This window comes from Sulfolobus sp. E5-1-F (assembly GCF_009601705.1).
In the GTDB taxonomy this organism is placed as follows: Archaea; Thermoproteota; Thermoprotei_A; order Sulfolobales; family Sulfolobaceae; genus Saccharolobus.
Map to the genome: position 1 here is coordinate 2,312,860 of NZ_CP045687.1, position 57,671 is coordinate 2,370,530.

The 57,671-nt window shown below is 34.6% G+C and carries 50 protein-coding genes and 9 pseudogenes (2 of these 59 only partly in view); 36 read left to right on the forward strand and 23 right to left on the reverse strand.

The window, feature by feature from the left end; all coding sequences use genetic code 11:
* Positions 1-143 carry the 3' end of a carboxypeptidase M32 gene (locus GFS03_RS12180; protein WP_153424337.1) on the forward strand. 1,261 nt of this gene lie to the left of the window's left edge, so 143 of the gene's 1,404 nt are visible here — the last part of the coding sequence; its start codon lies beyond the left edge, outside the window; it ends in the stop codon at positions 141-143.
* Between the two features lie 97 nt (positions 144-240).
* Here the strand turns inward: GFS03_RS12180 and GFS03_RS12185 are convergent, their stop codons facing one another.
* Together GFS03_RS12185 and GFS03_RS12190 are read right to left on the reverse strand one after the other, a co-directional pair.
* Complete coding sequence (locus tag GFS03_RS12185; protein WP_153424596.1) at positions 241-798, reverse strand: hypothetical protein; 558 nt, start codon at positions 796-798, stop codon at positions 241-243.
* Between the two features lie 66 nt (positions 799-864).
* Entirely contained in the window at positions 865-1,656 is a 792-nt protein-coding gene (locus GFS03_RS12190) for a helix-turn-helix transcriptional regulator (protein WP_153424338.1), read from the reverse strand.
* Positions 1,657-2,038: 382 nt separating this feature from the next.
* Between GFS03_RS12190 and GFS03_RS12195 the strand changes: the two are divergent.
* From GFS03_RS12195 to GFS03_RS12205, 3 genes and pseudogenes are all read left to right on the forward strand, one after another.
* Positions 2,039-2,752: pseudogene (locus GFS03_RS12195) on the forward strand (hypothetical protein).
* A gap of 49 nt (positions 2,753-2,801) precedes the next feature.
* On the forward strand, positions 2,802-4,433 hold the full coding sequence (locus GFS03_RS12200; RefSeq protein WP_153424339.1) for a hypothetical protein: 1,632 nt from the start codon (positions 2,802-2,804) through the stop codon (positions 4,431-4,433).
* 311 nt (positions 4,434-4,744) lie between these two features.
* Positions 4,745-5,485 (forward strand): hypothetical protein, encoded by a 741-nt coding sequence (locus GFS03_RS12205; protein ID WP_153424340.1) that lies wholly within the window; start codon positions 4,745-4,747, stop codon positions 5,483-5,485.
* Here GFS03_RS12205 and GFS03_RS12210 read toward each other — a convergent pair.
* On the reverse strand, positions 5,482-6,144 hold the full coding sequence (locus GFS03_RS12210; protein ID WP_153424341.1) for a helix-turn-helix domain-containing protein: 663 nt from the start codon (positions 6,142-6,144) through the stop codon (positions 5,482-5,484). The two genes, GFS03_RS12205 and GFS03_RS12210, sit on opposite strands and share 4 nt — an antisense overlap.
* 50 nt (positions 6,145-6,194) lie before the next feature.
* Entirely contained in the window at positions 6,195-7,886 is a 1,692-nt protein-coding gene (locus GFS03_RS12215) for a hypothetical protein (protein WP_153424342.1), read from the reverse strand.
* Positions 7,887-8,493: 607 nt separating this feature from the next.
* On the opposite strand from GFS03_RS12215, the gene GFS03_RS12220 reads away from it, so the two are divergent.
* Both GFS03_RS12220 and GFS03_RS12225 read left to right on the forward strand, forming a co-directional pair.
* Positions 8,494-9,207, forward strand: coding sequence for an ATP-binding cassette domain-containing protein (locus GFS03_RS12220; protein WP_153424343.1), 714 nt, complete (start codon positions 8,494-8,496; stop codon positions 9,205-9,207).
* Positions 9,173-10,177, forward strand: coding sequence for a hypothetical protein (locus GFS03_RS12225; protein ID WP_153424344.1), 1,005 nt, complete (start codon positions 9,173-9,175; stop codon positions 10,175-10,177). The genes GFS03_RS12220 and GFS03_RS12225 overlap by 35 nt, the downstream gene beginning before the upstream one ends.
* Here the strand turns inward: GFS03_RS12225 and GFS03_RS12230 are convergent.
* The 6 genes and pseudogenes from GFS03_RS12230 to GFS03_RS12255 form a co-directional block, all read right to left on the reverse strand.
* Positions 10,174-10,710 (reverse strand): TQO small subunit DoxD, encoded by a 537-nt coding sequence (locus GFS03_RS12230; RefSeq protein ID WP_153424345.1) that lies wholly within the window; start codon positions 10,708-10,710, stop codon positions 10,174-10,176. The genes GFS03_RS12225 and GFS03_RS12230 overlap by 4 nt on opposite strands.
* On the reverse strand, positions 10,695-11,606 hold the full coding sequence (locus GFS03_RS12235; protein WP_153424346.1) for a hypothetical protein: 912 nt from the start codon (positions 11,604-11,606) through the stop codon (positions 10,695-10,697). Before GFS03_RS12235 ends, GFS03_RS12230 begins: the two co-directional genes overlap by 16 nt.
* A gap of 10 nt (positions 11,607-11,616) precedes the next feature.
* A complete protein-coding gene (locus GFS03_RS12240; RefSeq protein ID WP_153424347.1) occupies positions 11,617-12,834 on the reverse strand; it encodes a YncE family protein in 1,218 nt (405 codons plus the stop codon).
* A gap of 80 nt (positions 12,835-12,914) precedes the next feature.
* Positions 12,915-13,250, reverse strand: a complete 336-nt coding sequence (locus tag GFS03_RS12245) for a DsrE family protein (protein ID WP_153424348.1) — start codon at positions 13,248-13,250, stop codon at positions 12,915-12,917.
* Positions 13,243-13,605, reverse strand: coding sequence for a hypothetical protein (locus tag GFS03_RS12250; RefSeq protein ID WP_153424349.1), 363 nt, complete (start codon positions 13,603-13,605; stop codon positions 13,243-13,245). The genes GFS03_RS12245 and GFS03_RS12250 overlap by 8 nt, the downstream gene beginning before the upstream one ends.
* Before the next feature lie 44 nt (positions 13,606-13,649).
* Positions 13,650-14,622 (reverse strand): annotated as a pseudogene (locus GFS03_RS12255) (sulfurtransferase TusA family protein).
* 299 nt (positions 14,623-14,921) lie between these two features.
* Here GFS03_RS12255 and GFS03_RS12260 point away from each other — a divergent pair.
* The 7 genes and pseudogenes from GFS03_RS12260 (at position 14,922) to GFS03_RS12290 (ending at position 18,943) form a co-directional block, all read left to right on the forward strand.
* The gene (locus GFS03_RS12260) at positions 14,922-15,170 is read left to right on the forward strand and encodes a sulfurtransferase TusA family protein (RefSeq protein ID WP_153424350.1); all 249 of its coding nucleotides are present in this window, start codon (positions 14,922-14,924) and stop codon (positions 15,168-15,170) included.
* Between the two features lie 3 nt (positions 15,171-15,173).
* On the forward strand, positions 15,174-16,403 hold the full coding sequence (locus tag GFS03_RS12265; protein ID WP_153424351.1) for a YeeE/YedE family protein: 1,230 nt from the start codon (positions 15,174-15,176) through the stop codon (positions 16,401-16,403).
* Positions 16,403-16,680, forward strand: a pseudogene (locus GFS03_RS12270) (hypothetical protein). Before GFS03_RS12265 ends, GFS03_RS12270 begins: the two are co-directional and overlap by 1 nt.
* A complete protein-coding gene (locus tag GFS03_RS12275) occupies positions 16,677-17,039 on the forward strand; it encodes a DsrE family protein (protein ID WP_153424352.1) in 363 nt (120 codons plus the stop codon). Before GFS03_RS12270 ends, GFS03_RS12275 begins: the two are co-directional and overlap by 4 nt.
* Before the next feature lie 34 nt (positions 17,040-17,073).
* Positions 17,074-17,949, forward strand: a complete 876-nt coding sequence (locus GFS03_RS12280; RefSeq protein ID WP_153424353.1) for an ABC transporter ATP-binding protein — start codon at positions 17,074-17,076, stop codon at positions 17,947-17,949.
* Entirely contained in the window at positions 17,940-18,557 is a 618-nt protein-coding gene (locus tag GFS03_RS12285; RefSeq protein WP_153424354.1) for a hypothetical protein, read from the forward strand. The genes GFS03_RS12280 and GFS03_RS12285 overlap by 10 nt, the downstream gene beginning before the upstream one ends.
* On the forward strand, positions 18,554-18,943 hold the full coding sequence (locus GFS03_RS12290; RefSeq protein WP_153424355.1) for a hypothetical protein: 390 nt from the start codon (positions 18,554-18,556) through the stop codon (positions 18,941-18,943). Before GFS03_RS12285 ends, GFS03_RS12290 begins: the two co-directional genes overlap by 4 nt.
* On the opposite strand, the gene GFS03_RS12295 is transcribed toward GFS03_RS12290, so the two are convergent.
* Positions 18,940-19,602: a helix-turn-helix domain-containing protein gene (locus GFS03_RS12295; protein WP_153424356.1), complete on the reverse strand. Its 663-nt coding sequence runs from the start codon at positions 19,600-19,602 to the stop codon at positions 18,940-18,942. The two genes, GFS03_RS12290 and GFS03_RS12295, sit on opposite strands and share 4 nt — an antisense overlap.
* A gap of 716 nt (positions 19,603-20,318) precedes the next feature.
* Here GFS03_RS12295 and GFS03_RS13685 point away from each other — a divergent pair.
* Complete coding sequence (locus GFS03_RS13685) at positions 20,319-20,453, forward strand: hypothetical protein (RefSeq protein ID WP_255424862.1); 135 nt, start codon at positions 20,319-20,321, stop codon at positions 20,451-20,453.
* Between the two features lie 107 nt (positions 20,454-20,560).
* Positions 20,561-21,061: a DUF4143 domain-containing protein gene (locus GFS03_RS12300; protein WP_153424357.1), complete on the forward strand. Its 501-nt coding sequence runs from the start codon at positions 20,561-20,563 to the stop codon at positions 21,059-21,061.
* 199 nt (positions 21,062-21,260) lie between these two features.
* On the opposite strand, the gene GFS03_RS12305 is transcribed toward GFS03_RS12300, so the two are convergent.
* The gene (locus tag GFS03_RS12305; protein WP_153424358.1) at positions 21,261-22,040 is read right to left on the reverse strand and encodes a DMT family transporter; all 780 of its coding nucleotides are present in this window, start codon (positions 22,038-22,040) and stop codon (positions 21,261-21,263) included.
* Positions 22,041-22,360: 320 nt separating this feature from the next.
* Between GFS03_RS12305 and GFS03_RS12310 the strand changes: the two genes are divergently transcribed.
* The 4 genes from GFS03_RS12310 to GFS03_RS12325 all read left to right on the forward strand — a co-directional run bounded on the left by GFS03_RS12310 (position 22,361) and on the right by GFS03_RS12325 (position 25,979).
* Positions 22,361-23,362, forward strand: coding sequence for an ATP-binding cassette domain-containing protein (locus tag GFS03_RS12310; RefSeq protein ID WP_153424359.1), 1,002 nt, complete (start codon positions 22,361-22,363; stop codon positions 23,360-23,362).
* 2 nt (positions 23,363-23,364) lie between these two features.
* The gene (locus tag GFS03_RS12315; protein ID WP_202980436.1) at positions 23,365-24,126 is read left to right on the forward strand and encodes an ABC transporter permease; all 762 of its coding nucleotides are present in this window, start codon (positions 23,365-23,367) and stop codon (positions 24,124-24,126) included.
* A gap of 147 nt (positions 24,127-24,273) precedes the next feature.
* Positions 24,274-25,035, forward strand: coding sequence for a ZIP family metal transporter (locus GFS03_RS12320; RefSeq protein ID WP_153424360.1), 762 nt, complete (start codon positions 24,274-24,276; stop codon positions 25,033-25,035).
* Between the two features lie 35 nt (positions 25,036-25,070).
* Complete coding sequence (locus GFS03_RS12325; protein ID WP_153424361.1) at positions 25,071-25,979, forward strand: dihydrodipicolinate synthase family protein; 909 nt, start codon at positions 25,071-25,073, stop codon at positions 25,977-25,979.
* Here GFS03_RS12325 and GFS03_RS12330 read toward each other — a convergent pair.
* The 6 genes from GFS03_RS12330 to GFS03_RS12355 all read right to left on the reverse strand — a co-directional run bounded on the left by GFS03_RS12330 (position 25,953) and on the right by GFS03_RS12355 (position 33,203).
* Positions 25,953-26,684: a cyclase family protein gene (locus GFS03_RS12330; protein WP_153424362.1), complete on the reverse strand. Its 732-nt coding sequence runs from the start codon at positions 26,682-26,684 to the stop codon at positions 25,953-25,955. The genes GFS03_RS12325 and GFS03_RS12330 overlap by 27 nt on opposite strands.
* Before the next feature lie 117 nt (positions 26,685-26,801).
* Positions 26,802-27,917, reverse strand: a complete 1,116-nt coding sequence (gene glcV, locus GFS03_RS12335) for a glucose ABC transporter ATP-binding protein GlcV (RefSeq protein WP_153424363.1) — start codon at positions 27,915-27,917, stop codon at positions 26,802-26,804.
* Positions 27,918-27,919: 2 nt separating this feature from the next.
* Positions 27,920-28,807 carry a glucose ABC transporter permease GlcU gene (gene glcU, locus GFS03_RS12340; RefSeq protein WP_153424364.1) on the reverse strand — a complete coding sequence of 296 codons (888 nt, stop codon included), beginning with the start codon at positions 28,805-28,807 and terminating at the stop codon, positions 27,920-27,922.
* A 6-nt stretch (positions 28,808-28,813) separates the two neighbouring features.
* Positions 28,814-29,671: a glucose ABC transporter permease GlcT gene (gene glcT / locus GFS03_RS12345; protein WP_153424365.1), complete on the reverse strand. Its 858-nt coding sequence runs from the start codon at positions 29,669-29,671 to the stop codon at positions 28,814-28,816.
* 3 nt (positions 29,672-29,674) lie between these two features.
* Positions 29,675-31,564 carry a glucose ABC transporter substrate-binding protein GlcS gene (gene glcS / locus GFS03_RS12350; protein WP_153424366.1) on the reverse strand — a complete coding sequence of 630 codons (1,890 nt, stop codon included), beginning with the start codon at positions 31,562-31,564 and terminating at the stop codon, positions 29,675-29,677.
* A gap of 109 nt (positions 31,565-31,673) precedes the next feature.
* On the reverse strand, positions 31,674-33,203 hold the full coding sequence (locus tag GFS03_RS12355) for an AMP-binding protein (RefSeq protein ID WP_153424367.1): 1,530 nt from the start codon (positions 33,201-33,203) through the stop codon (positions 31,674-31,676).
* Between the two features lie 147 nt (positions 33,204-33,350).
* Here GFS03_RS12355 and GFS03_RS12360 point away from each other — a divergent pair, with 147 nt between their 5' ends.
* The 4 genes and pseudogenes from GFS03_RS12360 to GFS03_RS12375 all read left to right on the forward strand — a co-directional run bounded on the left by GFS03_RS12360 (position 33,351) and on the right by GFS03_RS12375 (position 36,446).
* Entirely contained in the window at positions 33,351-33,494 is a 144-nt protein-coding gene (locus GFS03_RS12360) for a hypothetical protein (protein WP_153424368.1), read from the forward strand.
* Positions 33,473-34,714: a purine-cytosine permease family protein gene (locus GFS03_RS12365; protein ID WP_153424369.1), complete on the forward strand. Its 1,242-nt coding sequence runs from the start codon at positions 33,473-33,475 to the stop codon at positions 34,712-34,714. Before GFS03_RS12360 ends, GFS03_RS12365 begins: the two co-directional genes overlap by 22 nt.
* A gap of 12 nt (positions 34,715-34,726) precedes the next feature.
* Complete coding sequence (locus tag GFS03_RS12370) at positions 34,727-35,509, forward strand: BtpA/SgcQ family protein (RefSeq protein ID WP_153424370.1); 783 nt, start codon at positions 34,727-34,729, stop codon at positions 35,507-35,509.
* Positions 35,510-35,512: 3 nt separating this feature from the next.
* Positions 35,513-36,446: pseudogene (locus GFS03_RS12375) on the forward strand (nucleoside hydrolase).
* Between the two features lie 4 nt (positions 36,447-36,450).
* Here the strand turns inward: GFS03_RS12375 and GFS03_RS12380 are convergent.
* Positions 36,451-37,128 (reverse strand): helix-turn-helix domain-containing protein, encoded by a 678-nt coding sequence (locus GFS03_RS12380; protein WP_153424371.1) that lies wholly within the window; start codon positions 37,126-37,128, stop codon positions 36,451-36,453.
* Positions 37,129-38,566: 1,438 nt separating this feature from the next.
* Between GFS03_RS12380 and GFS03_RS12385 the strand changes: the two are divergent.
* The 9 genes and pseudogenes from GFS03_RS12385 to GFS03_RS12425 all read left to right on the forward strand — a co-directional run.
* Positions 38,567-39,185 (forward strand): annotated as a pseudogene (locus GFS03_RS12385) (IS6 family transposase); the annotation flags it as partial.
* 121 nt (positions 39,186-39,306) lie between these two features.
* Positions 39,307-41,676 (forward strand): ABC transporter substrate-binding protein, encoded by a 2,370-nt coding sequence (locus GFS03_RS12390; RefSeq protein WP_153424372.1) that lies wholly within the window; start codon positions 39,307-39,309, stop codon positions 41,674-41,676.
* An 86-nt stretch (positions 41,677-41,762) separates the two neighbouring features.
* Positions 41,763-42,791: an ABC transporter permease gene (locus tag GFS03_RS12395; RefSeq protein WP_153424373.1), complete on the forward strand. Its 1,029-nt coding sequence runs from the start codon at positions 41,763-41,765 to the stop codon at positions 42,789-42,791.
* Entirely contained in the window at positions 42,788-43,744 is a 957-nt protein-coding gene (locus tag GFS03_RS12400) for an ABC transporter permease (RefSeq protein WP_153424374.1), read from the forward strand. Before GFS03_RS12395 ends, GFS03_RS12400 begins: the two co-directional genes overlap by 4 nt.
* Positions 43,737-45,590 (forward strand): ABC transporter ATP-binding protein, encoded by a 1,854-nt coding sequence (locus GFS03_RS12405; protein ID WP_153424375.1) that lies wholly within the window; start codon positions 43,737-43,739, stop codon positions 45,588-45,590. The genes GFS03_RS12400 and GFS03_RS12405 overlap by 8 nt, the downstream gene beginning before the upstream one ends.
* A gap of 316 nt (positions 45,591-45,906) precedes the next feature.
* A pseudogene (locus GFS03_RS12410) lies at positions 45,907-46,823 on the forward strand (IS1/IS1595 family N-terminal zinc-binding domain-containing protein).
* 175 nt (positions 46,824-46,998) lie between these two features.
* Positions 46,999-48,087 carry a glycoside hydrolase family 88 protein gene (locus tag GFS03_RS12415; protein ID WP_153424376.1) on the forward strand — a complete coding sequence of 363 codons (1,089 nt, stop codon included), beginning with the start codon at positions 46,999-47,001 and terminating at the stop codon, positions 48,085-48,087.
* Positions 48,088-48,280: 193 nt separating this feature from the next.
* Positions 48,281-48,460, forward strand: a complete 180-nt coding sequence (locus tag GFS03_RS12420; protein WP_409349257.1) for a hypothetical protein — start codon at positions 48,281-48,283, stop codon at positions 48,458-48,460.
* Positions 48,461-48,584: 124 nt separating this feature from the next.
* Positions 48,585-49,379, forward strand: a pseudogene (locus tag GFS03_RS12425) (IS1/IS1595 family N-terminal zinc-binding domain-containing protein); the annotation flags it as partial.
* Between the two features lie 46 nt (positions 49,380-49,425).
* On the opposite strand, the pseudogene GFS03_RS13610 reads toward GFS03_RS12425, so the two are convergent.
* Together GFS03_RS13610 and GFS03_RS12430 are read right to left on the reverse strand one after the other, a co-directional pair.
* Positions 49,426-49,594, reverse strand: a pseudogene (locus GFS03_RS13610) (IS6 family transposase); the annotation flags it as partial.
* A 157-nt stretch (positions 49,595-49,751) separates the two neighbouring features.
* Positions 49,752-50,384, reverse strand: coding sequence for an SGNH/GDSL hydrolase family protein (locus GFS03_RS12430; protein WP_153424377.1), 633 nt, complete (start codon positions 50,382-50,384; stop codon positions 49,752-49,754).
* A gap of 238 nt (positions 50,385-50,622) precedes the next feature.
* Between GFS03_RS12430 and malA the strand changes: the two genes are divergently transcribed.
* The gene (gene malA, locus GFS03_RS12435) at positions 50,623-52,704 is read left to right on the forward strand and encodes an alpha-glucosidase MalA (protein ID WP_153424378.1); all 2,082 of its coding nucleotides are present in this window, start codon (positions 50,623-50,625) and stop codon (positions 52,702-52,704) included.
* Here the strand turns inward: malA and GFS03_RS12440 are convergent.
* Positions 52,696-53,394 carry a sugar phosphate isomerase/epimerase family protein gene (locus GFS03_RS12440; protein ID WP_153424379.1) on the reverse strand — a complete coding sequence of 233 codons (699 nt, stop codon included), beginning with the start codon at positions 53,392-53,394 and terminating at the stop codon, positions 52,696-52,698. The genes malA and GFS03_RS12440 overlap by 9 nt on opposite strands.
* A 181-nt stretch (positions 53,395-53,575) precedes the next feature.
* Positions 53,576-54,646 (reverse strand): Gfo/Idh/MocA family protein, encoded by a 1,071-nt coding sequence (locus GFS03_RS12445; protein WP_153424380.1) that lies wholly within the window; start codon positions 54,644-54,646, stop codon positions 53,576-53,578.
* A 362-nt stretch (positions 54,647-55,008) separates the two neighbouring features.
* On the opposite strand from GFS03_RS12445, the gene GFS03_RS12450 reads away from it, so the two are divergent.
* From GFS03_RS12450 to GFS03_RS13690, 3 genes and pseudogenes are all read left to right on the forward strand, one after another.
* The gene (locus tag GFS03_RS12450) at positions 55,009-56,037 is read left to right on the forward strand and encodes an ABC transporter permease (protein WP_153424381.1); all 1,029 of its coding nucleotides are present in this window, start codon (positions 55,009-55,011) and stop codon (positions 56,035-56,037) included.
* A gap of 1 nt (position 56,038) precedes the next feature.
* On the forward strand, positions 56,039-57,010 hold the full coding sequence (locus GFS03_RS12455) for an ABC transporter permease (RefSeq protein ID WP_153424382.1): 972 nt from the start codon (positions 56,039-56,041) through the stop codon (positions 57,008-57,010).
* Positions 57,007-57,671: pseudogene (locus GFS03_RS13690) on the forward strand (ABC transporter ATP-binding protein); it runs 333 nt beyond the window's last position. The gene GFS03_RS12455 and the pseudogene GFS03_RS13690 overlap by 4 nt, the downstream one beginning before the upstream one ends.

Here is a 57,671-nt window from a genome sequence, read left to right on the forward strand (position 1 = left end):
AGAAGATGAAGGAATGGCTAAGGGAGAAAATTCATAAATATGGAGCTATATATTCAGTAAAGGAGTTGCAAATGAGGTCATTTGGTGAGACGTATAACCCATCTAGACTATTAGATTATTTGAAAGAAAAATATAATGCATGATGTGAAATCTCTCCCTGAACGATGAAGAACTGGGTCCTTACTGAAAAAATCTTAACTTAGATATATTATTTTTTCCCATTTATGTTTAATTTGGTTTTTAGTCATCTTGCTCATTATCATCTTCATGATGATCCTTTCCATTATCTTCATGATTTTTCTTTCCATGTTCTGTAGCTTGTGTCTGTACTTCTTGTTGCTCTCCTCCATATTTTACTATTAAGAATGGAACATTACTAACTGACTTTGCCTCGGGGTTTTGTGATACTAGATAAGATATTTTAATGTTTACCGTATAAGTGCCCTTGTTGAGGTATAATGTGTAGTGATCTGTTCCGTGTAGAGATAATGTAAAGGTGTTATTGGCAATGCGAATTGTAACGTTAAATTGAGAGAACACGTCTTCTAGTATATCCTCTTTTAATTTTATGGTATAAGTGCCATTAGCGGAAACAGTAAGAGTAGCGTTTTCTGTCAATGTACCCTTTTGCCCAGCACTTAAATTTGCTAAATTGAAGGAGGCTAGAGTAGTTTGTATAGTTGGTGAGGTAACGTTATAGCTTATAGTTCCTAAACTTCCGCTTATTTCTTGTCCAATTACTACTCCACCTATTAATATTGTGCCTAATAATAGACCGAGCAAGAGTAGTTTGTTCACCATTTCACCTAACGTTATATCGTAAGTTCATCCTTTTAAGGAAAACGTGCCGAAACAATGAAACAGTTATTTTTTATCACTTTTTACGACATATCTAATCTTACCTTCCTCTCTTATCTCCTCTATATATCCTAGCTTAACTAACTTCTTAACTCTCCTATATGCGGTAGATTTAGGTAAACCGGTCTGTCTCACTATTTCAGCTAACGTATTGGTACCCATTTTTATCGCCTCTAACACGATAGTATCCCTTTCATCCAACACCTCTGGGACGAAATCTACACTTTCCTCTTCCTCCTTAATTTCTACGCTTTTTCTCCTTAACAGGAATAGAATTAGTGTTATCAAGGCTGCATCGCTACCTATCAAGCCCCCTATTATTATAGGAAGTTCTATTTCATTTTGGGTTGTAGATATATGGGAAGAAAAGGTATAGAGCAAAATCACGTTATTCGTGTTAATAAAAGTAATATTATAATTATTGCCTATAATATTAAAACTATAGGGTTGCGGAGAAATATAACTGATTGATGAGTTAAGAGGCAGATAAACATTGATTGTAGCATTATAGTGCTCATTAATTTGGATAACCCCCTTAGGTAATATGGCATTGTAGTAAATGAAGACAGTAGTATTAGTAGTAGTAGGAGTAAGATACAATATATTTCCAGACAAGTTGTATTTAGCTCCAATGACCTTAAGATTCGTTATATTATGCCCTATTAGGACAAATTGATTGACGTTTCCACTAAGTTCAGCCTCCACAGTACCGTTATAGTAGATGTTCAAGACTGAGGAGTGTGAAATGATTACTGGAACTGTTATCAATGGTAAGAGTAATAATAGCAAAATCTTCATCAAACTTAACTAAATATTAACAAGTTTATTAGCTTAGCGATTGCTATATATGGTGTTAATTTACTCCTTGTCGTTTAGAGTTTAAAGTCTTTACCTTATTTTTTACTCCGGAAGATATATTCCAAAAAATCTTTCCTCATGGTTCAATTCACATAAAGACCTTAAAGATTTTTAATATTAGTCCTCAGCCCTAGGGTTTCGCCAAAATCGTGGGCAAAACCCGTATGATCATGCCCTGCCTCATTAGCGGGTGACCTATATTTCATTCGATCTCTGTAATATAGTATTTTGCCTTTTATATTTATTTGATTAATTTTGTATGATACTTCATACAGCTAATATATCTCGTTTTGGTTACTTGATTTATTACACTTTGACGTAAATGCGTTACTCCAAATTACATGGTTTCACAGTTTCATGGAACCAAGGTTTATATGGAATGCTTAACTAATTATTAATCGTGGATAGACAAACACTCTTGGTAGGCTTAGTAATAGTTACGTTAATTGTAAATGTAATCTTAGGTATAGAACTTTATTATACACTACACAATAAGCCTATCCAGCCAGTAGGTGGGATTCCAATAAATGTTTCCACAGTTCAAATAATTTCTCAATCTAGCTCAACTGTAACTAACAAAACATCTGAGACTACGGGTTCAACTGCAACCTCTACTAACTCTGCATCTTCAACTATCACCAAACAACCTCAGACCTATTCATTTTCTTTTAAGGCTAAATTTGAGATACACGTTAAAGACCATGGAATATATGTGGTTGGTATCAAACCTAACACAACGTTTGCTCAACTGTATGTTATCCTCTATTTCGAAGATGGCCAAGTCGTTACGTTAAATCTTAACCAAACCTACGCAAATGTAACGATGAAGGAGGATGATGTGAAGATAACCGCTTACATTTATGGTAAGAGTTATGAGAATTTAACTCCACAACAAATACTTAATGATATAGGTCTTTATTTTAAATTTATAGCTAAATCAACAAATAATAGTAATAATGAAGGTTCAGACGAATTTATATTATTTTATGATAAAAGTTTTATTCAGAAATTTTTTAAGATTCAACTCGTTTCATGAAAGCGGAACAACATAACCCTTATAAAGGGGAAACTTCATACTACCTCACATGAAGTGGCTAATACTCCTACCTCTCCTCTTAACGGTTTTTGCAACTATTCCAATTTCAGCCAGTTCAAGTCCTACAATCCATGTATATTACCAAAGATATGATAGTGTGTATAGAGCTTCCAGTATTAATGGACCACTAAGTGCAAATACAGTAACTTATACCGTAACTTCAGCTATATATAATGCAACCTTAAGTGATAGTAAAGCGTTTAAAGTAACGTATAACAGAAGTGTCTACACTCTTTTATTTGCTCCCTCTCCAAAAGAATTTGAAGGTTATGTTAACATATCAGCTTATCCTAACAGCAATATCGTGATAAAAACTAACTTACCTAATTTAATAAGAATAATGATAAACAGTGTAAATGAGACTGAATTAATATGGGCTGGTTTTAATGCTACTGTTATTAACACTTACGCGTACATTAATGAAACAGGTAAAGTAATTCTTCAATTCGCAAACGGTTCCACAATAGCTAATGCAACGTTAACAATTAATAGCGAAAATAGTAGTATAAGTAATAAAATAAGTCTATACTTACTCCCTGTAACCTCTATAGAAGCTAAAGTATCAGACAGTGGAGAGCTAACTGCAACAGCACAGATACCGAGGAGATATTCTCCATTACTAGTTAGTATTAATTATAATGGGACAGAAAGTAACTCAACTATTAATGGATATAAGGTTACTACAGCGTATTTTAATGGTACACTAAACCCTGCCTTAGTTTGGAAAGGTGAAGGATTAGTCCCAGTAATGTCCGGTAAGGGAAACATACGCGCAGACTTTGAAACAATAGAATTTTATGGAGCAAATGGTACAATTCTAGGATATGTGCATATTTCGAGTATAATTGGAAATTCAGAGATGATGTTAGCCAAGGTGGGACTTAATTATAACATAGCATTTACTGAACTTAAGATAGTTACAGTTAGTGGAGTAAAACAAATACATGTGAACTTTATGGGTTACGTTTACATTAATGGAGTCCCAACAATAGTAGCAAGTAACGATGAAGGCAATATAACGTCAACTGCAGTGGTTAATATTTCTCATTTAGTCATAGTGCATGATCACAAAGGCGTACTAGTGGAAATAACGTTGAACTCTACATCAAAATTTATATTATTAACAGAAGATAATACTACCTATAACGTTACTGCAACACATCCACTAATGGTGAACATTACTAACATACACATAAATGGTAACGTTCATTTGGCACAAGTAGTTGTTGTCAATGTGACTTCACAATATATCTTTTTCAACATTACAACACTTAATAATGGTTCCATAATTGGAGTCTATAAAATTGAGAACGGTACATTAGTTAAATTAAACTCTTCCAATTACTTCATCGTAAATGGAAGACTGGAAATATTCGATGATCCGTCCTCAACATATTATATAGTTTACTCTGCACAGCCAAGTACTTCAACGTCCATAAGTACCTCTACTACTTTAACATCATCGAGTACTTTATCATCCTTATCTTCATCATCTCCTTCAGCCACATCTAATATAATAACTTCTTCATCACCAAATAATATGACATATACAATAATTGGAATAATTGCACTAATAATTGCAATAATAGTAATAGCCGTGGTGTTAATTAGAAGAAGATAATTTTAAAAAACTTTTTTCTTCTAATTTATCGAACGTGGGTTAGAATATTAAAGATTTGGAGAAATTTGATATTAGTATTACCTTTTAAGGCTAAAATAATTTTATTTAGAATTAAGAGATGAACAAATTATATCTCCCAGCAGGGAATTCGATTAAAGATATGTAATTCCAAAAATGCCCTCATAAAAGTGATATACGTTAGATGAAATAACTAAAAATAATAATAATTTATACCAGATTAATAAAATCGTTATCTCAACTTAGTATATCAGTAGAAAAATTTATATACTTTAGGGTCACCCTAATACTGTATGAGTAGGAAAGAACTCATAATCGCACTTTCAATATCTCTTGGGATTGCAATTGCCATACTTTCATTGCCCGATATATTAGAGCCTATAGCACGTAAAATATTATTAGTTTTAGGCATTTATTGGCCTTTAGCAATTTTCATAATAGGTGTAGTTCATGGACTAAAACCTGATGAACATACATGGCCAATTACCGTATCCTATGGAATAATGCAAAAGAATATTAAAGGTGCCATAATTTCTACAAGCGTTTTCGCAGGAGCATTAACACTCGTTTGGGCTAGTTTGAGCGCATTGACTGGACAACTCTTCACGTTCTTCCAAAATTACAACTTAGACCCAATAGTAGATGTTATAGTAGGATTGACGATGATAGGTGTTGCCTTAATTTTCATTATAAGAGGCAAGGATAAAGTTGTGGATAAAGATAGTAATCCAGATTACAAGTTAATCTGGGTTCACGGGATAGCTGCAGCTTTTGGAGGAGACTTCATAGTAGTACTACTATTAACTATCGCCCTTAGTGCACTTATTAGTGTCAATGCCACTTTCTTAATCGGACTATTGTTTGGGGCAGGTTCATGGATAGCTCAGTCGATGGTGGTGTTATTAATATACAAAGGTTTAGTAAAGGGAGTAAAAGGAAATTTCCAAATTTTAGCTAGGGCAGGAAGACTATCATTACTATTCTTAGGAATTTTCATGATAGGATTAGGTGTTTTAAGCTCTCTAGGAAGTTAAAAATCTCTTATACTTTTTTCGACTAACTTCGAAATGGCTTTTCTTAAAACTTGCATTATAGCTGGTTTAGAAACACCCAACTCATTTGCTAATTCCTCTAATCCTATTCTTTTAGGGGTTTCGAAGTATCCCTTATCAAGGGCTAACTTCAGAATTGATAATTCTCTAGGTGTCAGTTCTTCCTTAACTGAAAGGAAAGGATTTGATGATTCCTCAATAATTTTAAACTCGTAAGTTAGCTCTTTCACTTCTGGTATAATCTTGATGAAATTTTCAGAGTCAGCAATTATACTCCATCTTTCCATTCCTTCATATATAGTTTCAGACATGCTAAAAATTCTACAATCCCTTAACAACCTTTCAGCTATTCTGCCTCTAAGACTCTCTATTGACGCATATATTGCTCTGATACCAGATTTGTTTTTGTACTCGTTTACTATTCTAAAATCAATTGTAGTTGCATTTCTACCAAGCATTTTAATTATTTGCTTATATAATTCCTTATCCTTAGCGTAAATTACGCCCATAACGTTTTCAGTGAGTCCATCTAATGAAGGAATTCTCCTTATAACCTTTACATATAATTCCTCTTCGTTAAATTTCTCAGTATAACGGCTCCAATCATTGTGCGAGAGCATTATGGTGTAACTTTTTATCATTACAGAATATAGTTAGGTTTGAATTTAAAAGGATTAGATGTTGCATCTTCCTACGAAATTCTATCTTTTTCACGAATTATAACATATATTCCAATTGATACTAGTAATACGATAACGCACACGATAATATAATTTGTAAAGTTATTGCTATCGCGCTGAATGCTGAAATTTAATTCATGAAGTTTATCTCCCGGTGATAAGTAGAATTTGCCCTTATGGTATAACACTATAGTATTATTGTACACCCCTACAACGAAATATTCTCTAGGTATATAAATGGTTGAGTTTGGTAAGCCTACGACTAGTTCATACGTGCCATTATTATATCTTAAGATTATAGGAGAGCCTTGAATTAAAGGAAAATTCTGAGACAAGAATGAGGAATTATGGTAATATTGCACAGAGTTGTTCTCTACAACAAGCCCAGTTGAAATTATTGTATTCGGGGGAAGTCTATTTAAAAAGGTTTTGCCAATTTCATAGTATGATAAAGATGAATTATAAAAAGATATCAAGAGAATTGATTTGTTGTAGATATAAAAATTGGACATGTTATAAATATTTAGGCCGTAAGTAGTATTAAATAGAACTAAGTTTGTATCGAGATAGGATCTGGCTATCAAATAATAATCCGAAATATGAATCGTAAGTGATGGTACAGTAGCAATTGAAATACTGATTATATTGATAGTAGGCCCTATTTCTAGAATTGGATAAACAAACAGTAGGCCATTTAGTGGCCCAAAAAATACGGGGGGAAGTGAGGGTTCATATATTGCATAAGGCCTCTCTAGTTGTTTAGTGAAATTGTTTATCTCTAAGCTTTCTATATAACTTCCATTAATAGAGTAAACCGAGATGTTACTCTCGTTGTAGAATACTAGGAACTGCAAGCCATCTGGGTTAGAAGGAATACACTCACTCATATATCCCTTAAACTTAATTGCTGTAGAACTTACCGACCCTGTATTTAAATTCACAGTCTCAACTTCGTATCCTTCTATCGTGGAATTAGAATAAACGGGATTGACTATGTAAATCCAATTTTCATATGAAAAAATTGGTAATACTCCATTCAATGGAAAGAAAGGGTCACCTATAGTATTATTCTCAGTTGGTGTAAAATTCAATGGAAATCCAATAGCATCAGTTATGCTAATATTCTTTTCATAATTATTAATGAAATTAATGGCAAATATAGAAATGTTATAAATGGGGATATTTTCCTTAAAAAGTGAACTATTATTTAAATTAAAAACTATATAATTAATTAAAAGTGAATAATTAATGGCTACATTTCTGCTTATTACTCCCACTAGCTTCTTGCTAATAAGAACTAAATAACTTCCGGTTAGGAGTGGATATTGTACAGAATAGTTGTAATTTAGCTTTATGTGATTAATTGAAGCTAACGAGGAGTCTATAACATATACTGTTAAACTTCCTCGTTCTTGAATTCCAATTACTAGATATTTATCGTAGACGTATGCTTGAACGTTAGATGTATTGAGAGAAATTAGGGGTAGAGTTATTCTATTTCCATTAACCCCTTCTAGAGTTATATTTAGAAAATCACCTTCATAAGTTTGTATTGCTATTATTGGCTTTCCATCTAATACAACTAAACTCATGAATACGTTTTTCACACTGCCCGATGTGACTAATACGCCACTCAAAGATTCTGATAAAATTAGTGTTATTAATACTATAGTTAATATTCTTAGTGCTATCCTCACATTCACATTTAAACATTTTTTCTGTCATATTTATGTATGAAGTTTAGACTCGTGACATTTATTATTGTAGTATTTTGCGTGAATTTACCTCAAATCCCTTAAACATTAACATAGATTCTATTCAAAAAGATTTAAATTATTATAAAATGGTTCAAGCGTGTATAGTATAAATATACCTTAGAACTTTCATTGTAAAAAATTAAACGTTATATATTATACGTCATTTTCAAGAAGCTACTATTATTGATGTCTTTTATTACAATTGGTTAAGCAATTATTGAAATAAATAGAACTAACAAGCTGTAGTTAACGCTTTTATACGATGCGAAGTTTCTATTAATTTACTAAAACTTTTACATAGATTCTGCTATAAATATGAGCTTTTACTCCTAAGATACTCAGTACCGAAGTCACGGAAAAACCAATCCCTTTAGCGATATAAACCATATAGGTTTATTACTGAACTGCCCTAGTGACTATCTATGGAATATCATGGATTGTAGAAAAACGTATATAGAGCGTCCAAACCTAAATTGAGTGGTTGATAGATTGTAAAATTTAGTTACCGAATTACGAGAAAGTATATTAGGTTTTAAGAATACTAAACTTTGACGTGATAAGAGCAGTAAACGTAAGTAAAATTTTTCATGGAAGTTTCGTAGTAGTTGATGTTAATCTAGATATTTACGATAACGATAGAATAGGAATTATAGGCGTTCATAACTCGGGGAAGACTGTGTTACTTCAAATGTTAGCTGGGGATATGAAACCGACTAAAGGTAAAGTGTATTTAGAAGACAAGAGAAAGATTGCCTATATACCTCAAGTACCCAAATTTATACCAACTCTCAGTGTAAAAGATGTAATTGGTTATGTTAATAAGGAGTATCGGTATTTAGACCTTGTTGGCTTAGATGGGAGCAAAAAAGTTAAGAATTTATCCCTAGATGAGAAAAAGAGATTATCCTTAGCTCTTTCATTACCTTTTTCTCCTAACCATCTCATAGTTGATGACTTATCTCAAATTTCTTTTCTGACTAGAGATTTAATAAGGAGATTTAAAGGGTGTGTGGTAATTGCTCATCATAACCTTAAAGATATATGGGATCTAATAGATAGGGTTGTAATTCTGTCTAAAGGTAGGGTCGTTTTTGATGGTCCTAAGGATAAATTACTGTACAAGGTTATAAGATTTGAGAATAATGAGGTATGGGAAAGTAAAGACGATAATAGTATCGAGAGTGAATTGGATAAACGAGGAACTAAGTATGAGATTGTTGAAGTGACACCAGATGAGACTTTCTTACATTTTTACGCAGGAATTTAAAAGAACAACTGTGTTCATCTTCCTAGTTCTCATAGCCTTAGGCTTGTCACTAGTAATCGCACAAATTCTTTTCATGTCAATAAGTGTTATAGGAATTGTTGAGGGCTCCTCTCATGGGATAAAAGTATCGGGCTATGTATTCAACTTCCAAGGAAATGGTGTAAGTTCAGAAGTAAAGGTTTCATATTACGATTTCCAAGAAAGCGTTAGGACTAATAATGGATCGTTCTGCATATATCTGCCAGTTGCGTATATTCAGAATAGTACTAAGGTTGATGTGATAGTGAGCTCATTTCCAAAAGACTTAAATCTAACACTATCTATACCAAATTCTTCAACTACTTTCGTTTTTTCACGTCTCTTTTTAAAATATTATTCTAGCCAAAATCTTTCAATTATAAGCGTTAATGGTAAAACTTTTATCGCAGTAGATCCTAAACGAGAAAATTTAAACTATACAATTGTCGAGATTAATTCAGATAATGTCAATCTTCCTATGAACATCAATTTCACCTATAATAATTTTTCAAATACATTAAAGATACCACTTATTATTCTTTTATTGTTCATCTTTTCCTTTATTGATTTAATGAGCTACTATTTGTTATCATCTTTTCCTAGAGGCGAATTAAGGCAAATCATGAGGTTAGTAGGAATAAGCAAAGTATATGTCGGAAAGTTAATAGCTGAGATACCTTTGATAATTACGTTATCTAGTTTACCGTTTTATTTGTTTGAAGTCATTTTAATAGGTAATAACTTTGCCTTGATTTTACCTTATATAATAGCTTCAATCTCTTTCTCCTTAGGCGTTTATGGACTAGCACCATTCGGAAGCAAGAACATGATATATTATTCTGTAGTACTTGGATTTTATATTGTAAATTTAGTAATTTATGATAGATACTTATATTCTGTATTGGCATCTCTTCTACTACTAGTTGGATATCTAAAACTGACAAGATCCTAGACAACCATTAAATATACAATGACCGCAATGTATATCATAGTGCCCACTATTATCCATAGTACGTTGTTATTTATAGCGTTAAATTTTCGTGATATTAAGGAGTCTATTGAGAAATTACCAGAACCATAAGCTATTATGTACGCGTTTATTATCATCATTAGAAGATTTAACCCATATTCCTCAGCTCCAGTCCAGCTAGCTGATAAGAAGTAAATTAAGTTAGTGTAAAATGCTACTACACTACATAATCTACTCATTAATCCTATAAGAGTTAGAATCCCAAAGCAAATCTCTCCTATCATCACTAATGTTCCCACTAGAACTGGATGTGGCATTGCGACTATATATAGAAACTGTCTTATAATAGATCCTTGGGCTAAGTATTGTATCGTAAAACCTACATATTGTTCGGATGATGGATTCAGAAATCCTGGATTGAGAAGTTTCCCTATAATACCGGCGTAGAGCCATATGGAAGCCATTGATATTCTTAAAATTAATGTAAAATTATCGGAGATCATTGTTTTTGCCATAATAATCCCTCTCTTAATTTCTTGCCAACTTGCATGAGAGAGTATAATGATAAAGAGAGAATTGCTACTCCAGCAAATACGGGGGAGGATAGTATTATTAATTGGGAGATAGTAGAGAGTAGAGGCACTCCCATATAGAGTGTGTATTTCCACACTAGGTTTTTACTTATTAATGGGAACGAGGAAGATGCGAGATACAATAATGAATTTATTGCAGTAGGGGTTAAACAACAAATTCCAGCAATTGTTCCAATTGATGGGACTGAGGCCGTCAAGAATCCCCCTACCATGTTTGTCGTAGCTATCCTAAAAGTCCTTGGTACTTTCCATTTCATTAAATTGTATGACACGTACATTAGTGATATAGTATAGTAGCTTAGCATGAACGCAAATGATAATATTAACGTGTTTAATAAACCAAAGACGATCATTGGTATGTTAAGCACGAAAAAATTGAAGTACGTTTGAATTCCATATGCGTCGTATGTTATTATTGTTAATTTTATAAAATATGGGCTAATGTTGATGTTTGGGATCAATATAACTCCTCCAACTATTAAGAAAGATAAAGAATAGGCGATTGAATATAAAGTTAATATTTTTCTAAACGTTTTATCTCTGAGAAGACTCTTTATAATATTTAGTACATTGAAGTCCCCTTTCACTAATATGAATTTATTCTCCTTATATCTATAAAGGAAGTACCCAACTATACTAGAACAAGCGAGATATATAATAGTGAATATTAAAAAGGGAAATATGAACGTTTGTTGTCCAGTATCAGATAAGGGAGAATACCACAAACTAATTATCCTAACCCCGTTTATTAAAATTGGGAGAAATACAGTAAAATTAAAAAACAAAAAAGTATAGAAATATGGATGTATAACTTTCATCCTTATTCCCCTAACAATGAAGTCCACTAACTGGAGGCAGTAGGACGTTATCAACTAGGTAAGTAGCCATCTGATTTTGAACTGGAATTATAACTGCCGGAGCAGTAGACAAGGGTACATAACTACTCACCGTTAAACTACTTAAGGATATTAGAGCTATTATACCACCTGATTGTACATTACCGTGAATCACAACGTATGCATATTGTCCTCCTGGCATGAGTTCTATATCTGCTAAGCCCTTAACACTAAATGTGGGCAAGTCTATAGTTTTTACTATTTGAAAAGTCGATGTGGATATTACAAACACTTGATTTGCATTTGAAGGTGCCTCAAGATAGTACTCTCCATTTGGTGTGAATACACCCCTTTGAGGTATTGTACCATTTGGCATTTGTAAGATGCCTAACAATTTCAATGATGGTAGAGAGTAAAACCCAACTGAGTTATTTCCAACGTACTCTACCGCTACCATTGTCCCTTGAATGTTAGGGCTTACCATATAGGGTTGTGAGCCAGCAGCTGCTGGTAAAACCTTAATTACACTACCGTTTAAGGCTATAAGATCAACACTATTGTTAAATCTCATTGGAACTATTAAGTAGCTCCCATCTGGACTCCATCTAACGTCGCAAGGGTAATACGTTCTACCGTTAACTGAGGATACGAAATGCTGTTCCCATATTATGTTAAGCGATGAAACGTTGATTAGAGCTAAGATACCGCTTGGTCCATCTGCAACTGCAACCAATTGTTGATTTGGTGAGTACGCAACTCCTATAAACCCTATACTATTTCCAAAATTGAACTCCTTTACGATCTTTAAACTATTAGGATCGATTACGTAAACCGTGCCATTATTTACCGGTATGAAGAAGTATCGAGATTGTGCTGTATTTTCAAAAGGATATTCAACCCACCAATATACTTGTTGGGGTACGTTCGTAGAGATGTTAATGGAATGTATATATCCTTGGAAAGGTGTGGTGGATGATGGGTTTATTATTTCTGCAATTCCTTTCTGTGTGAATACTAGGAAGCTGTATTGAGGCAATGTGGTAGAAACTGAACTACTGGTAGTTTGGGTTGAACTGGGTATTGACGATGATGGAGATTGCTTTAACATAATGTATGCAGCACCTACTCCTATCAATATAATTACTATGAGTCCTACTATTAACCATAATTGATAACTGGACAACGCTTTGATTAACTGCTTTTTATTCACTCGATTTCCCCAAAATATTACGTATTTTTAGGTAATTATAAAAGTTGTGATATTATAAACCCTTATTAAAGTTCTTATAATTAAATTGTAATTATCATATCTACAATATCTAATATTTTTGCATAAAAGTCTGGAAAACAACCGATCTTTGCTTCCTCTATCAATTTATCAGCTAAATTTCTCATGTATACGCATTGATCACAAGCTTGCAAATATATGCCCTTTTCTCTACTAAGTTTACTTAATCTTTCGGCTAAAGGATTCTCTTTCATTAAAATATACACATTATCATGTATAAAGAACATTCCAATAACCTCTGCGTTGTGTCTGTTTTCCTCTAACTGTGGTATTATCATCTGCCCTAAAATGTAAGAACCCAAATTGGATTCGACTATGTAAGCAATTCTCTTAACCATTGTTGACACCATTTATAAATTTATCAACAACATCGTTCACTATTTGATTAATTGTAAATCCCTTAATTTTACTTAATTTTTCCATGAAGGTATGTCTATCTATTTTCCCATCATTTTCCATATATCCCTCACAGAGTGCTTCTAAGGTAATTATAAGTAGTGGACATTCAGAACTTTCATAATATATTTTTCCATCTTTAGCTCTATAAAGTGCGAACCATCTAGAATTATCTATCCTAAAATAGCCCAATTTTTCCGCATTTACCTTCTTCCTATAACTAAATAACCTTTTCATTAGAAAATCTGAAGCGTATCTCCTATTAATTATACAGCCACATTCATCCTTAAGCTCCATAATTGGCAATATGCACTTAGTCTAAATAAATTTTTTTAAAATAATTAATCTAACGATAAATACATAACGTTTGTTTCTCCAGACAACTTCTTTAAATATTCTAAGGCTTCATAATCTAATAAGGTTCCGTCTTCAGTGTCAATCCTAGCACATATTATTTTGTTATTCTTAACCAGTCCAGTAAATAGCCAACCTCTACCTAGAGGTGCAGAGGAGACTAGGCAAATGTCTTTTTCACAGTTGAATATATAATTCCTAAAATCATTAACTTTTTCAATTTTATGAAATTTCATAAAATATGTATATAGAAATGACATAAATTTCTTATCCCTAATTAGTTCTTTAATTCTAGTCTCATTAAATTCCTTTATAGCCTTAACGTATTCATCAGTGTTAATTATATTACTTAAAACTAAAATCCTAAAAGATACGTAGTCTTCGTATTTCAAGACTTCATATCTACAGTTGAATAACTTAATTATTTCCGGAATAGTATGAGCTACTGCGGCATGATTATCAGTCAAAACTTCTACTATTTCTCCTCTATTAGCCTTCATCAATTCTCTCTTTAACGTTATTTCCGGAACTGGGCATTCTTCCCCTCTAAGATCTACTACCTTATCTGGCTTAAGAGTAGAAATTCTAAAATTATTTTCAACTTTTTGTTTCCTTAACAAATACCTCGAATACCTTCTAAATTTTTCCTTATGGAGTTTGTTATGCTACTTAGGAGTTTTTCGAGAATTCCTCTGTAACTTATTTTAACATTTATTCTCTGTTCGCTCTCCTTATGGAATGTTATACTTATTATGAACCTTCCATTCTTTTCTATTATATCTAGACCATCTCTTTTCGGTTTGCAAATACATTGCACTTTTAGTCTGGAAATGTTAAGATAACAAATATAACCAAAATCTAGTTTTTTATATTTGATAGTTTATATAATTTATATGAGTTTTCTAAGTCTAATAACGGCTTGAAATCATCAGCGTAAATCAGTGTAGTTTCCTCTATCATTGTTTAAAATGATGTTAATTCTATTTAAAAACTTATCTTTAGTCATTTAATGAATAACTGAATTTAATCTTAAGAATAAAAAGTCCATTCTTAGCATTAAGCAATCATAAAAATGTGAAGTAAAAAATCTTTTGGATTAGCTAGCTTCGCTAGATAAGGTATTTTATAACTTTTATGCAAAAATATTAGATATTGTAGATATACGAATTACAATTTAATTATAAGAACTTTAATAAGGGTTTATAATATCACAACTTTTATAATTACCTAAAAATACGTAATATTTTGAGGGAGTCAAAGTGGAAGATCTTACTTTAAGACAGCCAGACGAGGTTCTTGATGTTAGAGGAGAGGAATGTCCTGTTCCAGAAATGAGCGCAAGCAAAAAATTGAAGAAAATGAAAGTTGGACAAATGCTAGAAGTATTAACAGATCACGAACCCGCAGTACATGTTACTTTACCTTCTTTATGCAAATCCTTAGGATACCCGTTTGTAGTGATAAAAGATAACGGACTTTATAGGGTGAGGATCCTAAAGGTGAAATAATCAATGCCAAGTATGGTACTACAGCCAGTACTTCAAGAAAGTTGGGCATTGATTTATGGATTGTTCGCTCTTTCTGGATTTATTTTAGGTTGGGCAGCCCAAAGAGGTAATTATTGTTTTGTAAACGCCATGACATCAATATTTACAGCTAAAAGCTATGAGAGATTTGGAGCTCTTCTAATACTATTCGGATTATCTGCTTTGGGATGTGGATTACTGGTTGCATTTGGTTTTATTCCCGCAGTTGACCAGTATTATTATAACTATTTTGCAGGATGGTACATTCTTGTTGGCTCTATAATATTTGGCTTTGGTGCAGCATTAGCAGGTGGTTGTAATTTATCTATGTTGTATAGGGCTGCTAGTGGCTATGTTCAAAATTGGGTGGAACTATTTGGAATGATGATAGGCACTTACGTATTTGCCATAGGTATATGGCCTTTTCAGCTGTACACGATGACAAATGGGATTTTATCGACTACGAATGGAGGGTACATTGAATACTTACCTTACTTGATATTTCACTCAATTTCAAATATGTCAGTCTATATAACTACGTTAGTACTTAGCCTACCACTAATATTTATTGGAATATACTTGCAACAGTATACCAAGAGAAAATGGGCAATCTCATCAAGTCTACGTGTTAATTTGCCTACAGCGAGAATGTATTATAATCAAAACTTAGGTGTGTCTGGAGAAGAAAAGGTATCGTTAACCAAGGAAATTAAAGATCTGATACTGTTAAGAAAACCATATGGAACTAATTTGACAACGATAATACTGGCATTAGATTTGATTTTAGTTTTCATAGTTGGTGCAGGATATACATTCAATTACTTAGTCATAACTTCATCTGACGGCGGTAGGTTCTTTGAGTACCTGTTAATGTTAGGAAATGTCAAGTTATTTCTGAATACGCCTTGGTTTAACGATTCACTATCAATCGTAGACCCGAGTACGCTAATGGTAATAATGTTGTGTATTGGAGCTTTCTCGGCATCATATTTAAGTGGCGACTTCAAAATACGAATACCTAGGAATAAGAGAAGATTACTGATAGGGTTTGGAGGAGGAATGTTAGTTGGTATAGGCGTTAGGATGGCTCTCGGATGCAATGTAGGATTGATGTGGACCAATTTCGCTCAATTAGGTTATGACGGTATCATATTCCTCTTTGGAATGTTGTTAGGAGTTTATTTAGCGGTTAAAGTCCAGGAGAGGTGGTTATGATGATTTCCTTGCCAATTATTAGGAGACTATTGTCACCCTTAATAGTAAGTTTATTTGCAATAGGTTGGTATGAATTCTCTGTACAATATATAGTTCCTAATAATAATGTAGCATTGGAAAACGGAGTATTTTCAGCTTATATATCTCCATCCCAATTGCAAGGATATATAGAGGCAACTAGATATATTTGTTACATAGTTGTTTATTTGGGACTCATATTCTTCTGGTATAATCTAGTTAAGACGGTTAGGGAATTAGAGGGGCGAATAAACAATGAGTGATTTATATGCAATAATGGTAATATCTGGAGAAGCCGAGAAACTCTATATGGCCTATATAACTGCAATAGGTTATGCTTCTTCTGGAAATAAAGTGTATATGTTCTTCACCATGGATGGATTAAGGGGAGTGACAAAGGAAATAGAGAAAATACAGCTACCTAACGTTAAGCCATTATCGTATTACTATGAAAATCTAATAGAATTAGGGGGAGATGACATAGAACTTGCAGCATGCGAATTCGGAATGAAAGTAAAAAATGTTGATCATGAAAGGCTATTGGATAAGGTTAAGGTAAGTGGTGTTTCGGAATTCGCATTAAAGAGCTCCGAGGCTAAAGCTACGTTAATCTTTTAAAAAGTTTTTTAGTATCAATATCGTATTTCGTAATATGAGCGTGATTGACGCAATCAATCTAACAAAGAGGTATGGCGATATTGAAGTACTTCATAGTCTTACATTCTCCATAGAGGATAGAAGCATAACCTTAGTAATGGGTCCTAATGGTGCTGGGAAGTCAACGCTACTAAAAATAATTGGCGGATTAATAAACAAGACCTCTGGCTATATAAGTGTTTTGGGAGAGGATCCTTGGAATAGCAATAAAATACCGAGAAAAGTCGGAATAATTTTGGATAGGCCTTTCTTGCCCCCATATTTGACCGTAATTGACATAATAAAGGAAGCCTCCAGCGAATTTAACTATCCTCTTAGCGACGCTAAAAGGTTATTAGAAGATTTCAATTTATTACATTTTGTAAAAAATAAAGTTAGAGAACTTTCAGCTGGTACTAAACAGAAATTACAAATAGTTTTTTCCTTAATGAAAAATCCAGAAATAATTATAGCAGATGAGCCTACAGCGAATTTGGACATAACATCACGATATGAGGTATATAACACTTTTGCAGTGTTGAGGGAGAAGATGGGTTTAACTGTACTCATCTCGTCACATATACCAGCTGAAATTTTAGCGTTTTCAACTCACGTCTTGGCAATAAACAATGGAATTATAAAGTTCTTCGGTAAAGTAGAAAAATTATTAAGAAACAATTTTCTAGAAGAGTTTTACATAGTGGTTGATAATATAGGTAAAGCTCTAGAGGCGTTAAAGGATAGGAAGATAGAAGTAATAGGTAATCAGCTAAGGATTTCAGGTAACTTAGCTGAAATTTCCAAAATCCTATCCAATGCAGGTGTGAGAATATTTTACGTGAGAAATTCTATAATAGATAAAAGCATCAAAGGGGAAACAGGATGGGAGTAGTCAATTTCCTAATCAAACATCGATATGGGGAATACGGATTACTCTCGTATATTGACTTAGAGGCAGCCTTGAGCGTTGGCGTAGTGGCCTCATTTAATTTCTTTCATCCACAAACTAGGAATGCAAATGTTGATCAACTCTTGTTTAACATAATTACGTCCACAATAGGTATAATATTATCAACACTAGTTATAAGGAATATAAGTCTAGGGATGGGTCAAGATCTTTATGACGGAACAATAATATCATTTCTACAAATGAGGGATAGGAGAACAATATTTCTTCTATCATATTTCATTGATGTTTTGCTAATAGGTGGACTATTTCTCTTGATTGCAGAATTAATATTTCTTCTATCATCATTTATCCCTCCTATGACATGGATAAGCGTTTTTGCATCCGAATATCTATTCCTCTGTAATACTTCCTATTTAATTACAATATTAACCAAAAGACCTTTCAGAAGCTTCTTCATAAGTATAAGCCTCATCTTCCTCGTTCTTGGAATAGAAATAACCGGTTATGCGTCTATATTTAATTACATTTTACCTCTAGATCTAGTTTTGGGTTACTTAGCATACTACGCTTTCATGAAGGTGCAAATATGATGAGAGTAGGCTTATATTTGATCTCTTTAGGTATTTTAATACTAGTACTAGGAGAGATAACGTTTCCTATAAACGCTACATTACACGTAAACAATAGCGGTATGTATATAATTCCTCAATGGTATGAGAAGGCAAAAGTAAGCGTGAGTAATGGAAGTTTTCTTATAGTGTTTCATAATTACACGTATATATTATTAGTTAAAGGGAATATCACTATTAAACCGGCCTCAATACTTTATGGAGTTGGCAATGCTAGTATTCTATTAGAAGGATACAAGATTTTTTATAATCAATCCTATATTGCAGTTGGGATCTTCCTCATAATATTAGGAGTTATTATAGAGGTCATTAGACTTATTAAAAGAAGAGTGGGTCAGCAATTTTAGCTTACATTATCTATATAGTTTCTAATTAATTTACCCATTGCTCTTCTTAAGGCTTGTAGTGTTGCTGCTTTACTTATTCCTAATTCTTCTGATAATTCTCTTAAATCTACTTTTTTAGGCCAATCAAAATACCCTAACCTATATGCCTTGTATATTATTTCAAATTCTTTACTAGTGAGCAAATTCCTCACGGATAGAATATTTTCATCTCTCTCAATAACCTTTAAACTATAAGTGTTTTCCTTCAGGCTAGGCAAGATAATTTCTTTGAATACTTTATCATCTATTACTAATGACCATCTTTCTAACCCGTTTGATATTTGTTCTAAAATGTAGTACGCACCCTTATTCATCAAGAGCTCGCTAATACCTCCCTTTAATTTAGCTGACAATAAAAATAAAGCCCTTAATTCGTTCTTAGTTCTAACAGTTTCAGTAATTTTTACTTTGATAATCCTATTGTTGGATTTAATTATATTAATTAGTTCATTTAGTACTATAGGGTCTCTGACGTAAGCTTCGGCTATTATATTTTCCTCCATCTTTTCAAGTGATGGCGTACGAGCTTTCATCACTACTCTCAACTCTTCTTGATCATACCTATCAGTTAGGAGAGTCCAATCGTCATGTGACAGGAGTACGCTATAACTTCTTATCATATTATACTTTTTTTAATCTGTAGTTAAATGTCTTTTTGTTTCAGTTTATTTCACAATTTCATTATTTATATATTTAAAAAGAAGATCTGAAGCAGGAAAGAGGTAAAAAGATAAGGAGTCAGCTCTTAATTCCAATTAACGTTCCTAGCTAAAATTGATAGCAATATCCCTATCCTTGGATAAATAACTTTGGCCTAAGATGTCAAAACCTTATAATGGAACTATAAATTTTTATTGCAACTGTTGAGAATAATGTGAAAGACAAGACGAATATATACTCTGGATTAGAGCACTTAAGCTAAAACTCATCTCCTCAACTAAAAATACTTCTAATGTAATAAATTTGTGATTTTCCCTTTTCATAAGCGTAACAAAATACTAGTATCAAGAATATTTAGCCAATAACATATCCTATCGCCAACAGGGAACCAACAATAATAATATCTAAAACTAATAATTAATTGTACGAGATTGAATTGAATAAAGCTAAATTATTATAAACAACTATAACCACGTATCGTGGTTTGCAATTACTATATGATGAAAACTGTTGGTTACTACAAAATAAGCTATAAGTTAAGTTTGTCATATGAGACAAAATCTAATAGGAAGAATTTGTCATATAAGACAAACTTAATTATCCATTTTCCAACTATACATTAATTTTAGGGGAAGAAGAACTCCTTGAAGTTATGACAGATTAGAATTACTGGTGAGTGAGGAGTAGTTCGCTGAATAATGATGGTGGATTTCTAGACATAGTTTTGCATGAAGATATAGCTGATGAATTAATTGTCTCATATTTCGATACGATCATATTAAAGGACATAATCGCTAGATATAAAAATTAGGGATGAGAGAAAGATAAGGATACTTGCAAAATATTATATTAGCTCTACTGGCAGTAGAATAACTTATAACAGTATTTCTAGAGTGTTAAAGATTCCTGTGAAAACAGTTGAGAGATATTCAGAGTAAATGGAAAAGGTTTATCTTGTTTTTCCTTAATAATTTCTCTTTTTCGGTCAAAGCGTTAGACGTTTCACCAAAGAAAGTTTACGTAACTGATAATGGCTTCACTAAGATATTTGGAAAGATAAGTCGTGGCATACTTTTAGAAACTTTAGTTGCACAATTCCTCTATAAGCTAGCGTTAAGAGAAAGATTTCAACTTTTTTATTGGCATGAAAATGAGGAAGTCGATTTCATACTTGTCAAAGATAATGTGGTTCAACCAATTCAAGTAGCTTATGAGATTAATAATGAAGAAACTCTAGAGAGGGAAATAAAGGGGATAAAGCTCTTCCTTAACAAGCTGAATTCAGACCAGTATAGGGATAAATTTATTATAGAAACACCGCAGATTATCGTTTATAGAGGAGAAGAGAAGAAAATAGAAAACATGAAGATTATTACAGCTAAAAAGTTCTTTCTAGAATCCCTGCATGAAACTAGGTAATATGCTGAAATCAACATTCTCAAATTAACCGTAACGGGTTTGGGCTTCATAGGATTTCATAATACTTGATATCAATTCTCAGCCCTTGGGCTTCACCGAAGTCCCGGAGCTCTGCCCCATTCATCCTTCTCTGCTCCATTAGCGGATTAACCTATATAGTCTACTGTTTGGGGTAGAAAGAAGTTAGATAGAACACATTTTATCGTCTGAATGCGAAATATATGGAAATCAAGGTTATTGTTCCTCCTACAATTTCTTGGATGTTTGGTATTTGGTGAAATATAGGTATTGCTAGTATTGTAGCTACAACTGGTTCGATCAACTCCGCAGAAGTTACTAAACTGATTGGTAACTTGTTTGCAGTATATATTACCGAACCATGGCCAATGAGAGTGGGAACTAACACTAAACCTAGCACAGCTAGTGTTGATATTAGGTTAATATCGCCTACACCGTAAAATGGAAGAACTGGGATCATGAAAATAGAGGATATTAGATAAATAATAGGTATGGTCGAAATGGGATCATAATCTAGTTTAGAAAGAAAATATGTGTAAATGGCAAATGAGATTGCTGATAGTATAGCAAGTACATTACCAACAATATATCCAAACGAAGTGTTAAAATTCATAACAAATATTCCTATGACTGCCATAATTATGAAAGGATCAATTTTTTTCTTGAATAACATTGCGAATATCGGACTAGTAGAGACTAAGATCGTCGAGGAGGCTATTGTAGTTAGGAATACGCTAGAAACGAAGAATACCATATGAAGAGAAAGAAACAGAGACGGTAAGATAAATCGTTTTAAGATTATTTTCCTTTCTCTCTTTACCGTAAAGGGAAGAAGGAGAATTCCCGCTAGTAAAAATCTTAGAAAAGTTATGAAGGGAGGAGTTATAGTACAAAATTTTACAAAGATCGCAGCGGTTCCAAAGGCTATACCTCCTAAAAATAAAATTATTTTATTCTTCACATTATGAAAAGTAATTAGTAGGATATTTAAGTATTAAGAGATTATGGATTTTTGGAATGTAGTGAACATTGTTGTGAAGAACCAATTGTTAAAGAAAATAAATGAAGGGTTTTTTGAAATTGGTTAAATTAAAGCGAACAGAGGTGAGTTCTTAAACGAAATAAATATACATAGTAAATCTCTAAGTAAACCCTTAATTAATTCTATCAAATGATTAATGATCGTAAATATTCTCAATAGGTTAACCTGCTCGTGCAAAGGCAGTTAATTCTCTTTAATCTTTCAGTTAACTTTAAAGTATATTTCGGTTACGATATCTTGTGTTTTTTAATAACTTTGCTGTTTACGTAAAAGATCTAGTTAAAACATATAACGGCAAAGTAAAGGCACTTAACGGAATTAACTTAGAAGTTGAGTGGGGCACTGCGTTCGCCCTTTTAGGTCCTAACGGCGCAGGAAAGACGACCTTAATCAGAATATTAACAACTCAAATACCACCGAGTGGAGGGTCAGCTTATGTGGGCGGTTATAATGTAACTGAGGATGCAAACGCGGTTAGAAAAATAATAGGGTATGTACCTCAAGAGATAAGTGTTTGGACTGATCTTACAGCATATGACAACTTGCTAATTTACAGTAAAATTTATGGTATACCCTCATCTGAAAGGAAAGAGAAGATAGAGTATATTCTAGATAGGTTAGGGCTATACGAGGTCAGAAACGATCTAGTAAAGACTTTTTCTGGAGGGATGATAAGAAGATTGGAAATAGCTTGTGCCCTTTTAACTATGCCTAAGATTTTGTTTTTAGATGAACCTACGATAGGATTAGATCCTGTCGCTAGGAAAACCGTATGGGAGGAATTGAGGAAGTTTAAGGAGGAACATGAGATGACTATATTTTTTACAACACATTACATGGACGAAGCTGATATATATTCGGATAAGATAGCGTTAATTGATAAGGGAAAGGTAGTAAAGATTGGGACTTCTGAAGAACTTAAGAGGAGTATAGGTAATGTCATTGTTTCCTTTGAAGTTGAGGATGCGAACTCAGAAGTTTTGAACAAAATAAAATATATATCAAACGTTGAGGATGTTATAGTTAAAAATAATCAAGTCACCGTTATCGTTAAGGATGTCGATACAGCTTTGCCAACTCTGATAGATTTCATTAGAAATAATGGTGTAAAGTATAAGAGGATAGAGATAAGAGAGATAACTCTGGATGACGTATTTATAAAGTATGTGGGAAGTAGTATAGATGTGAGAGGAAGAAGTAGCGAAGTGAGACAAGTGAGAAGCAGAATTAGGAGTGGTTAGAGTTGGTTAACGTAATAAGTTATATGGCTACAATGCTTGAGCTAGAATTAAGGAAATTAAAGAACGATAGAATGGAACTATACACTAGAGCAATACAACCAATGCTTTGGTTAGTACTTTATGGCACGGTGATAAGTAGAATTAGAGCAATACCAACTGGTGGAATACCCTATATTGATTACATAACACCCGCAATAATCATACAATCTTCAACCTTCATCTCAATATTTTACGGTTTAACCTTAGTTTGGGAAAGGGAATCCGGAATACTGAAGAAGCTAATAACTACTCCATTGCCTAGGTATTCCATAGTCATAGGCAGATCTTTTGCGTCTGGGATAAGAAGTCTATTCCAAATATTAATCATAACAATAATAGCGCTTCTTCTTGGTGTCAAATTCTATAACGTGTTTTACTTCATTACAGCCTCACTGATTATATTTTTCGTGTCTAGTGGCTTTGCTTCCCTATCAGTTGTAATAGCCTCTTTCATGAAAACCAGAGAAAGATTTATGGGAATAGGACAAGCAATTACTATGCCCCTATTCTTTGCTAGCAACGGGCTGTATCCCATAGAACTAATGCCGAGTATACTGAAATATATCGCTTCAGCTAATCCATTAACTTATATTATAGATATTTGTAGGAGGCTAATGATAACTGGTAACATGGATAGTGTAGTGGGAGATGTTTTAGCCATTTTAATATTTAATATAACAATGTACTTCTTAGCATCTATAAGGTTCAAGAAGATTATAGAGTAATTTTATCCAGTTAATCCATAATACTTCTGTAATTAAGATTTCTTTATGAGGAAAATATGGGGATTTAAAACTCTATTTAATCTATATAATTGATATGATAGATAAGCTTATAAGTTTCTTTATCCAATTACGACAGGGCGAAAAGAAATGAATTACTTCCCAATCCTTTTAGGTTTAATAGCTGGATGCACAGTAGCTATAGGTGCAATAATAATATCTAAAGGGAAATTCAGCAAAACAGCAATTGGATATCTAGGAGCATTTACTGGAGGAATACTCTCGTATTTAGCATTAGATACAGGCTCGGGAGCTGAAGAAATTGTTACCAATTTCTTATCGGCTAAAGACTACCTAGATTTCATCTTTGCCCTTATCTTAACTTCAATAGGACTAATAGGAACATGGTTGCTTTTAAGTCTTCTAGAAAAAAACCCAAGTGGTGAAGGATTACCACTAGTAGTTGCCAGTGGTTTAGGATTTCACAACATAGGCGAAGGCTTTGCCATAGCTGCTGCATTATTGTCAGGGTCAGTAGCTGCAGCCTGGGCTTTCACAATAGGCTTCGCTGTTCACAACGCAACTGAGGGATTTGCAATATCGTCACCAGCAGTAATGTCAAAAAAACAAATGGGACTAAAGGCTCTAATAACCCTATCCCTACTTGCTGGTTTACCCACTACCTTAGGGGCTTCAATATACTATCTTGGAATCTCAAACGGAATATTCTTAGCGTTTCTTAACGTAGTTGCCTCAGCTTCCCTAGTATTCGTTATGATTAGGATTAACATAAATGCAGCATCCCTACTTGGTGGATTTAAGGCTAGGTTCTGGACTTGGTTATTTATAGGAATAGCGACCACTTACGGACTCGAAGTATTGCTGGATATATTAGGAGGAGCTACTTTCTAATCAAAATATTAAAGCCGTGTAGCGTTTATTTATTTATGAGATTAGAAGGTGTAGTAGTCCCATTAATCACACCATTTTTAGAGGACTACTCAATAGATAAAGAAGGTCTTAAATGGCTAGTATCTTACTTAAGTGAAAATAGGGTTAATGGAATATTCGTAAATTCAAGTGTAGGTGAGTTCGCTAGCCTAACTTTAGATGAAATGAAACTCGTGGCAAAGATAGCATTAGATTCAAGAAAAAGTGACAATACTCTAATTTTCGCTGGAGCTTCAACGAACTTCACTGAGGAAACCATAAAATTGGCTAAGGATTTTAAGGATATCGGAATTGACGCGATAGTGGTAATGGCCCCGTATTTCTTTAAGGTAAGAGAAGAAGAGTTGTTGAACCACTTTTCCATGATAGCTGAGAAAGTGGATCTTCCTATTATTATATACAATATACCACTCTTCACCGGAATTGATATACCAATCTCAGTTTACAAGAAACTAGTATCTCAATACTCTAATATAATTGGAACTAAAGTAACCCTAGATAGCCTAATTTTCTTCAAGAAGTTGATAAGTGAAATAAGAGAAATTAGAAAGGACTTTTCAATTCTTACAGGGTTTGACGAGTACTTATTGCCACTTCTATACATGGGTGGGAATGGTGGAGTAATGGGACTAGCCAATGCCATTCCGAAACTCCATTTAAAAGTTTACGAAAGTTGGAAAAATGGTAATTACTCAGAGGCAAATAAATATTGGGTTGATGTGTTAAATATAACTAATATTTACGACTACTGCAACTCATATACTGCATCCATAAAATTACTACTTAAGGTATTGAATATGCCGATAAAGAACGTAGTAAGGCCACCTTTAACAATATGTGAAGAAGAGAGCAAAATACGGGAGAAGATAAAGGGTCTCTCATCTTTTTTCACAAATAGCGAATAACCTAGTTGGCCCTCCCTCAGCACCAACAATTTTTAAAGGCGCATAAAAGAACAGCGCTTCACCATTTCTACACTCTTCTAACACCTTTCTCATATTGTTGACACTTTCCAAAATTATTATACCATTACTAAGTAGTCTATGGTGCACATAAACCACTTCATCCCAGCTCGTTCTGGTAGGATACTCCTTACCAGCCCAACCTGCAATACTCATGCTTTCTATCCCCACAGCCCTTATCTTTTTACTCACTAAGTAATCAGCACCACTTGAATCGAGGTAAGGCCAATTATATAAGAAATCTTCCTTACCCCTCATTGCCGAGAAACCAGTATAGAGCATTACAACGTAATTCCCTTTTATCTTATCATCAAACTTCTTTAGATCATTACTAGTTATTGGTTCTCCCAACTTTTTATAGCTTAAATCTAGAACGTTACCATAGCCTATAAATTTCATTATGTTAAACTTCTCAACACTTTCTCCATTAGGTACGAAATGTAAAGGAAGGTCTATGTGCGTGCCAGAATGTAACCCCATATATACCGTTGAAAGTGTAACCTCACCATATTTATTACCTTTCCTAAAGTATTCATGTTTAAATGGAGGATCCCCAATATATGTTTGCATTCCATTGAACATGTCGTAAGTCATATCTATTAGTAATAACTCACTCCTTGACAATTGTTCGAATAACTCCTTAATCATATTTGGAAAATAAGCTATTACTATAATAACGTTTTCGCTAATCTGTTAACAAAAACTATAAGGGAACATAATTATTCAAATAGGGATGTTATCATGATAGACTAAAAAACGTTTTAGTTACTTTATGACTTGCGTCTTGGTGGTAAGTAGATTATTTCCATTCTGATCGAATATTTTTATTTTCCCTGATTTAATTAAGAGATGAGTTTCAATTCCAGTCTCTAATGGTTCTTCCGCGTCCACTATTATATCTATATTTTCGTCAGCTACTGGAGATACCACTATCTTAAATATACCCGCACCATAGCTGACTAGCTTCACTTTTACAATACCAGCATCTATGTATTTATCTAGTAAGGTGTCAGAAAGTGTTAAATCATCTGGTCTTATTCCTATAACTATATTGTTCATTCCTTTTAGGTCTATATTATTTAGAGGTATTTTTAGATTACCTATCATCGCGTTATTTTCAATCACCTTCGCCTGTAGCAAGTTTATTTCACCGGTTAGTCTAGCTATTAGATCCGTTGCTGGATATTCATATATTTCAGTTGGACTACCTATCTGAGCGAATTTTCCATGAACAATAACTCCAGCCTTATTCGCTATTGCAAATATGTCTGCTGGATCATGGGACACTATTAACGTAGTCAACTTTCTCTCTCTTTGTATCTTCCTTACTAAAGCTCTAGCGCTTTCCCTAATCTGTGTATCCAGATTGCTGAACGGTTCATCTAATAGAAGAACTTTAGGATCTTTTACTAAAGCCCTAGCTATTGCAGTTCTTTGCATTTGACCTCCAGAGAGCTCCTTAGGATATCTATTCAAAACACCAGATAAACCTAATTCTTCGGCAACTTCCTTAACTTTATTTTCTATCTTATCTTTAGGAACCTTAGACAGCTTTAAAGGAAAAGCTATATTATCGAAAACAGTCATGTTAGGGTACAGAGCCCAATTCTGAAAAACCATTGCGATACCTCTTTTCTCTGGACTTATGACAACTCTACGTGGTGACGATACCACATCATTGTCAAAATATATATAACCGCTGGTCGGTTCCTCTAACCCCGCTATTAACCTCAGAAACGTAGTCTTACCATGACCACTTGGTCCTAAAACACCAAAGGACATCCCTGAATCTATTTTTATTGATATATTATCCACTGCTTTTACTTCTGTTTTACCTTTTTTAAATATCTTTGATAAATTTTCCACTCTAATTGTGGTCATATTTACACCCCTTTAGCTCCGCCACCTAGTGCTGCTAGTCCACGTATAAAATATCTTCCAAGAAATATAAATATTATCAACGGTATTAAGGAAGAAATAACTCCAGCTGCAAAAGACCTATTGTAAATTAACGCATATGCCGCTGTATAGAATCTAGCAGCTACTGGTAACATTAACATGTTCGGCGTATTTGTAAGTATTAATGGTATGAAGAACTCATTCCAAATCTGCAGGAAAACGAATATTAAAGTCGATAAAAACCCAGGGAATATTAATGGAAAAACAACTCTCCACAAGATAGTCCAATCTCCAGCTCCATCCATCCTAGCAGATTCTATTAAGTACTTAGGAACTACTGGAATAAATATTGACATTAATAATGCGGAAGTTGGTACATAGAATATTAGCATAGCGAATATTAACCCTATATAAGTATTGTAGATATTTAATGAAGTTTCTAATTCAATTAATGGAAACGTAACTGTTTCTATAGGCAAGAATGTCGCTAAAGCTATTATGGAAAATAAGGTATTGCTTAATATTCCATGTTTCTCACTAAGTATGAAGAAGAAATAGGCAGTCATTGTCCCTATTACCACTGATAATAGTACCGATGGTACGACTACAAGTAAGTATCTCAACATTGTTGGTTCTAGTCCGGGAATAGTCGCATATCCAAACCATGCAAAGGCATAAGCGTCAAGAGATGGCTTAGAAGGAGGTAGGAGTATTGGAGTACTGGCTGCTTCTAAATTGGACTTTAAACCCCCTAAAATCATTGCATACAAGGGAACTAACCACATTATAACGAGTATTCCAGCTACTATTTCTAATAGCGCGTATTTAATCGAATTCGTTATATAGTTTCCCTTACTTATGGATCTTTCCATCTTATTTCACCTCCTAAACACCCATTTCTTTAATCCGAGTATTGCATAAGGAATAATTACTACGGCGGCAATTAATGCCACTAAGGAAGATAAAGCTGAGGATAGAGAGAAATACTCAGTACTGAACAAAATATAAATGTATTCTACGAGACTCATCATATTCGGGTTTGTGGGTCCTCCTATAGTAAACGGTACGGTAAATATTCTAAAGGAGAATAAAAATAGTAGAGCTGTAGATACTATAAGACCATTCATTGAGTTTGGCAATATAATCCTAAATAGTAAATAGAAGTTATTTGCACCATCTATTTTAGCAGCCTCAATAATAGATTTATCTACGCTCATAAACGAAGCAAGATAGAATAGAACTGCTAACCCCGTATACGCCCATGTTTCTATAATTATCATTCCTGCGTAAATAGTGGGTTGCGTAGTCAGCCAAATTATATTTGGAAAATGAAACACTCTTAAGATCAAGTTAATGCCTGTTTGTGGATTAAATAACCATTGCCAAGTGATCGCATAAGTAGAGGAAGGGACTGCTAAGGGATACAGAAATACAGATAGGTAAATTGCTCTTCTTGTATTACTCTTTATAAAATATAAAATTCCAGCTCCTAATATTCCTAATATATTCCCAATTGCAACAGCAGTTATAGTGTATACAATTGTGTGAGTAACGGCCAGATTAAAAAAGTATTCTGAAAATAAAGTTTGATAAGTACTTATCCCTGCAAAGGTAGGATGTAAATTAAATAACGACCAATTGAGAAGTGAGAAGTAAACATTGAGACCTAACAAATATATCAAAAAAGCGGCAAATATAAGACCAGGTATAGACATTAGGATTGCTCCCTTTCTCATAATTTATCCACCTAAGTATAAATCAGAATTCAAGATTAAAAATTTAGATAAAAAAACATTAGAAAAAAAGTTTATCTTATTTATAAAGGAATTTACGAAAGATTTATATCTAGTTTGATCTAGATATATCATCAATAGAACCAGCAATGGATAAGGTAGCAAATTTAGGCCGTTAGTGATGTAATAATTTACATTATTAACCTTGTTGATATCTTGCTGTTGTCCAAGTTTTTTCAAATATGGTAATAAGTAGTGAGGTGGTGTTAGCAAGAATGATGGAGTATAGCTTGAGTTAAATGTATAAGTACTTGGATTAACCCATGGTGGCAGATAGTCACCAAATGGATTTCCTCTTTGTCCCACAAAGCCAAAACCGTCTTTCGCAGCTATTTGCCATTCATGGAATGTCATATTTTCAGCCTTGAACAGTGCAGCATTAAAGGTGGGGATATATGATGAACCTTGCTCTTGCAAGTTCAATTCTTGTGCTATGAGGAAGTAGAACACATCATCAAATAACGTTCCATCGGCAAATGCCCATGTAAAGTTCTGAGGTGGGGTATGTAATAAGGCTTGATAATCGTACCACTGCATTGGAGTAGAATAGTAATCTGTTGAATTAGCCCATACTGACACACCCTTGTAATAAGTCCATATTTTCTGTCCTTCATACGAAGTCCAGAATTTTGCGAAGTTTATAGCAGCTTGTTCTTGTGGATTATTAACAGTAGGAATCGCAACTGAATCCATGTCTATGACGTAAATACCTTGTGTACCGGGGAATGGTATTGCCATTAATGTAACATTAGACCAATTTAGATAGGGCTGTACTGCAGGATAAGTTGTAGTATTGTACCATATGGCTGCGTATTCAGCTAGCCAGTTGCCACCAGCTTCGAATACAGCTTGCCCCTTTATCACTAATGCTAAAGCGGACCATATAGATTGGCTTTGCCAACTTGGAATCACAGAATTTTGACCTACAAATTGCAAGAATACACTATCAGTTTCATTAATAATCTTTTGGACTGTTACGTTATTTAAGTTAAGCACACCATACATTAGCTCATTTGATAATTTAGCAGCACCTGCAGCTCCATAATATTGAGCGGCTACAGAAAGGAATATTGCAAACCACAAATGTAGTTGTTCATATCCACCTTCAGCACCTGACATTGCCCATGGATTAATCCCATGTGATTCTAATTGCTGAGTATCGTAAATTAGCAAACTTAAATTGGTAGGTATAGGCAAGTTGTACTTCTTAAGGATTTGAGGATTGAAGTACAACTCCTCAGCTCTGTGAACGTTTGTTGGAGCACCGAATATTGTTCCATTATAAGATATGGCCATAAGTGCCTCCGTAACACCCTTCTGGAATAGTCCTTCTTGGGCCAAGAGTGGGGTCATATTATATAAATCGTGGGGATTAGGTAGTAACTCTACATAAGAAAGTACTTCTGGACCTCCATGAGCCCAAAATATACCTTGCAATTTACCAGCTTCAATATCGTTAATTACAACATATCTTTCCTCTACACCACTAGCTCCCGGTAATGAGGTAAATTGCACGGAGTAACCTGGATAGTAGATTGAAAAGTTTCCTGCAAGCCACTTTAATCCTACAGGGTCTTCAGCACCCCATGGATTTATAAAGTCTACCACGTACGATGAAGCAGTTGATGTTGTTGTAGTTGTAGTAGAGAATAAAGTAGAGGTTGTTGATGGAGTTGTCACTGAAGTTAGTGAACTACTAGTAGTTGTAGAAGGGGGCTTACTAGAACTGTAGTATGCAGCCAAACCTCCAGCAATAGCAGCAATTACAATCACTACTACAATTATTATTATTATTGCAGTTCTAGAGATTGCCTTATATATTTTACGTTTTGACATACTCTCTAATATCTTTGTGACCATTAAGTATTTTATAAATACCAAACCTAACTTGTTTAGCATTTATATATATTTCCGTAAAAAGGTCTAATTCAGATATTCTAGAACCCTATACTTCACCTCTAAAAACTCTCCTCATGATTTTCCCAGAAGGAGTTTTAGGAATATCATCCACAAATTTAACTTTCCTGGGAACCTTATATGGAGCTAAATGTGCTCTACAATACCTTATTATATCCTCAGCCAAGGCATCTGAAGGTGAATATCCCTTCTTGAGTTTTACGTAAGCCATAACACTTTCTCCTCTATACTCATCAGAAACTCCAACGACTACTGCCTCATCTATAGCGTAATGTTGGTATAGAACTTCCTCAACCTCTCTAGGCATTACCTTAAAGCCTGAGGCGTTTATTATATCCTTCTTCCTATCGATAATGTAAACCCAATTATTTACTATCTTCCCTATATCCCCAGTTGGAAGCCATCCATCTTTAAATTCACCCATTTTCCAATACCCATTAACCACTTGCGGTCCCCTAACTAATATTTCCCCATCCTCTCCTATCATCACCTCGGTATTATACACTGGAATTCCAGAACTCACAATACCGTATTCTTGCTCAACTGGTAAACCGCCTTCATAAGGATATGGCCATAACGTAGCGGGGGAAGTGGTTTCTGTTAGCCCCCAGGCCATGTAAATCCAATACCCCACTTTCTTCCTCCACTCTTCTTCAATAGCCTTTGGCATGGCCATTCCTCCAGAGGACCAAAGTCTCATGCTTGACAAATCTTGCTTATCTAATGCGTTAAGCATAGCCATATATGCAGTTGCAACAGCCATTGTTAACGTCGTTTTATTCTCCTCAACGATTCTTAGGGAAAGATCCGGATCAAACCTAAATGAAGTGTGAATGGATGAACCAGAGAGGATTGAAGTTGTAATGTGAAATATTTGCCCCGTTATATGGAAAAATGGCGCTATGCCTAAAATCTTATCGTTTCCATTAAACCTGAACCATTCCCTATAGATGTATGATGAAGCGTAAATGTTGGAATGGGTTATTGGAACTCCCTTGGGTTTTCCAGTAGTTCCAGAAGTGTAAACTAAAAGGGCTAAATCGCTACTAGCTACCTTGACGTCGTCAATTCTCTTATTGCTCTTTAAGTCTAATTCTTCTTCACAATCATCAACAATCTTCCACTTCTCCTTATATTCTGGAGGGATTTCATGGAAAGTATTTGGGTTAGTGTGTATAGTTTGGATTAGATTCTTTACTTTTGACTCACATGAAGCTATTGCAATCTTAGCGTTTGAATCGGATATAAGGTACTTTAATTCATTTTCAGTATACGAGGGGTTTATCGGTAATATGATTCCTCCTAATTTCCAAACAGCGTATTCTGCTATGATGAACTGAGGAATGTTTTGTGTTGAAAGTATTATTACATCCCCCTTTTTGACGTATTCGGATAATTGGGATGCTACAGAATTGACCATCATTCCTAGCTGTTGAAATGTTATTTTAGTACCAAAGTAATTAATAGAAACTTTATCCTTAAACTCGTTTATACTTTTCTCTAATACTTCAACTTGTGTTTTAGATGTCCAACTTTTCTTTTCCCCACTTATTATCATTATAAGTTTTTTATGGCCTTATGGTAATTAAGTTTCCTCTTTATCTGTACACGATAATCATGGATAATCTATATTTCCAAAGATAAATATAACTACTATATGTAAAGCATTTTGTTTATAAAATTCTTCTTGCTATATAATTTACTTATGAGTAAGAGAGGAGAAGAAGATGTTTACATGAAAGGTACCGGGTTTGAGATAATAGGAGTTAGACCAATACCCAAAAACTCCAGATATATGAATACCTCAAAAATCTTCATCTTCTGGCGATGGCAAGTGCATCTGCCATAACTCCTCTAATAGGTTATCTATTGCAAAACGTAGGTCTTTACTATTTGTTAATGTCATTTACCATTTCACTTTTAATCGGTATTATACCAGCTGGATTATTTTCTGAAATGGGTAGACAATTTCCGGTCCCAGCCCTAGTAGTCTCTAGAAGAACGTGTGGGTACTTAACTTCCAATGCGTTATCATTACTCTATACTGTAGTTAACATAGGATGGTTTGGGTTAAATGATATTACTGGTGGATTAATAGTAGCTTCACTGACTCACACTAATCCCGTAATATGGTATATTGCGTTCGGCATTATTCAAATAATGTTGGTACTTTACGGAGCTAAACTATTAGAGTACTTTTATAGATATACTGCACCGCTACTTATCATCTGTTATGCAGTTTTGACGTATTTTCTCTTTATCTATTTCAAAATAGACTGGAACCGAATCTTAAATACTGGTAACGTTGATTGGGGACTTGCCGTAGGTTTAGTTCTGTCTTTCTCGATCTTGTCATGGACTTATAAAATCTCAACTGCGACCAGATTTGCTAAAGAAGAAGGGAACAAAGTAACATATTTCATAGCCGCACCTTTAGGAATAATGATTCCAGTTTACTTAATGGGAATATTGGGCTATATATCACAAGTGTCTGCAGGGAACTGGAACATACCAGCAGTATCATTTCCCGTAACAAGCGGTCTAATAGGGATAATAATAGCCATAGCGTCAATTGGTGCATCCTTAGCAATACTCCACACTAATGCGATGAACTTATACCCAGCAGTTGCTGACTTATTAACCGCATTACAGCCAGTATTGAAAAAAAGGGAAAACATGACACAACCCATTGCAGCAATCATTTTAGGCATAGCCGGTTCCATTGCAGCAATTTTAGGCATATTACAAAATGCTACTAACTTCCTTCTTTTCGTAGGAGATATTATATTTCCATACACCTTCATTGTGTTAATAGATTGGTACCTTAGAATATGGCCTAACATGAAACAAGGTAAAATAGCCCCAAATGACTTCTATTCTTTTCAAAAATCAATACGTGATAATTTAAACCCATATGCACTTGTTGCTACAGTAATAGGGACTATCCTTAACGTTATTAGCATACCAATGCTGACTCCTTTATTCAATTACTTCCCGCAAGAACTTTTCGGTTCTTTAATAGGAGCACTACTATATTATCTATTTATAAAGTTAAAATTGGTAAAATAATAAGGGATAAGTATGGTTAAAATAATTGGCATGATACACTTACCTCCACTACCCGGTTCGCCTAGGAATACTATGAGTTTAGAAGAAGTTGTGGAGTATGCATTATCAGAGGCCAAAACGTTGGAAAAGGCTGGAGTTGATGCTATAATTGTTGAGAATTTGGGAGATTACCCGTTCTTCAAAGATCAGGTTCCCGCAATTACTATAGCGTCAATGGCTGTAATAGTTAGGGAAGTGGTTAGGAATTCATCACTGGAAGTTGGCGTTAACGTATTAAGGAATGCATGCATTCAAGCCTTTGAAGTAGCTCACGTTACTGGTGCTGACTTCATAAGATGTAATGTTCTTAATGGAGCTTACGTCACAGACCAAGGTATAATAGAGGGAAGGGGAGCAGAGTTATTAAGAGACAAGAGGTATCTGAACTCCAATATTAAAATTTACGCTGATGTTCACGTAAAACACGCTTATCCCTTATATAATGTCGATATTGAAATCGCAGCAGAAGATCTTGCTGAAAGAGGAGGTGCTGACGCAATTATCGTTTCCGGTCCAAGAAGCCCCATCCCCCCAGATATACAAAATGTAATAAAGGTAAAGAAGGCTGTAAAGTTACCCGTTCTAATAGGTAGTGGGATTTCTCTCTCAAATTTCAGAAAATATTGTGAGGTAGCAGATGGGCTAATAATAGGTGAGAGCGACTTTAAGATAAATGGTGAAATTGGAGGAAGAAGCAATGGGGAAAGTTACGCTAAACTGGTTAAGGAATGTAGATCTATCTCGCCAATGGTGTAATGAATGAGGCATTTCATAATTGATTGTGATACAGCTGAGGACGATATAATGAGCTTAATAATGCTGCTAAAACACAATATAAACGTATTGGGAATTACAATAGTTGAAGGAAACGTTGATTTCGACCAGCAAGTTAATACAATGCTATGGGCCTTGGAGTTTCTAGATGTTAACATTCCAGTATTTCCGGGTAGTAGGAGGCCTTTAGTAAAATCGTTCAGAACAGTTGAACAAGTCCACGGGAAGAGCGGAATAGGAGACGAAATAGTCAGGCCAAAGCAGTTAAGGCCAGAAAATAAGCATGCAGTTGATGCGATTATAGACTTCTGTGAAAGGTATTTTGGTGAGGTTGAATTTTTAGCAATATCCCCTCTCACTAATCTAGCCTTAGCGTATTTAAAATACCCTAGATTAACAGAATGCATTAAGCATGTTTACATAATGGGAGGGACGATTTATGGTAGGGGAAATATAACTCCAATGGCTGAATACAATTTTTGGGTAGATCCAGAAGCTACTAAAATAATTCTGCACGCTGGTTTCAACAAAACAATTGTCCCATGGGAAGTTGCAGTCGCAAACGCAATTGACTCCAGTACTTGGGAATATATAAAATCCCTTAGTACGAAATTATCTAACTTTTACATCAAAATATACTCTCATTACAGAAAATTTTCAATGGAGAGGCAAAGAATGAGGGGGAAATCCTCATCCAGATGTAATAACAACTGCAATAGCAATAAATCCAGAGATTATAAAGAAGTCCTATAACGAATATGTTGATATAGAGACCAATGAAGGGTTAACTAGAGGTGCTCTGATAATAGATTATGTTGAACCTGGGCATCTCCTAGGAAGCGGTAAGCCTAATGCTACGATAGTATATGAAATACATTATGATAAATTCGTAAAGATGCTACTACACTCCCTAAGCTGAATAATTATATAAAGTCAGAAATTTTTTTGAGTACATTTCTCAAAGAGAGGGACACGCTCATCTTACTAACTCCCAGTTGCTCAGCTAGCTCTTGAGAGTTCCTATCTCTAGGCACATTGAAATAACCTAACTCCCTCGCTTTTCTCAATAACATTCTCTCCTTTTCTGTTAATATCATCTCTAACGAGTTCCTACTTATCACTTTAAATATTATTTTCTCATCAACGTCCTTCTCCACAAAATTAATAATTTTTACCCTATCATCCTTCATTAGGGCACTAACAACTAAAGCCTTAACATCTTTTGGCACTATAATGTCATATATTTCTTTACCATCTTGTATAGTAGTTCCAATGATAGAAGTCCCCTTAGCCCTAAGTTTACTTATCATTGTGCTCTCAGCTTCTTGTAACATCGATATTAAGTAGATCGAGTATTTGTTACTATCACCAGCTACCTCTGATATATTAAAGTCTATAATACTCCTATCTTTGGTCATGATATTCTTAATCTGTGCTTTAATATTTTCTCTACTTCCTCTGATAATAGCTATCCTAGTTGCCTTAAGTATATCAAAACTAGAGTATTCAATATTAATTAACGTATCAATATAATTTCCGCTTGTGAGCTCTGACCAGCATCCATGATGTGAAGCTACTACGTTAATGTACTTATGGCTCACATGTTCATACTTTTTTTAAAAGTTTAAAAGCTTTCTAATTATACGTCGGTAATAACATTTCCATCAACCTAATTACATACTTTTTCCTTAGAGGCTAAGGTACAATGTGCTCAAGAAAGGTTCAAACTAGCCTTCCTTAATCAGTAGGTATTTGGTTAATGTCGCTAAATTCCTTCGAGATCTTAAAGTCACTTCCAGTCCTATTTAAAGGTTCTTTCAAATTTATCTGGAGTTCACTAAAAAAGTATAGAATTTCAATGTGGTTTATTGAGTCTAAATTCAGTATTTTCGTCCGTTGGGAGTATATTCAGTGCCTGCATTTGGTAATGAATCCTAGATGCATCTACATTTCAGATAAGCTTAAGGAAATTACGTGGAGGTCATCTATGAAAAGTAAAAGCTAAAAGAAGAGGGTGGGATAATAGATGTGAATTTATTAGATGAAAAATTGGAATTTAGGTAAGTTTAAATATAAAAATAAAGAAACCAATAATGGCTTGTCTTGTTATCAGAATTATTCAAAATAATAAAAAATTCAGTACCTTTACCTACCTAGTAATACATTACTACTGCTTAGTGTTGAATTAGCTTCAAATTTTTTATTCCTAAAAGATAGTTTGTGCGTCATAAAACGAGAACTTTAAAAATATATACTCCTACTGTATTATCATTAATAAAGAACTTGCAGTAAGCATGAATAATTTTTATAAATTGTACCCATTAGAATGCCTTTCATAATGAAAAGAAATGAACTCATCACTATGTTGAAATGTATTATGTTCATTAAACTCCGGTTAGAGATTAAGATTGTTTTATCAAAGATTATAAGGGTTTAAATAGCGGTTTTAACCTATAAATACTTATAGTAAAATTTAAACATGACATAGTTCTTTGTATAATTAAATTTAATTCAAAGTTATATTATTTCATATTGAGGAGTTTCCTTTTAATTGTACACTGACTGACGTCAAAATAAGTTATGAATATCATTGTTTTGTGGTTAACTCTAGAATTATGCAGATATTCATAATTAGTTACCTTGATATTACCTATGTAAAATACATAAGGGAGTACCGCAATAATAACATTACCACTAGTACGAGCAAATGTTTTCCTTTTACGTCTTTGAACACTGGTAAAACCGCTTGAGTAGAATGGATAAAATAAAAAATGCAACGAGTTTCTTCACATCTTCCTAACTCAAATAAAAGGAAGTTCTCAGAACGTTGGAACAACTAAAGGTAATTATAACAAGCCTAGATCACAATATAAAGAGAGTGAGATATGTGAAGATAAACTTCCTATAAGCCTAACTTTTGGTTATAGTTTACACTGGAATAAGGAGTGTGGTCAACAATTTAATTAATTTGAAATTAATCGTATAAGTTGCTTTTATTACAAAAATAAATTGTTTTTATTTGGCGTAATACCTTTTTGGATGAGCACGGGAATACTCCATATGTTCATTATTTGCTCACTAACAAAAATCCCGTGCTCACCCAAGTTATTTTAATCCTAATGGAGTATATTAATCTTAAGCCAAGATTTCACGTTAGGGAGGAGGTCGCGTTAGGCTTAGCGAGTTATCTAGCTGGCTTATCCTCTTGGAGGACTACGTTACCACACTCCACTTTGCTTTACTATTATAAGAGGCTTGGTAGGGTTAAGTATGTAGTGTCCTTGAGTCTTTACGCTATTGACGAGACTAAGGTTGTTTGCGTTAGGGGTAATTACTATTATGTTTGGATCGTTAGGGATGTTGTGACAAAGGCTATTCCTTTCTTCATGGTCACTAGCTTGAGGAGTGGTTTTCACGTGTTAATAGTCCTAGTTAACATGAGGGGGATTGAGGAGATTGCGAGTAAGTACTTTAAGAGGGTTGATCGAGTGGTTTACTTGCATGATGGTTTACCAGCTTATAATGCATTTGATTGGTTTAATGTTGGGCACAAGTGGGTTACGTTTGGTAGGAGGGATTACGCTGAAAAAGGACATTGAAGCATAGGCTCTCCTCTATGGACTTTCATTTCCCTTGGAGTTCAAATAGGTTAACGAGTTGACTCTCGACCTTCTTCCTAATCTACAAAATTCCTGATCACATACTAACAAGTTAACAAAAGGTTTATATACGGATAAACGAGAGAGTAAAGAAGAAATATAGGTAAGTAGGTGATATATATGAAAATAAATAATAAATTGGAGAAAACAAAATATGCAGTTCTCTCTATTCTTATATCTATAATATTAATATCTGTAGTATCTACATATATAGTCTCAGCACAATCACCACAACAAAATCCAGCCGCTTCATATAATTTCCCATATGCCTCTAATTATCCTATATTTAGTGTAGCTAATGGTGCTGGTCCTTTTCAGCCTAATAATTGGAACATATTTAATCCAACCATCTCAAGTCTCGATAACGGTCATGTTATGGCTTTTATATTAGAACCGTTGGGAATGGTAGAGCAATATACTGGTAAGGTTATACCTTGGTTAGCAACGAACTGGACATTTGAGAACAATTATCATACACTTATTATATATTTGAGGCACGGCGTGTATTTCTATTATAATGGAACATATAATGGAACACAGCAAGTTATAGAGTGGCCTTTCACAGCAAAGGATGTAGTGGTTACGTATGAGTTATACTTTAAAGTTTACGGTAATCCTTACGGAGTTACTGTTCAAGAGATTAACCCATATGAAGTTGTTTTAAATTTTACAACACCTGCTATTTATTATGCATTATACAATTTACTTCCACAAGAAATCGTTCCATGGGAGCAATACGCTCCATTGCTTAACTCATCAAATCCAGCTAGTGTTCCCATACCAGTACCTATAGGAACAGGACCTTATTATATGGTAAGCCAGAGCACTAATCTGGTAGTTCTTTATAGAAATCCAATATATTGGATAGTAGGTAGACCTTTAATACCAGTAGTAAGATTTTATGGGCTAACTAATCCACAAGTTTATGCCATGTTAGCTGAGGGTCAGCTTCAATGGGCTTCTTCTGGAAGTGAAGGTCCTACTTCCCTTTATTCAATATTTATAAATAGAAATCCAACTTATTATCACGCTATGATGGGATTACCCAACGGAATGGGAGGAAATAACTGGTATTTATGGATAAACTGGGATAAAATGAATTATTATCCATGGAACGAAACATGGTTTAGACTAGCTATTGCAATAGCAGTAAACTATACCAAAATAAGCTTAGATATGGCTGGGCAATTACCAATTAACGAAAGTGGTGCTGGATATCCTAATTTAGCATATTTACCATTAATAATGGCTAAGTCATGGTTAAATTCTTCAGTCTACTCTATGATTTATAATACAACTTTGGGTTCTGGAAATGTAAGTCTGGCATTACAGATTCTCGAGTCTCACGGGCTAAAATTAATTAATGGAATATTATCATATCCTAATGGAACTCCACTTCCTTCAATAACTTTGTATGGATATACAGATTGGAGCGATGTATGGGCGGCTAGTTATGATTTAACACAAACACTTAAGGCTCTTGGCATTCAAGCTAGTCTTGTCTCAGTTACTCCGTCAACTATCATTTCATATCTTGAAAGCGGAAATTATCAAATAACGTTTTGGTATGCTCCGTCAGCTTCAGCTAACGCACCATATTATATGTACGGTGCGCTATTTATACCTCCACTAATTCCTATATATCAACTTTCTAATGGGAAGTATGCAGCAAACTACAATATGTTATTTAATTCTTCTGGAGTATTTAATTCAGAATTTAAGCTTCCTAATGGAACTCTTATAGCTAATGCAACAGCATTAAAGCAATACGTGCTTAATTATACTCCCAGTCTAGGAAATGTAACCACACTATATGTTGCCAATTTAACTGCAATATATTATAGTCATCTACTACTAACTGATTTAGGAAGATGGGTTCCACCACAGGAATTTATAAACTTATATGTGCAAGCTGGCGAGACAACAAACACAGCCCAATTATCGCAAATATATAGTGAAATGGCTGCCATACTAGCTAAATACGTACCTCTAATTCCATTCGTTAATACAGAATGGCCATTCGCTGAATGGGAAGATCAGTACTATATAGGTTTTTCAACTCCACAATATTTCTATTGGTATAACGAATATGTAGGCAATCCTGGACAACCTAGCCTACCTATACTCTTAAATATTGCGCCTAGACCGCCAGGGATGACTAGTCAACAAGAATTGGCCTATACTGAACAAGCATGGAATGATTTATTATCGTTCTTGAATGGTACTTCAAGTACTGCAACTCCGCCTTCCTTGTTATCTATGCTACAAGCCACTACAACTGTTACTTCAATATCGTCAACGACGACCACGAGCACTACATCTACTACTACTACTAGTACTGTTACTACTACGAGTGTCTTCACTTCTGTAAGTACTACTACATCTACTACTACTGTTAGTTCATCCAACACTGCACTATACGCCATAATAGCTGTTGTAATAATAGTCGTAATAATAGTGGGAGTAGTGCTAGGCCTAAGAAGAAGGTGAAAAGTTATAATTCACTTTTTCTTTTTTCCCTTTTCCTCTAATATAATAATTTGGGGAGATTTTTATTTATCGGAGGTTGGGTTGTATTGAATCTTAAAACTGTCAAATATATTGTGTATAAAATAGTTACGTATTTTGTAGCATTTTTTATAGCTATTACCATAAATTTTTTCATACCAAGATTAATGCCCGGTAGTGCACTAAGCACCTTAATAGCTGCGCTTACTGGTGCTGCGGGAGGAATAACATCAGTCACGGCGGTTGGGGGTAATGGTGCCCTAATTGCGCAGAATATACATTATCTAGAAGCTGAATTTGGTCTTTTACCTCAACCATGGTATATTGAGTACTATCATTACATTTTAGGTATATTTACGCTTCACTTAGGAGTTTCCATTGAGTATTATCCCTTATCCGTTACTAAGCTTATTGGTTCCTCGATTGGTCTCACGCTGGGTGAAATTATATTTGCTTCTGTTGTAGCTTATTTCTTGGGGTCTTGGATTGGTTCGATATCAGCTATGAGGAGAGGTCGTAAATCAGATATAATACTTTCAATTATATTTGCAATCTTCATAACAATTCCTACATTCGTTCTCATAATGTATTTAGAGTTAATCTTCTCTGTAGATCTGAGGTTAGTTACGATCTCATTCCCAGGCTTTACTAATTTAAGTTGGAGAGCGCTTCTTAGACTCCTTAATTTCTACGCGATACCTATGACTAGTTTTATAGTTTCCTTAATTCCGGGCTTTATGTTTGGAATGAGAAATACAATGATCCATACCTTAAGAGATAACTATGCTTCGTATGCAGAAATTTTAGGTTTCAGAAAAAACAATATAAGAAAAATGGTATATAGGAATTCTATGCTACCTAATATTACTAATTTTGCTATTACTCTAGGGCTAGGTATAAGTAGTGCATTAACGATAGAAGGATTGTTGGCTATACCAGGTACGGGCTATTATTTTGGAAATGCTATAACTAGTAGAGATCTTCCTCTTCTCGAAGGAATATTCCTTATTATAATTATAATGCTCATAATTTCACTCGCTATCGTAGAAATAGCTTATGGTATATTAGATCCTAGAGTAAGAGGTGAACAAGGTTGAAAGCAAGTATTATCAAAAAATATATTTTTGATAATAAATTAATTGCAACTGGATTTTTTATTATTTTATTTGATACAATACTTGGTATAATAGGTCAATTTTGGACTCCATATCCACCCTTCGCTACATTTACTCCTAGTGTGCCTCCATCTTTCCAACATTTATTAGGCACAGACGTTTACGGCTATGATGTTTTTTCACAAATGCTGAGATTTACTTTACCTACACTTCTGGTAGGATATGCAATAGGTGTTATCACCACGATAATTGCAGCGATAGTAAGTTTGTTAGCTGGTTATTATGCCTCCAAAATTGTCGGAACAATATTGGATATATTGCTTATTGTCGTTTTGTCCATACCAGGAATAGTGCTATTAATAGTTATAGGTGCTTATTTTGAGTCTGCAAACTTGAAAGTGGGCTACTTAACTATAATACTTACATTAACTCTAACAGGTTGGGCATGGGGCGCTAGAAATATTAGACCACAAGTTATGTCACTGTCAAAAAAGGATTATATTATTGCCTCTAAGCTCCTAGGGGAGAAATCATGGAGAATAATGTTTACTCAAATTATGCCACCTATTATACCCTTATTTCTATCTCAATTTCTTTTTGGTACGCTGTATGGTATATTGTCATTGGCCACGGCGGAGTTTTTTGGAGCAATTCCAGTGACTACGGAAAATTTAGGTACAATGCTCTCATTAATTACATCATCAGCTGGATATCTTTCAGGGAATTGGTGGTGGATCTTAGGAGCAATATTACCTATAGTTATACTAGCCGTCGGAATTGGATTTATGATGGTAGGATTTGATGAAATAGCAGATCCACGATTAAGAAAGATAAGGTTTTCTATAGATAAGATAGAAATACCTATACACACTGATGAAAAAGTAATACCTGTTGTAGTTAGGAAACAAGAAGTGATAGGTGAAAGTAATGGCTGATAATACTCCTCTTCTCTCAATCAGGAATCTAATTGCAGGTTACTATACTCCTTCTGGAGTTATCTTAGGGGTAGTTGGCGTCTCTTTTGATATATATGAAAACGAGATCTTAGCTATAGTGGGAGAATCTGGTTCAGGTAAGAGTACTTTAGCGTCAGCGATCTATGGTATCCTTAAATATCCTGGTAAGGTGTTTCATGGAGAGGTTATATACAACGGACAAGATTTACTGAAATTGGATTATGATGAGCTTAGAAACGTAAGAATGAGAGAAATATCAATGGTTCCACAGTATGCTATGGATGCGTTAAATCCAGTGATAAAAATTGGAGATTTTATGATAAGAGCTTTAGAAGAGCACGGAATAAGTGGAAGTGAAGCTGAAAAAAGAATAAAAGAGAAACTTCAACTTGTTAGACTCCCTGAGAAAGTTTTGAATATGTATCCTCATGAACTTTCAGGCGGAATGAGACAAAGGGCGGTTATCGCTACTTCGTTGCTTTTAGATCCAAAGCTTGTAATATTGGATGAACCGACAACCGGATTAGATGTAATAGTTCAGTATAAAATTCTGAAAGATCTAAAAGAGATACAACGTAAGCTTGGAATTTCAGTAATGATAATCTCTCATGATCTACCCCTGATGATGATGATAGCAGATAGGGTAGGGATATTGTATGGGGGTGAGTTAGTTGAACTGGGACATAGAGATTCAGTGTTATATTCTCCAAAACATCCTTACTCTTTACTATTATTAAAAAGTGTCCCATCACTAATAAATTTAAGGGAGAAATTACTAACAATTCCTGGGAGTCCACCAGTATTATTAAATAAGGCCCCTAATATATGTGTATTTTATGATAGATGTCCGTTTCGTATGGATATATGCAGAACAGAGAAACCCAGATTGCTAAACATAAACGGAGGTCATTACGTTAGGTGCTTTATACCACAGCGGGAGAGTGGTGTCGATTTAAATAATTTGCCAGTCCCAGAGGATTACTACGCCGAAGAGGAAGAGTTAAGTTCAAGAGAGATTAATGTTGACAATAATGTAGTTCTAAAGGCTGAGAACCTAGTTAAGGTATTTTATGTCAACAAAGGACTAATAGCAAAGGAGCCCTTATATGCAGTTAATGATGTTTCATTCGAACTTAAAAGGGGAATAATAACGGCTCTAGTTGGGGGAAGCGGTCACGGTAAGTCTACAATCGCGAGGATTTTAGCTGGTATTGAGGATCAGACTAGTGGAAAGATATTCTTAGAAGGTCAAGATTATTCATATGTAGCAAAGAGAAGGAGTTTATACTATAGATCTAAAGTTCAGATGGTATTTCAAGATCCATATTCATCTCTGGATCCCAGACATACTGTACGCTGGCATATTGAAAGGCCTCTAAGAATACATAAAAAAATCAAAAGCAAAGAGGAGTTAAATGTGAAAATAGCTCAAATACTAAAAATGGTAGGACTTAAACCACCGGAGAAATACATGAATAAATATCCTCATGAGCTTTCGGGTGGAGAAAGGCAGAGAGTCGCAATAGCAAGGGCTATAAGTGTTGAACCCCATGTGCTTTTAGCTGATGAGCCAGTATCAATGTTAGATGCTTCGCTTAGAGCAGGTATTTTAAACTTGTTAAAGGGATTAAAGCGATTAGGAATGAGCATACTATATATAACTCATGATATTGCAACTGTTGCATATATAGCTGATGAAGTTATGGTAATACACAATGGGAAGATCGTCGAAAAAGGAGATGTAAGGAATATTATTAAGAATCCTAAACACCCATACACTCAAGAGTTAATAGAGGCTGTACCAGATCCGTATAAGAGAATATGAGAAATGTTAAATGCTAAGTGCTATAATAGTGGATATATTATATTTTTAGATTGAACAACCTTGTGGTGATATCAATATTTTACTTAAACGTGGATAATAATTCAATGTATTTGAAATATTTATTATCGCTCACTATTCACTAGGGAGTGTTCTCATGTAGTCATCTTATTCGATATTTAGTTGTAAAATTATATCAGACTAGAAATTTTTATAATTAGTCACCTTAATCTAGAGATAACCACAAAACTAGAACGTACAAAATAGCCTAAGAAACTTTATGTGCGAGAACTGCGAGTTTTTTGAAAGGGCGAATAACATGGAGCTCGCAGTTCTCGCACAACTAATACTTTTGATTTTAAGAAATTTAAATCTTAAAAGAAAGTACGAACTAAAGGTTCTTGCACTAGCGTTAGCATACTCCTTGGGAGTTCAGATCACGAAAATAGGAATCCCACCATCAACACTACTTGAGGAAAGTGGGAATAAGGAGGAGAAGGGAGAAAAGGCCAACATGCCCATCATGTAACTCTAACATAGTAGTGAAGAACGGTTCATCCAGAGGGAAAGAAAAATACAAGTGTAAAGCGTGTAGAAGAACGTTTTACAACACGCTAAAGCATAGAATGGATAGGGAACAAAGGGAGAGAATCTTAAAGGAGTACTTGAACAGAATGAGCATGAGGGCAATATCGAGAGTTGAGAATAAAGCGTTAACTACAATATATAGCATGGTAAAAAGAGTTGGGTTGAGAGCTTTTGAGTTGTCGATCTTGAGGGGTCAACTCAAGAGTTTCGTGGCTAAATTCACAGTGTTTGACGAGTTCTGGACTTATCTTCGTGTTAGGCATGGGAAGAGGAGGGAGGATCTATGGATATGGGTAGGTTTGCCAGATGGAATACCCTTCTACTAGTCTGGGGATAGGGATTATAAGTCCTTCAGTTTCCTCTTGAGGTGGTTACCTAGAAGTGGGGTAAACTATGCTTGATCACTACTGCCTTAATCAAGTTCTTGATAAACGCGTAGTAAGAAGTACACTATGGAGAGTCATAATTCTTGGTGTAGGTCTTGCTAGGTTAGCTAGGGATACTAAGGTTAATAGGAGTCAGAGGATGGTGGATTACAGTTTAGCCTTGTTGAACGTTATGTATCCTCACGTGTTCTCAAGGAAGATAACGCCCTTAAACGAAACCTACTTGAAGGCAGTGCAGTATATTAGAGAAAACTTAATATAATTTTACAACTGAATATCGAATAAGATGACTACATGAGAACACTCCCAATGTATTGTGGATAGATGAGTCATAATTATAAATGCAAAATATTTTAAATGCATGAAATTGTTAATCACATTTGAACATTCTCTCAAAAATTTTATATGACTCATTGCCTCTATTTTTATGACGAATTATGAAATTTCAAGAAGCGTTGGAAAAAATTAAAGAAAAGATCCTAAGATTAATCGATATATCCGGAAGTAAATTTCCTATATATAAAGATTATAATTCCAAGGAGTGGGTATTTGCAGATGGAAAACATTGGATTTCACCATTTTGGTGTGGTATACTATGGAATATCGGATCATATTTTAGTGACGAAAAGATAATTGAAAGCGCAATAAAGTGCTCTTTCCTTCTAACAGCTGAAGAAGATATAGACACACATGATAGGGGATTTAAATACTTCTACTCGACAGTCAAAGGATGGGAGTTAACTAATTATACTAAATTCAAAGAAATATCGTTAAGAGGTGCTAATGATTTAGCAAATATGTTTAATCCGTCTTTAGGTTTCATTCCACTAGGAAGCGATGTTAGATTTCCGGGCGAACCACCAGAGGTCTCTAATTATGAGTTCATTATCGATACTATGACAGCATCATTGCCTTTACTATTATGGGCGTATAAGGTAACTAGCGAACCTAAATTTTATTATATTTCCATAATTCATGCCCATAGAACCTTTGATCTACTAATAAGGAAAGATTGGAGTACTTATCACGCAGTTAGAATTCTGCCATCAAATGGAGAGGTGTATAGACATACCCATCAAGGATACAGTAACGAGAGTTGTTGGAGCAGAGGTCAAGCGTGGGCAATTTATGGGTTTACGAAGCTTTACGAAGAAACGCATCTAAGATTTTTCTTAGTCATTGCTGAGAAGCTTTTAGAGTACTTCATAAAGAACCTACCTATCAACAAAATACCTTTTTATGATTTTACGGATCCGTTAATTCCAAATGTTCGTTTAGATACATCGGCCTCTGCTATTGTATCATCTGCTATGTTAGACTTGTATAAGCTTACTGGTAATAATTATTATATAATAAATGCAATAGATATGATAAGAGCATTACTCAGAAATGAGGTTTTCGTAGATGGTGGACTTCAGCATAGCAGGTATAGACAAGGTGAAGCTGAAGATGCTGAGATAATGTTCGGAGATTATTACCTATCTGAAGCATTAATAAAAGCATTGTATTTGGGATTTCAATCATAAAACTAAAAGGGAGTGTTCGAGAGTGTTCTCATGTAGTCATCTTATTCGATATTTAGTTGTAAAATTATATCAGACTAGAAATTGCAATAATTACTCATCTTAACCTATAGGTTAAGGAATTAAAACGCAAAGAATTGTCTCTGAAAAAGGTTTATGTGCGAGGATTACGAGATTCTCTGTGAGGCTATTACAGATGGATCCCGTAATCCTCGCACAATTATTCATAATGATTTTAAGAAATTTAAATCTTAAGCCAAGAAAGTACGAGCTAAAGGTTCTTGCATTAGCGTTGACAGCCTACTCCTTGGGAGTTCAGATCACGAATAGTACTTTACGTAAATTTATCTCAAATTCCTTAAACCTTAAATATTAACATAAATTCTCTTCAAAAAGATTTAAGTAATCGTAAATAGTTTAAGCATATATAGTATAAATACACCTTAAATTCTACATTGAAAAAACTAAACATTATCTACTATGCGTCGTTTTCAGGAAACTACTACACGAAAATAGGAATCCCACCATCAACACTACTTGAGGAAAGTGGGAATAAGGAGGAGAAGAGACCAACATGCCCATCATGCAACTCGAATAGGGTAGTCAAGAACGGCTCATCCAGAGGGAAGGCAACGTATAGATGCAAAGTGTGTGGAAGAACGTTTTACAACACGCTGAAGCACAGAATGGATAGAAAACAAAGGGAGAGAATCTTAAAGGAGTACTTGAACAGGATGAGGGCAATATCAAGAGTTGAGGGAAAGCCATTAACTACAGCCTAGTGAAGAGGATTGGAGCAAAGGCCTTCACGAGCTTAATAATATTGAGGGGGCAACTCAAGGGTTTCATGGCCAAGTCTACAGTGTTTGACGAGTTCTGGACTTATCTTCGTGTTAGGCATGGGAAGGTTAGAGCGGATCTCTGGATTTGGACTGCTCTTTCTGATGGGGTACCTTTTTACGAGTCTGGGGACAGAAGTTATGGGACTTTCCGTCTCCTCTTGAGCTGGTTACCTAGGAGTGGGGTAAACTATACTGATCACTACTGTGTTTATCAAGTTCTTGATAAACGTGTGGCGAGTAAGAAGTACACTTACATTGTGGAGAGCCATAATTCTTGGTGTAGGTCTTGCTAGGTTAGCTAGGGATACTAGGGTTAATAGGAGTCTGAGGATGGTGGATTACAGTTTAGCCTTGTTGAACGTTATGTATCCTCACGTGTTCTCAAGGGAGATAACGCCCTTAAACGAGACTTACTTGAAGGGAATACAGTATATTAGAGATAATCTGATATAATTTTACTAACAGTTCTCGAATAAGATGACTGCATGAGAACACTCCCAGCTAGATAACTTGCTAAGCTTAACACGATCTCCTCCCTAACGTGAAATCTCGGCTTAAGATTAATAGGATTAAAATAACTTGGGTGAGCACGGGGATGTTCCATCTGTTCATTATTTACTCACTAACAAGAATCCCGTGCTCATCCAAAAAGGTATTACGCTAAACAAAAACAATTTATTTTTGTAATAAAAGCAACTTATACGATTAATTTCAAATTAATTAAATTGTTGACCACACTCATAAAGATAATCATAGTTTAATATTATTTATTTGAAATATATCAAAAAGGGTTCACAACGCATCTTATTTCATATCATAATTAAATTATGCTTCTAACGCTTCGAGTAGCTTTAAAGCAATTACCATATGTCCAGCAAAATTTGGGTGAATTGGTTCTGGTGCATAAACGTTAGGTTCCCTTATGTTAACTATCTTTTTAAAAGTATCATAAAGGTCAATATAAATAGCCGAGAATTCATTGGAAAGCAACCTAACTTTCTCTACATATTGGGGTAATAACTCTAATACTTTAGCTCTAAATCCATTTTCAAGTTTATTCCGGCTTATATAAAATGGCGTCATCAAAATCAAGTTTACATTATGAAGTATCTTTTTAGTGTATATTAGTAGATGTCTTAAGTTTTTATAGTAATTCTCAGGATCAAACAACGTTAAACCGCCCAAGAACTTATGAAGGTCATTTATTCCAATTAAGATTGATATCCAGGTTGGTTTATAACTTAGCACGTCATCGTCCCATCTATCTAGGAGGTCAATTACAGTATTTCCACTTATACCGGAATTTATGACGGTAATTTTTATCTCAGGATATTTAGCTAACATAAGATTATAAAAAAGATTGACATACCCGTACCCTAAAGGAGCGTTGATTGACTTTCCACTATCGGTTATACTATCTCCAGCAAAAACTACAATGTCTCCATCAGTTAATCTCAAGGTAGGTCACAGATAGCATAATTTAACTCGTTAATATATAAATCTATTTTGCTAAAAACCCTCTTTAATTAATAACGGATGAAGCTAGTTAAAAATGTCTCTAAATTGTGTATCACTATTTTAAAAGTAACGTAGTTAGTTATTGCGTAATCCTAAAATGGGATGACAATTTATGTGCTAGATACACCAGTGGAAGAAAGCTTTATATTTTGAAGAGAAATGCATACGTTGACGAAGGATGGAAGTAATAAGGATTTACGAGGGATACGGCGTTTACAAAGTAGTTATTGGAGAACCATTTCCTCCAATTGAATTCCAATTTGAGCAAAAGGTAACATCAAATAAATCCTTATCAGAGTTGGGTCTAACAGTTATTAAACAAGATAACAAGGTTATTATCGAGAAATCATTAGATTTGAAAGAGCACATTGTAGGATTGGGCGAGAAGGCATTTGAATTAGATAGAAAGAGGAAAAGGTATGTAATGTACAACGTTGACGCTGGTGCTTATAAGAAATATCAAGATCCACTTTACGTTAGTATACCCTTCTTTATATCAGTGAAGGATGGGACTGCGACTGGCTACTTCTTCAACTCGGCTTCTAAGGTAATTTTCGATATAGGACTTGAGGAATATGACAAGATAATCGTGACAATTCCAGAGGACTCAGTGGAGTTTTATGTAATTGAGGGGCCAAGAATCGAGGACGTTATTGAAAGGTACACGGAACTAACAGGGAGACCTCTCCTACCTCCTATGTGGGCTTTAGGTTATATGATATCACGTTATTCTTACTACCCCCAAGATAAGGTTGTTGAGATAGTTAATTTAATGCAAAAGGAGGGTTTTAGAGTAGCTGGAGTATTCTTAGACATTCACTACATGGATTCTTACAAATTATTTACGTGGCATCCTAATAGGTTCCCAGAACCTAAAAAGATGATAGATGAGTTACATAGGAGAAACGTTAAGTTAATTACAATAGTTGACCACGGAATAAGGGTTGATCAGAACTATTCACCATTTCTTTCCGGGATAGGAAAATTCTGTGAGATTGATAACGGTGAAATATTTGTAGGTAAAATGTGGCCTGGAACTACTGTTTATCCTGACTTCTTTAGGGAAGATACTAGAGAATGGTGGGCGAGGTTAATTTCCGAATGGTTATCACAAGGAGTTGATGGTATTTGGCTAGACATGAATGAACCAACAGACTTCTCTAGGGCTATTGAGATAAGAGATATTTTATCGTCACTACCCGTACAGTTTAGAGATGATAGACTTATAACCACCTTTCCAGATAACGTAATTCACTACTTGAGGGGAAAAAGAGTTAAACATGAAAAAGTTAGAAACGCTTATCCTTTATATGAGGCTATGGCAACGTTCGAGGGATTTAGGAAGAGTGGTAGGAACGAGATATTTATTTTAAGTAGAGCAGGTTATGCTGGAATACAAAGATACGCATTTATCTGGACTGGTGATAATACCCCTTCATGGGATGATTTGAAGCTTCAACTACAATTAGTTCTCGGCTTATCGATTTCTGGTGTACCTTTTGTTGGCTGTGATATAGGTGGATTTCAAGGCAGGAATTTTGCGGAAATTGACAACTCTTTAGACTTGTTAGTAAGGTATTATAGTCTTGCTCTGTTCTTCCCCTTCTATAGGTCACATAAGGCTACTGATGGTATAGACACAGAACCAGTTTTCCTGCCAGAGTACCATAAAAAGAAAATAAAGGAAATCGTAGAGTTGAGGTATAAGTTCTTACCCTATATTTACTCCTTAGCGTTAGAGGCTAGTGAAAAGGGACATCCTATTGTTAGACCCCTATTTTATGAGTTCCAAGATGACGATGACATGTATAAAATTGAAGACGAGTATATGGTTGGTAAGTATCTACTTTATGCTCCAATTATAAGCAAGGAGGAGAGTAGGTTAGTAACATTACCTAGAGGTAAGTGGTATAATTACTGGAATGGTGAGATAATACAAGGTAAGAGTGTTGTTAAGTCTACTCATGATTTGCCAATTTACTTAAGAGAAGGTTCAATAATCCCACTAGAAAATGACGAGCTAATAGTTTACGGTGAGACCTCGTTCAAACGTTATGATAAAGTTGAAATTATCTCCTCAAGTAGTGAAATTAGGTTTTCAAAGGAGGTTTATATTTCTAAGCTAACTTTCATATCAGAGAAACCAGTGAGCGAGATAACATTTGACGATGGTAAGGCAATTCAAGTAGAGAAGATTATGCAGAATACTTACGTTGCTAGGATTAATCAAAAAGTTAAGGGAAAGATTACCTTAGAGTAATTTTTTCACGTAATCTAAGGACTTAACTATGCCCGGAATTGGGTTTTCGGAATCTGGCTCGTATTCTATCATCAGCGGAATATCCAAATTTAATTCTTTTACCTTACTTATAACCCCCTTCACATCCAAAACCCCACTACCCACAATCACGTCCTCTCCCTTATAATTTACATCTTTAACGTGAATGTCGTGAATTCTTTCCCTTAACGTGGTTATTGCCTCAATTGGATTCTCACCATATCTAAATAAGTGAGCTAGATCAAGGCACATTCCTACTCTACGATCTAAACTTTTTGTGAACTCGTAAATCCTCTTATAAGATCCCCATCTATGGGTGGGACCATGATTATGTATCGCAACTTTAATATCGTATTCCTTAGCTAGGTCGCTTATTAAGTTAAGGGAATCCTCATCTGGATCCGCAGTTATTACCTCAATTTCACCCTTGTTTGCGAAGTCGAAAATGCTTCTTAGCTCTTTTTCGTCTCTTTTTAAATGATTAACCCCATGGGCGATAACTTTGACTCCGTTTTCTTTATGTAAATTGATTATATCCTCAATACTATTAGAAGAGGGAGGTAAGTGTCTTGGAAACGCCTCAACGTAGGATATTCCCAAACTAGAGATTACCTTTAAAGCATTATCATAAGTTAATTTTCTAAGTGAATAACTTTGAATTCCGAGTTTCATAAGTTAGAGGAACACGTATTTGATATTTAAATTTAGCTTTAACTTGTTAACCAAAAAATTATTAAAGAGTAGTAGTCACTGTTCAACTTTTTTGAGATATAGAATAGTTTTAAAAAATAAAGAAAGTTATGAGAGAAGTTCTTAATTTTAATCAGATAATCATTATGAATAATAAAAAAGATTATACTACAATCCTAAAATCTAAGGGCAGTTTCATCACTTGTTTGTTAACTGAGGAAAGGTAAACAGCTTTTATCACCTCTAAGCTTTTCATGCCCTCCTTTCCACTTATCGGAAAATCCTTATCTTGCGATAAAGCCCTTAGGAAATCTCTAAACAACTCCTTATGCAAATTACCTGGTTGAGTGATTGTTTCCTTTTTATGCTCAATGCTCACCTTAGACTCCTCAACCTTATCCTCAATTGTCACTGTTGACAATTTATCGTCAAGTATTTCCACAAACCCGTTATTTCCATGTATCCTAATCTTTCTATACTGGTGAGTAGTAGGTTTCATGGAGACAGTTTGAGAAATTGTGCCTAGTGCACCGTTCTTATATCTTATAATGGCAACTGCGGTATCCTCAACTTCAATTTCTTCATGAGTCAAATTGTCAACAAATCCAGATACCTCCTCTACATCTCCATTTAACCATATCATTAAATCGATAGTGTGTATGCCTTGATTTGTCATAACTCCCCCTCCCTCAGTATTCCACATCCCTCTCCAACTTCTAGCTATCTCATCTCTTTTATAATATCCCTTCATATCACGATACCATTTCAATTCCGACTCAACCAGATATATTCTACCAAGCTCCTTCAAGATTTCGTTCTTTAACCTCCTAATGTCCGGAGCGTATCTTTCTTGGAATATAACTCCTAGTTTAACTCCGTTTCTCTCAGCTCTACTTATCATTTCCTTAGCTCCAGCTAGGGTAGTAGCCATTGGCTTTTCGACTATTACATGTTTTCCATATTCCATCGCTAAAATAGCTTGAGGTGCGTGTAAATAAGAGGGTGTTGCTATGGTAATGAGATCAACATCTGGGTTTCTTAACGCATCATCTATGGTGGTATAATACGTTATACCGTAATCACTTCCTATTTTCTCTGCAATTCCCTTAACTTGATCCACTACTGCAACAAGTTTTACTAATTCTGTTTCCTTTTCTAACTCCTTTAATACTTTTACGTGAGTTTTACCTATTGAACCTAAGCCTACAACGGCTATACCAAATCTCTTTTGCATGAATAAAGAGTGAGGTATGAAAATAAATAGTCTTCACAACGAGTATGGTTTCATACTAAGGTGAAAATGATCTTATGGAAAGCAAAAAATCAGCAAAATTAAGAGGAACACATGATATAAAAGCTTAGTCTCATCGATTAATAGTTTATTATTTAGGGATATACAAGGAAGGTAAGGGGAAAAGCTAATTAAGCCAAAACTCATCTTTGAAATTTTATAGGACATAGTACTGCATATCCCTTATCGTTCCGTTAATGTAATGGCTAATTTTTTTTAAGATATTGAACTGTTTTAGTAGTTAAAACTTTTACGTATAATATTTATATACCCCCTCGTGAAAAGAGTTTAATAGTGGGGATATAGTGAGACGCGATTTCTTGATCAAAAGGGGTATATACTACATCATAGTATGGTTTGTTGGAATTTCAATTGATTTCGTACTTCCTAGATTAATACCTGGCAGTGCACTTGCAAGTATAATATATGGTAGGATTGGTGGTGCAGGAGCCAATTATGGACAAGACATTCAACAAGAGATTCAAATTCTTGTTCAGCAAATGGGTTTAGCTCAATATCAACAACCTCTTTATATTCAATATTTTAATTATTTAAAAGAAGTAGTCACACTTAATTTTGGCCCTTCGTTATCTGAATTCCCAGTATCTGTTAGCACGATTATAACTGAGGCGGCCCCTTGGACATTTGGAATAGTAATACCCGCTATCGTTGCTTCTTTCTTTATAGGTAATTTGCTAGGCAGGGCAGCAGCTTTGTCTAGAGGTAAAATAGGCGACTATGCAATACTAGCTGTCACCATGTTTTTATATACGTTTCCGGTTTTTGTTACCGGAGAGATTCTTATAGAAGTATTAGCAGTTAACTTTCACATATTCCCTTCAGGAGGACAGTATAATACCTTTCAATTTTTGAAACCAACTTTAAGTTTGCCCTTTGTATGGTCCGTAATATATCATGCAATATTACCCACGTTAACCTTAGTCCTCTTCTCTTTGGCGGGTTGGATAATGGGGATGAGGAATAATATGATACCTATTTTACAAGAGGATTATATGAATTACTATAGGCTAATGGGAGTATCAGAGAGAGTGATTGCAAGTAAGGCCTATAGGTTGGCATTACTACCTAACTTTACCAGTTTTGCGATATCGTTAGGGTACTCCGTATTAGGAGCTGTAGTGATAGAGTATTTATTTAACTATGCAGGTTTAGGTTATTTCTTTAATCAAGCCATTACCGGTTTGGATTACCCATTGTTAAGTGGAATATTTTTTATGCTAGTTACTGCAATGGTACTGAGTAATTTCGTAGCTGACATAATCTATACAATGATAGATCCTAGGACTAGTCAAGAGGAGACCGAGGGTATGTAAGATGGCTAGTAGAAAGTTAAGTACTTTTAATTTAAAAATAGATAAGTACGGTCCAGTTTATAATCTAATAAGAGGTGTGTGGGAACAAAGAGTAGCAAGGGTGGGATTTTATATACTTTTAGGAATAATAGTATTTTCCATAATAGGTGTATTCTATACTCCATATAATCCTAGTGCGACTAACTTTCCTAGGGATCTACCACCCTCGCCTCAACATCTTTTAGGCACAGATGACTATGGTCATGACATCTTCTCTCAACTTTTAGTGGGGGGATTTCCAGTAATTGGAGTAGGTCTAGCTGTTGGATTAATAGGTACGCTAATAGCTATCCTCATAGGAGTAACTTCTGGGTTGTATGCTGAGACAACGATTGATAGAATATTAAGTGCAATAACACAAATTTTCTTAATAATACCCGGTATTTTGATTATCGAATTAATAGGTGCATATCTGGGGGCAATACAATTTAAATTAGGCTACACGGTAATTTTATTCGCTCTTTCATCAACAGGTTGGGCGTGGGGATCAAGGGTTATGAGGTCTTTAGTGTTATCATTAAGAAGAAGAGAATATATATTGTCTTCTGAGCTTATTGGGGAGTCTAAGTTAAGTGTAATTTTCAATCAAATAATACCTAATAATCTACCGTTCATAGCGTCAAACTTCTTCTTTACTGCGATTTACGGCATAACTGGCTTTACGTTTATTTATTATTTCGGATTGGGTAGTCTGACACAGGTTAACTGGGGGACTATGCTTTATTGGTCTTTAGGAGGAGAGGCCTATTTAAGAGGACTATGGTGGTGGTACATTCCTCCTGGACTTATGATTGGTTTAGTAGCGTTTTCATTTGCTCTAATAAATATAGGAATTGATAGAGTAGCTAATCCAAGGCTAAGAATATGGGACGTAAAGAAGTATATGAAGAAGATAGAAAAGGCAAAAGAGAAAGAGGAGGTGGTGAGTAGATGAGTGAAGTTTCAATATCTGTAAAAGACTTAAATGTAGGTTACTTATCGGACTATGGTATAATAAAAGTCCTAAGAAATGTAAGTATTGACATTCCAGAAAGGAAGATAACAGGGATAGCAGGAGAATCAGGTTCTGGAAAGTCCACTCTCGCAACAACAATAATGGGATTTATAAACCCCCATTATACGTAGAGAGGGGTAGTATAATTGTAGATGACAAATACGATATTCTCTCAATGTCTAAAGACGAGCTAAATAAAATAAGAGGAAGCTTAATATCTTACGTTCCTCAAGCCGCTCAAAACTCGCTTAACCCGATTAGAAAGGTTAAAGAAACTTTTACAGATATCTTAAAAGCTAAAGGAATGGACTACTATGCTAACATTAACGTTGTATATAATGCATTGGAAGAGGTAGGGTTAACTGATAGGCAAGTATTAGATATGTATCCTTTTCAGTTATCTGGCGGTATGAAACAGAGGGTTGTAATCGCGATTTCACTCCTATTAAATCCAAAAATAATTATAATGGATGAACCTACTACTGGTTTGGATGTGGTAGTGCAATATGAAATCCTCAAATTATTAAAGAAGATACAAAAGGAGAAGGATCTAACACTGGTAATTATAAGTCATGACATAGCAATGCTATTCCAAATATCA

What these genes read in the sequence shown, in the direction of transcription:
- GFS03_RS12210 (WP_153424341.1), bottom strand. Translation starts at nt 6,144, where the DNA reads ATGATAAAAAGTTACACCATAATGCTCTCGCACAATGATTGGAGCCGT.
- GFS03_RS12445 (WP_153424380.1), bottom strand. Translation starts at nt 54,646, where the DNA reads ATGCAAAAGAGATTTGGTATAGCCGTTGTAGGCTTAGGTTCAATAGGT.
- GFS03_RS12370 (WP_153424370.1), top strand. Translation starts at nt 34,727, where the DNA reads ATGGTTAAAATAATTGGCATGATACACTTACCTCCACTACCCGGTTCG.
- GFS03_RS12190 (WP_153424338.1), bottom strand. Translation starts at nt 1,656, where the DNA reads ATGAAGATTTTGCTATTATTACTCTTACCATTGATAACAGTTCCAGTA.
- GFS03_RS12245 (WP_153424348.1), bottom strand. Translation starts at nt 13,250, where the DNA reads ATGGTTAAGAGAATTGCTTACATAGTCGAATCCAATTTGGGTTCTTAC.
- GFS03_RS12285 (WP_153424354.1), top strand. Translation starts at nt 17,940, where the DNA reads ATGGGAGTAGTCAATTTCCTAATCAAACATCGATATGGGGAATACGGA.
- GFS03_RS12415 (WP_153424376.1), top strand. Translation starts at nt 46,999, where the DNA reads ATGAAATTTCAAGAAGCGTTGGAAAAAATTAAAGAAAAGATCCTAAGA.
- GFS03_RS12235 (WP_153424346.1), bottom strand. Translation starts at nt 11,606, where the DNA reads ATGAAAGTTATACATCCATATTTCTATACTTTTTTGTTTTTTAATTTT.
- GFS03_RS12420 (WP_409349257.1), top strand. Translation starts at nt 48,281, where the DNA reads ATGGATCCCGTAATCCTCGCACAATTATTCATAATGATTTTAAGAAAT.
- GFS03_RS12360 (WP_153424368.1), top strand. Translation starts at nt 33,351, where the DNA reads ATGAGTAAGAGAGGAGAAGAAGATGTTTACATGAAAGGTACCGGGTTT.
- malA (WP_153424378.1), top strand. Translation starts at nt 50,623, where the DNA reads ATGGAAGTAATAAGGATTTACGAGGGATACGGCGTTTACAAAGTAGTT.
- glcT (WP_153424365.1), bottom strand. Translation starts at nt 29,671, where the DNA reads ATGAGAAAGGGAGCAATCCTAATGTCTATACCTGGTCTTATATTTGCC.
- GFS03_RS12440 (WP_153424379.1), bottom strand. Translation starts at nt 53,394, where the DNA reads ATGAAACTCGGAATTCAAAGTTATTCACTTAGAAAATTAACTTATGAT.
- GFS03_RS12455 (WP_153424382.1), top strand. Translation starts at nt 56,039, where the DNA reads ATGGCTAGTAGAAAGTTAAGTACTTTTAATTTAAAAATAGATAAGTAC.
- GFS03_RS12280 (WP_153424353.1), top strand. Translation starts at nt 17,074, where the DNA reads ATGAGCGTGATTGACGCAATCAATCTAACAAAGAGGTATGGCGATATT.
- GFS03_RS12230 (WP_153424345.1), bottom strand. Translation starts at nt 10,710, where the DNA reads ATGGCAAAAACAATGATCTCCGATAATTTTACATTAATTTTAAGAATA.
- GFS03_RS12390 (WP_153424372.1), top strand. Translation starts at nt 39,307, where the DNA reads ATGAAAATAAATAATAAATTGGAGAAAACAAAATATGCAGTTCTCTCT.
- GFS03_RS12295 (WP_153424356.1), bottom strand. Translation starts at nt 19,602, where the DNA reads ATGATAAGAAGTTATAGCGTACTCCTGTCACATGACGATTGGACTCTC.
- GFS03_RS12405 (WP_153424375.1), top strand. Translation starts at nt 43,737, where the DNA reads ATGGCTGATAATACTCCTCTTCTCTCAATCAGGAATCTAATTGCAGGT.
- GFS03_RS12225 (WP_153424344.1), top strand. Translation starts at nt 9,173, where the DNA reads ATGAGACTTTCTTACATTTTTACGCAGGAATTTAAAAGAACAACTGTG.
- GFS03_RS12250 (WP_153424349.1), bottom strand. Translation starts at nt 13,605, where the DNA reads ATGGAGCTTAAGGATGAATGTGGCTGTATAATTAATAGGAGATACGCT.
- GFS03_RS12320 (WP_153424360.1), top strand. Translation starts at nt 24,274, where the DNA reads ATGAATTACTTCCCAATCCTTTTAGGTTTAATAGCTGGATGCACAGTA.
- GFS03_RS12355 (WP_153424367.1), bottom strand. Translation starts at nt 33,203, where the DNA reads ATGATAATAAGTGGGGAAAAGAAAAGTTGGACATCTAAAACACAAGTT.
- GFS03_RS12275 (WP_153424352.1), top strand. Translation starts at nt 16,677, where the DNA reads ATGAGTGATTTATATGCAATAATGGTAATATCTGGAGAAGCCGAGAAA.
- GFS03_RS12205 (WP_153424340.1), top strand. Translation starts at nt 4,745, where the DNA reads ATGAGTAGGAAAGAACTCATAATCGCACTTTCAATATCTCTTGGGATT.
- GFS03_RS12365 (WP_153424369.1), top strand. Translation starts at nt 33,473, where the DNA reads ATGGCAAGTGCATCTGCCATAACTCCTCTAATAGGTTATCTATTGCAA.
- glcU (WP_153424364.1), bottom strand. Translation starts at nt 28,807, where the DNA reads ATGGAAAGATCCATAAGTAAGGGAAACTATATAACGAATTCGATTAAA.
- GFS03_RS12330 (WP_153424362.1), bottom strand. Translation starts at nt 26,684, where the DNA reads ATGATTAAGGAGTTATTCGAACAATTGTCAAGGAGTGAGTTATTACTA.
- GFS03_RS12325 (WP_153424361.1), top strand. Translation starts at nt 25,071, where the DNA reads ATGAGATTAGAAGGTGTAGTAGTCCCATTAATCACACCATTTTTAGAG.
- GFS03_RS12200 (WP_153424339.1), top strand. Translation starts at nt 2,802, where the DNA reads ATGAAGTGGCTAATACTCCTACCTCTCCTCTTAACGGTTTTTGCAACT.
- glcV (WP_153424363.1), bottom strand. Translation starts at nt 27,917, where the DNA reads ATGACCACAATTAGAGTGGAAAATTTATCAAAGATATTTAAAAAAGGT.
- GFS03_RS12290 (WP_153424355.1), top strand. Translation starts at nt 18,554, where the DNA reads ATGATGAGAGTAGGCTTATATTTGATCTCTTTAGGTATTTTAATACTA.
- GFS03_RS12265 (WP_153424351.1), top strand. Translation starts at nt 15,174, where the DNA reads ATGCCAAGTATGGTACTACAGCCAGTACTTCAAGAAAGTTGGGCATTG.
- glcS (WP_153424366.1), bottom strand. Translation starts at nt 31,564, where the DNA reads ATGTCAAAACGTAAAATATATAAGGCAATCTCTAGAACTGCAATAATA.